General features: G+C 47.7%; 47 protein-coding genes (2 of these 47 running past the window's edge). 17 read left to right on the top strand and 30 right to left on the bottom strand.

What is annotated here, in order from left to right; all coding sequences use genetic code 11:
• Together RIG68_RS03665 and RIG68_RS03660 are read left to right on the top strand one after the other, a co-directional pair.
• A protein-coding gene (locus tag RIG68_RS03665) for an aspartate-semialdehyde dehydrogenase (RefSeq protein WP_350118696.1) crosses the window boundary here: on the top strand, positions 1-589 show its 3' portion. 404 nt of this gene lie to the left of the window's left edge; 589 of the gene's 993 nt are visible here — the last part of the coding sequence; the start codon falls outside the window, past its left edge; its stop codon occupies positions 587-589.
• On the top strand, positions 586-1,767 hold the full coding sequence (locus RIG68_RS03660; RefSeq protein ID WP_350118693.1) for a THUMP-like domain-containing protein: 1,182 nt from the start codon (positions 586-588) through the stop codon (positions 1,765-1,767). The genes RIG68_RS03665 and RIG68_RS03660 overlap by 4 nt, the downstream gene beginning before the upstream one ends.
• Positions 1,768-1,892: 125 nt before the next feature.
• On the opposite strand, the gene RIG68_RS03655 is transcribed toward RIG68_RS03660, so the two are convergent.
• Entirely contained in the window at positions 1,893-3,170 is a 1,278-nt protein-coding gene (locus tag RIG68_RS03655; RefSeq protein WP_350118690.1) for a hypothetical protein, read from the bottom strand.
• A gap of 296 nt (positions 3,171-3,466) precedes the next feature.
• Complete coding sequence (locus RIG68_RS03650; RefSeq protein WP_350118688.1) at positions 3,467-4,738, bottom strand: hypothetical protein; 1,272 nt, start codon at positions 4,736-4,738, stop codon at positions 3,467-3,469.
• A 178-nt stretch (positions 4,739-4,916) separates the two neighbouring features.
• On the opposite strand from RIG68_RS03650, the gene RIG68_RS03645 reads away from it, so the two are divergent.
• Entirely contained in the window at positions 4,917-5,414 is a 498-nt protein-coding gene (locus RIG68_RS03645) for an SRPBCC family protein (RefSeq protein WP_350118685.1), read from the top strand.
• A gap of 198 nt (positions 5,415-5,612) precedes the next feature.
• On the opposite strand, the gene RIG68_RS03640 is transcribed toward RIG68_RS03645, so the two are convergent.
• From RIG68_RS03640 to RIG68_RS03625, 4 genes are all read right to left on the bottom strand, one after another.
• Positions 5,613-7,103 (bottom strand): sodium:solute symporter family protein, encoded by a 1,491-nt coding sequence (locus tag RIG68_RS03640; protein ID WP_350118682.1) that lies wholly within the window; start codon positions 7,101-7,103, stop codon positions 5,613-5,615.
• A gap of 251 nt (positions 7,104-7,354) precedes the next feature.
• Positions 7,355-8,299, bottom strand: coding sequence for a dihydrodipicolinate synthase family protein (locus RIG68_RS03635; RefSeq protein ID WP_350118679.1), 945 nt, complete (start codon positions 8,297-8,299; stop codon positions 7,355-7,357).
• A gap of 17 nt (positions 8,300-8,316) precedes the next feature.
• Positions 8,317-9,714, bottom strand: a complete 1,398-nt coding sequence (locus tag RIG68_RS03630) for a DUF3748 domain-containing protein (protein WP_350118676.1) — start codon at positions 9,712-9,714, stop codon at positions 8,317-8,319.
• 10 nt (positions 9,715-9,724) lie between these two features.
• Entirely contained in the window at positions 9,725-10,900 is a 1,176-nt protein-coding gene (locus RIG68_RS03625) for a sialidase family protein (RefSeq protein ID WP_350118673.1), read from the bottom strand.
• A gap of 204 nt (positions 10,901-11,104) precedes the next feature.
• Here RIG68_RS03625 and RIG68_RS03620 point away from each other — a divergent pair, with 204 nt between their 5' ends.
• The gene (locus tag RIG68_RS03620; protein WP_350118670.1) at positions 11,105-11,980 is read left to right on the top strand and encodes an AraC family transcriptional regulator; all 876 of its coding nucleotides are present in this window, start codon (positions 11,105-11,107) and stop codon (positions 11,978-11,980) included.
• Positions 11,981-12,046: 66 nt separating this feature from the next.
• Here RIG68_RS03620 and RIG68_RS03615 read toward each other — a convergent pair whose 3' ends face one another.
• The 5 genes from RIG68_RS03615 to RIG68_RS03595 form a co-directional block, all read right to left on the bottom strand.
• Positions 12,047-12,868, bottom strand: a complete 822-nt coding sequence (locus tag RIG68_RS03615) for a DUF4097 family beta strand repeat-containing protein (RefSeq protein WP_350118667.1) — start codon at positions 12,866-12,868, stop codon at positions 12,047-12,049.
• A gap of 7 nt (positions 12,869-12,875) precedes the next feature.
• Positions 12,876-13,742 carry a DUF4097 family beta strand repeat-containing protein gene (locus RIG68_RS03610; RefSeq protein WP_350118664.1) on the bottom strand — a complete coding sequence of 289 codons (867 nt, stop codon included), beginning with the start codon at positions 13,740-13,742 and terminating at the stop codon, positions 12,876-12,878.
• 11 nt (positions 13,743-13,753) lie between these two features.
• Positions 13,754-14,542: a HEAT repeat domain-containing protein gene (locus RIG68_RS03605; protein ID WP_350118661.1), complete on the bottom strand. Its 789-nt coding sequence runs from the start codon at positions 14,540-14,542 to the stop codon at positions 13,754-13,756.
• A 4-nt stretch (positions 14,543-14,546) separates the two neighbouring features.
• Entirely contained in the window at positions 14,547-15,113 is a 567-nt protein-coding gene (locus RIG68_RS03600) for an RNA polymerase sigma factor (protein WP_350118658.1), read from the bottom strand.
• A gap of 82 nt (positions 15,114-15,195) precedes the next feature.
• The gene (locus RIG68_RS03595) at positions 15,196-16,845 is read right to left on the bottom strand and encodes a S41 family peptidase (RefSeq protein WP_350118655.1); all 1,650 of its coding nucleotides are present in this window, start codon (positions 16,843-16,845) and stop codon (positions 15,196-15,198) included.
• 158 nt (positions 16,846-17,003) lie between these two features.
• On the opposite strand from RIG68_RS03595, the gene RIG68_RS03590 reads away from it, so the two are divergent.
• Genes RIG68_RS03590 through RIG68_RS03580 form a run of 3 tightly spaced genes read left to right on the top strand, consistent with a single transcriptional unit; the run spans position 17,004 to position 20,459 of the window.
• Positions 17,004-17,825 (top strand): SDR family oxidoreductase, encoded by an 822-nt coding sequence (locus tag RIG68_RS03590; protein WP_350118652.1) that lies wholly within the window; start codon positions 17,004-17,006, stop codon positions 17,823-17,825.
• A gap of 14 nt (positions 17,826-17,839) precedes the next feature.
• Positions 17,840-19,858: an alpha amylase C-terminal domain-containing protein gene (locus RIG68_RS03585; RefSeq protein ID WP_350118649.1), complete on the top strand. Its 2,019-nt coding sequence runs from the start codon at positions 17,840-17,842 to the stop codon at positions 19,856-19,858.
• A 4-nt stretch (positions 19,859-19,862) separates the two neighbouring features.
• A complete protein-coding gene (locus tag RIG68_RS03580; RefSeq protein ID WP_350118646.1) occupies positions 19,863-20,459 on the top strand; it encodes a hypothetical protein in 597 nt (198 codons plus the stop codon).
• Between the two features lie 61 nt (positions 20,460-20,520).
• Here the strand turns inward: RIG68_RS03580 and RIG68_RS03575 are convergent, their stop codons facing one another.
• The 13 genes from RIG68_RS03575 to RIG68_RS03515 form a co-directional block, all read right to left on the bottom strand.
• The gene (locus RIG68_RS03575; protein ID WP_350118643.1) at positions 20,521-21,822 is read right to left on the bottom strand and encodes a hypothetical protein; all 1,302 of its coding nucleotides are present in this window, start codon (positions 21,820-21,822) and stop codon (positions 20,521-20,523) included.
• 105 nt (positions 21,823-21,927) lie between these two features.
• Positions 21,928-24,624 (bottom strand): S9 family peptidase, encoded by a 2,697-nt coding sequence (locus tag RIG68_RS03570; RefSeq protein ID WP_350118641.1) that lies wholly within the window; start codon positions 24,622-24,624, stop codon positions 21,928-21,930.
• Positions 24,625-24,690: 66 nt separating this feature from the next.
• Positions 24,691-25,869 carry a DUF4249 domain-containing protein gene (locus tag RIG68_RS03565; protein WP_350118638.1) on the bottom strand — a complete coding sequence of 393 codons (1,179 nt, stop codon included), beginning with the start codon at positions 25,867-25,869 and terminating at the stop codon, positions 24,691-24,693.
• A 19-nt stretch (positions 25,870-25,888) separates the two neighbouring features.
• A complete protein-coding gene (locus RIG68_RS03560; RefSeq protein WP_350118635.1) occupies positions 25,889-27,082 on the bottom strand; it encodes a DUF4249 domain-containing protein in 1,194 nt (397 codons plus the stop codon).
• 18 nt (positions 27,083-27,100) lie between these two features.
• Entirely contained in the window at positions 27,101-28,174 is a 1,074-nt protein-coding gene (locus RIG68_RS03555; protein ID WP_350118632.1) for a DUF4249 domain-containing protein, read from the bottom strand.
• Complete coding sequence (locus RIG68_RS03550) at positions 28,171-29,379, bottom strand: DUF4249 domain-containing protein (RefSeq protein WP_350118629.1); 1,209 nt, start codon at positions 29,377-29,379, stop codon at positions 28,171-28,173. Before RIG68_RS03550 ends, RIG68_RS03555 begins: the two co-directional genes overlap by 4 nt.
• Complete coding sequence (locus RIG68_RS03545; protein WP_350118626.1) at positions 29,376-30,536, bottom strand: DUF4249 domain-containing protein; 1,161 nt, start codon at positions 30,534-30,536, stop codon at positions 29,376-29,378. Before RIG68_RS03545 ends, RIG68_RS03550 begins: the two co-directional genes overlap by 4 nt.
• Before the next feature lie 66 nt (positions 30,537-30,602).
• Positions 30,603-31,769, bottom strand: a complete 1,167-nt coding sequence (locus RIG68_RS03540) for a DUF4249 domain-containing protein (protein ID WP_350118623.1) — start codon at positions 31,767-31,769, stop codon at positions 30,603-30,605.
• The gene (locus RIG68_RS03535; protein ID WP_350118620.1) at positions 31,766-33,499 is read right to left on the bottom strand and encodes a hypothetical protein; all 1,734 of its coding nucleotides are present in this window, start codon (positions 33,497-33,499) and stop codon (positions 31,766-31,768) included. The genes RIG68_RS03540 and RIG68_RS03535 overlap by 4 nt, the downstream gene beginning before the upstream one ends.
• Before the next feature lie 4 nt (positions 33,500-33,503).
• Positions 33,504-36,266: a TonB-dependent receptor gene (locus RIG68_RS03530; protein ID WP_350118617.1), complete on the bottom strand. Its 2,763-nt coding sequence runs from the start codon at positions 36,264-36,266 to the stop codon at positions 33,504-33,506.
• A gap of 2 nt (positions 36,267-36,268) precedes the next feature.
• Positions 36,269-37,003, bottom strand: coding sequence for a hypothetical protein (locus RIG68_RS03525; protein WP_350091467.1), 735 nt, complete (start codon positions 37,001-37,003; stop codon positions 36,269-36,271).
• A 201-nt stretch (positions 37,004-37,204) separates the two neighbouring features.
• A complete protein-coding gene (locus RIG68_RS03520; protein ID WP_350118614.1) occupies positions 37,205-38,125 on the bottom strand; it encodes a hydroxypyruvate isomerase family protein in 921 nt (306 codons plus the stop codon).
• A gap of 40 nt (positions 38,126-38,165) precedes the next feature.
• Positions 38,166-41,225, bottom strand: coding sequence for a PVC-type heme-binding CxxCH protein (locus tag RIG68_RS03515; RefSeq protein ID WP_350118611.1), 3,060 nt, complete (start codon positions 41,223-41,225; stop codon positions 38,166-38,168).
• A gap of 110 nt (positions 41,226-41,335) precedes the next feature.
• On the opposite strand from RIG68_RS03515, the gene RIG68_RS03510 reads away from it, so the two are divergent.
• Positions 41,336-42,328, top strand: a complete 993-nt coding sequence (locus RIG68_RS03510) for an FAD:protein FMN transferase (RefSeq protein WP_350118608.1) — start codon at positions 41,336-41,338, stop codon at positions 42,326-42,328.
• A 60-nt stretch (positions 42,329-42,388) separates the two neighbouring features.
• Here the strand turns inward: RIG68_RS03510 and RIG68_RS03505 are convergent, their stop codons facing one another.
• Genes RIG68_RS03505 through RIG68_RS03495 form a run of 3 tightly spaced genes read right to left on the bottom strand, consistent with a single transcriptional unit; the run spans position 42,389 to position 45,368 of the window.
• A complete protein-coding gene (locus RIG68_RS03505; RefSeq protein WP_350118606.1) occupies positions 42,389-43,732 on the bottom strand; it encodes a Gfo/Idh/MocA family oxidoreductase in 1,344 nt (447 codons plus the stop codon).
• A 48-nt stretch (positions 43,733-43,780) separates the two neighbouring features.
• Complete coding sequence (locus tag RIG68_RS03500) at positions 43,781-44,758, bottom strand: formylglycine-generating enzyme family protein (protein WP_350118603.1); 978 nt, start codon at positions 44,756-44,758, stop codon at positions 43,781-43,783.
• Positions 44,759-44,765: 7 nt separating this feature from the next.
• On the bottom strand, positions 44,766-45,368 hold the full coding sequence (locus tag RIG68_RS03495; RefSeq protein ID WP_350118600.1) for a YceI family protein: 603 nt from the start codon (positions 45,366-45,368) through the stop codon (positions 44,766-44,768).
• A 126-nt stretch (positions 45,369-45,494) separates the two neighbouring features.
• On the opposite strand from RIG68_RS03495, the gene RIG68_RS03490 reads away from it, so the two are divergent.
• The 5 genes from RIG68_RS03490 to RIG68_RS03470 all read left to right on the top strand — a co-directional run bounded on the left by RIG68_RS03490 (position 45,495) and on the right by RIG68_RS03470 (position 50,615).
• Complete coding sequence (locus RIG68_RS03490) at positions 45,495-45,917, top strand: hypothetical protein (protein WP_350118597.1); 423 nt, start codon at positions 45,495-45,497, stop codon at positions 45,915-45,917.
• 79 nt (positions 45,918-45,996) lie between these two features.
• A complete protein-coding gene (locus RIG68_RS03485) occupies positions 45,997-48,924 on the top strand; it encodes an FAD-binding and (Fe-S)-binding domain-containing protein (RefSeq protein ID WP_350118594.1) in 2,928 nt (975 codons plus the stop codon).
• Positions 48,925-48,961: 37 nt separating this feature from the next.
• Positions 48,962-49,198: a UPF0175 family protein gene (locus RIG68_RS03480; protein ID WP_350088570.1), complete on the top strand. Its 237-nt coding sequence runs from the start codon at positions 48,962-48,964 to the stop codon at positions 49,196-49,198.
• A gap of 1 nt (position 49,199) precedes the next feature.
• The gene (locus tag RIG68_RS03475) at positions 49,200-49,694 is read left to right on the top strand and encodes a PIN domain-containing protein (protein WP_502880607.1); all 495 of its coding nucleotides are present in this window, start codon (positions 49,200-49,202) and stop codon (positions 49,692-49,694) included.
• Positions 49,695-49,757: 63 nt separating this feature from the next.
• Positions 49,758-50,615 carry a class II glutamine amidotransferase gene (locus RIG68_RS03470; RefSeq protein WP_350118588.1) on the top strand — a complete coding sequence of 286 codons (858 nt, stop codon included), beginning with the start codon at positions 49,758-49,760 and terminating at the stop codon, positions 50,613-50,615.
• A gap of 1 nt (position 50,616) precedes the next feature.
• Here the strand turns inward: RIG68_RS03470 and mnmC2 are convergent, their stop codons facing one another.
• The 3 genes from mnmC2 to RIG68_RS03455 are packed head-to-tail and all read right to left on the bottom strand — an operon-like array spanning position 50,617 to position 53,038.
• The gene (gene mnmC2, locus RIG68_RS03465; RefSeq protein WP_350118585.1) at positions 50,617-51,294 is read right to left on the bottom strand and encodes a tRNA (5-methylaminomethyl-2-thiouridine)(34)-methyltransferase MnmC2; all 678 of its coding nucleotides are present in this window, start codon (positions 51,292-51,294) and stop codon (positions 50,617-50,619) included.
• Positions 51,294-51,803 carry a 2-C-methyl-D-erythritol 2,4-cyclodiphosphate synthase gene (gene ispF / locus RIG68_RS03460; RefSeq protein WP_350118582.1) on the bottom strand — a complete coding sequence of 170 codons (510 nt, stop codon included), beginning with the start codon at positions 51,801-51,803 and terminating at the stop codon, positions 51,294-51,296. Before ispF ends, mnmC2 begins: the two co-directional genes overlap by 1 nt.
• Complete coding sequence (locus RIG68_RS03455) at positions 51,800-53,038, bottom strand: M16 family metallopeptidase (protein WP_350118580.1); 1,239 nt, start codon at positions 53,036-53,038, stop codon at positions 51,800-51,802. The genes ispF and RIG68_RS03455 overlap by 4 nt, the downstream gene beginning before the upstream one ends.
• Before the next feature lie 188 nt (positions 53,039-53,226).
• Between RIG68_RS03455 and RIG68_RS03450 the strand changes: the two genes are divergently transcribed.
• The 4 genes from RIG68_RS03450 to RIG68_RS03435 form a co-directional block, all read left to right on the top strand.
• Positions 53,227-55,203, top strand: a complete 1,977-nt coding sequence (locus RIG68_RS03450; protein WP_350118717.1) for an alpha-ketoacid dehydrogenase subunit alpha/beta — start codon at positions 53,227-53,229, stop codon at positions 55,201-55,203.
• A 118-nt stretch (positions 55,204-55,321) separates the two neighbouring features.
• Positions 55,322-57,004 carry a hypothetical protein gene (locus RIG68_RS03445; RefSeq protein ID WP_350118578.1) on the top strand — a complete coding sequence of 561 codons (1,683 nt, stop codon included), beginning with the start codon at positions 55,322-55,324 and terminating at the stop codon, positions 57,002-57,004.
• Between the two features lies 1 nt (position 57,005).
• Positions 57,006-57,359, top strand: a complete 354-nt coding sequence (ytxJ, locus tag RIG68_RS03440) for a bacillithiol system redox-active protein YtxJ (RefSeq protein WP_350118576.1) — start codon at positions 57,006-57,008, stop codon at positions 57,357-57,359.
• A gap of 233 nt (positions 57,360-57,592) precedes the next feature.
• A protein-coding gene (locus RIG68_RS03435) for a hypothetical protein (protein WP_350088546.1) crosses the window boundary here: on the top strand, positions 57,593-57,671 show its 5' end (the start). The gene runs 647 nt beyond the window's last position; 79 of the gene's 726 nt are visible here — the first part of the coding sequence; its start codon is at positions 57,593-57,595; its stop codon lies off the right edge, out of view.

Here is a 57,671-nt window from a genome sequence, read left to right as displayed (position 1 = left end):
GGCGCCTTTGCATAAGAAATACGGAATAAAACGAGTGGTGGTGAGTACATACCAGTCAGTGACGGGCACGGGCGTAAAAGCCGTGGACCAGATGATGGCCGAGCGGGCCGGAAAATCGGAGCCGAAGGTATACCCTCACCAGATAGATATGAATGTGCTGCCGCACATTGACGTGTTCCTCGAAAATGGCTACACCAAAGAGGAGATGAAGATGGTGAAGGAAACGACCAAAATTATGGGCGACGACAGCATTAAGGTGACGGCCACCACGGTGCGGGTGCCTACGGTAGGCGGCCACAGCGAGGCAGTGAACGTGGAGTTCCTTAAGGACTTTGACCTGGCCGAGGTGCGTGACCTGATGAGCAATACCCCGGGTGTGGTGCTGCAGGACGATCCGTCGAAGAATATTTACCCGATGCCGATTTGGGCGCACAACAAAGACGAGGTGTTTGTAGGCCGCATCCGCAGGGACGAGTCGCAGGCGAACACGATCAATATGTGGATAGTGGCGGACAACCTGCGCAAGGGGGCGGCAACGAACGCTGTGCAAATTGCCGAGTATCTGGTGGGAGCCAATCTGGTATTTTGATTGATGCGCTGAGCCAACCGGACGTTCAGGCTTTTTTGAAGGCCCATGCTACGGACAGTCCGGCGAAGCTTGCTTTGCAGAAGAACCTGCCGGGGGGCGTGAGTGCTTCCCTGCTGGCATCTCAATTAAAGGCCCGACAAAAGGCCAAAGACAAATTGCCATCCTGGCTTGGCCGGGATGGCATTATTTTTCCCCATGGCGTAGCGCTGGAGCAGTGCTCGTCGGAAACGACGGCCCGGTTCAAAGCGGCCCGCTGGGCGGGCCAGTCCTTTGCCGACCTGACCGGAGGCACGGGCGTGGACACGTTTTTTTTCTCCCAGTCTTTTGAACAAGGGGTGTATGTGGAGGCCGACGCCGAAAGGTGTGCGCTGGCCAGGCACAATTTTGGGGTGCTGGGCGCTCAGCATTTGCAGGTGGTGCAAAGCACCGCTGAGGCATTTTTGGCCACCAACAAAGATTCTTTCGACCTTATTTATATCGACCCCGACCGCCGGGTTGGCGCTAAGCGAGCGATTGGCTTTAGCGACAGCACACCGGATGTGGTGGAGCTGATGCCGGAGTTGCTGAAAAGGGCCACCACCGTGCTGATCAAGGCATCGCCGATGATCGACATTCAGCAGGGCATTCGTGACCTGGGCAGCGTGAGCAAGGTATTGGTGCTGGCTGTGAACAACGAATGCAAGGAGGTGCTGTTTGTGTGTGACAATAGCGACAGGCCGGTGGAGATAGAAGCCTGGCAGGTGCAGGGAGGGAAGGAAACTGTGCTGCGCTTTAGCCTGGAAGAGGAGGCATCGGCTGGAGTGAGTTTCGGTGAACCGGAGGCCTATATTTACGACCCCAACGTGGCCATAACCAAATCGGGCGCTTACAAAACCGTGGCGGCCCGCTATGGGCTGAAGAAGCTGCACCCCAATACACATTTATATACGTCGGCCACGCTGGTGCCCGACTTCCCCGGCAGGACCTTCCGGGTGCTGGAGGTGTTGCCTTTTTCTTCGAAAGAATTAAAGAGCCTGAAGCTGCCTTTTGCCAAAGCCCATGTGATGAGCAAAAACTTTCCCCTGGAAGCGGCGGAGCTGCAAAAGCGCCTGAAGCTGAAGGAGGGTGAGGAGGGTTTTGTGATGGGAGTAACGGTGGGGAGTGGGAAGGTGTTGGTGGTGGCGGAGAGGGTGAATTAGGTTGGGTGTGAAGACACACTCTGGAACGGTGATTTGTGAACGGGTGTGAAGACACACCCGAGGACCGGAATCAAGCGGCGAGACACCACAGTCAAATCCTGACAAGCCAGTCCAGCCGTGGCGGGCTATCGAACCCTAATGCCAAAACCTATCAGATAGTCATTTCTTTTCATTTTGAAGTTAAGAACTTGTCGGCTTCGGCCTTCTTCATTATTGTCATATCGGGCCGCATCCCCGAAAGTGTTGAACTGAAGCTGGCCAAAAATACCTATATGCCTTCCTAGCTTTCCTTCAAGCCCAGCGGCTGCCAGAAAACCAGGCTGTAGATTTGCCGACTCAAATTCGTAATAGTCTTCTTCGTAGTAGCCTTCATATTGTACGTACCGTTTTCTTCCGGCACTGGCCCCGTATTTCATTGATCTAAGGATCATGCCCGCTCGGATATAGGGTGTGATTTTACTTTTCGAGAATAGTTGATAGTGAATCACTAGCGGGATTTTTGTCATTTTTCCATCGATAGTCACTTCGTTTACTGCTTCTGCAATGTTTCCATTAGGGAAAACATATGGTACGTTATGCAAAAACGAATAGTCAAATTGCGAGAAGTTCATTCCTACCTCTACCATCAATCTATCGCTAATTCTCGGAAGTAATATACCGATGGCAAAACCGGTTTGGCGAATCGAACTTTCTATAGGGCCACTGCCTAGCAAGGTTTCGTCCCCAGTGGTGTTACCTGAATAATCGAATGCTAGCTTCATCTGGCCAAAGTCGGTGTACACAGAAGGCGCAAGCCTGGCTATTGGTTTCTTTTTGAAGACTACCTCGTAGTCTGATCCTCGGCAGGTGTTGTATTGTTTGGTCAGACTAATAAGTTTATCACGATTGATATTGGTTTTCGATGGCGATAGCTCAATCTCCGGGCAGTCCTGAAACAGGTAGGTGAGAATGCCGAAATGCACAAGGTTAGCCTTGGCATTGGTATAGACACCGTTCTGTTCTCTTATCATGGGCGCACTTTCAATTACCATATACTGGAGCGTGTCCTTCTTGAAGATGAAGTGTTCCTTGTATTTATATAGCGAGGTTCGGCCTGTCACAAGCACTTCTATGAACTTCATGGGGCGATCAGGATCTACCTCCGTAATGCTTTCAGAGATAAAATAGTTGAGGCCCTCGATGCTAAAGCCTGCTATCTCTCCCGGTGCATACTTTATCACTTGATCTTCCTGATCGGCTTTGAACTGGCATTGAGAGAAGTTGAGATAAAAATCCTTTTCATTGATTTTGCCTGTTATGGTGTCTCCGGCCAGAGTGACGATAAAGCCTTCAGTAAAGTTTTTTTGACTGAAAAGTGGAAATGACAGAGTTGATAGAATCAGGAATAGTTGTAGCTTTTTCATGTAATTGTGAACTGAAGTGCCAATAATAGTTAACAGAAGGCAATATAATCCCCTCTTCATGATTACTTGTTGCTTTTTTTGATGTATTCTTTTGGTAGGTGGCCTTCCCGAAAGCGCTTCAGGAGTTGTATGCCAGATCGTTTGGTGAAGACCTGACAGGCCTGTTCGCTTAACTAATTATGCGTCTGAAAAGTATTCAAAATGATTGCATGTAAAGACTCACATCATAGCACGGTGAGAGATAGAAATAAGGCATGCACAAGTCTACCCAGCCGATGCAAATAAGGGATGAGTGATTAACGCACCCGAATGCCAAAGCCTACGAGATAGTCTTGCCTTATCATTTTGAAACTTAAGTTGAGCTCTCCGCTTTTATCAATATTATTATACTGGGCCCTGTCGCCAAATATATTTGCCTGCACCTGGCCAAAAATGCCTATGTGTTTGCCGAGCCTTCCTTCCAGTCCAATGGCTCCGAGAAAGCCAGGCAGGATAATTGCGGGCTCAAAATCGTAGTAATCTTCCTTATAATAGCTCTCGTATTGAAAATATCGACTTCTTCCAATGCTCTCTGCATACTGTATTGATCTGACAATTACACCCGCACGGACATATGGCGTGATTCTACTTTTTGAAAAAAGTTCATAGTGAGCCACTAGTGGGATTTTAGTCATTTTCCCGTCGATGGTCACTTCATTTGATGCCTCTCCAATGTTGCCACCTCCGAGATTGTAGGGAACATCGTAGCTAAAAGAATAATCGAAGTGCGAGAAGTTGACCCCCAATTCTATCATCAATCGCTCACTAATTCGGGGAAGCAGAATACCAATCGCAAAACCGGTTTGATGAATAGTTTTTTTCAGAGGCCCACTCCCTAAAAGTGATTCATCCCCATTTTCGTTGCTCGAGTAGTCAAATCGCATTTGCATCTGGCCAAAATCGGTATAGACAGAAGGGGCTAGTTTGGCAAACTTCTTCTTGAAAACCACTTCGTAGTCTGATCCCCTGCAGGCGTTATACTGCTTAGTCAAGCTAATTAGTTTACCCCGATTGATATTCGTTCTCGATGGGGAGAGGTCAATCTCCGGGCAGTCCTGAAAAAGGTAGTTTAGAATGCCAAGGTGGACCAGATTGGCTTTAGTATTCGTATCAAAGCCGTTCTGATCTTTTATCACTGGCAGGGCCTCTAATACGAGGTAGGAGAGCGTGTCCTTTTTGAAGATGAAAAGGTCCTTATATCTATATAGTGATGTTTGTCCTATCACAAGTACTTCTATGAACTTCATAGGACGATCCGGATCTACTTCCGTGATACTCTCAGAAATAAAAAAATTAAGGCCTTCAATACTAAAGCCGGCAATCTCTCCTGGCGCATACTTTACCACTTGATCTCCCTGGTCGGCCTTGAACTGGCATTGAGAGAAGTTGAGATAAAAATCCTTCTCGTTGATTTTGCCTGTTATGGTGTCTCCGGCCAGAGTGACGATAAAGCCTTCAGTAAAGTTTTTTTGACTGAAAAGTGGAAATGACAAAACTGATAGAATCAGGAATAGTTGTAGCTTTTTCATGTAACTTCATATTGAAAGGTCAATAATAGCTAGCATGATATAATTTTGCCTTGAGTAAGCTGTTTTTTTGGTTTTATTATACGATTTTTTTGCCGACCACTTTCCGGTCGTGGGCGGTGATGCCGGGTGTGAAGTGCAGTGGTCATGAGTGAAGACATGCCCAGAAAACCTTAAATTGTTGACGACCTGGAAAACTGTTATGCCAATTATTCAGATAAAGATGGTAATTGCCGCTCCTATTGAGAGGTGTTTTGATCTTTCGAGAAGTATCGATCTGCATAAGATATCCACCAGTCAAACGGGCGAGGAAGCGATAGCGGGCGTAACTTCGGGCCTTATTGGTTTGGGTGAAACTGTGACCTGGAGGGCAAGGCACTTTGGCATCAGGCAAACACTGACGACAAAGGTCACGGAATTTGAATCACCGAATTTCTTTGTGGACGAGATGGTGGAGGGTGCTTTCAAGAGATTCCGTCATGAACACCACTTCAGGGATGTTGATGGGAAAACTGAAATGCGGGACTGTTTTGATTATGATTCGCCACTTGGCATCCTTGGGAAAGTATTTGACTCGATTGTGCTTAAGAGGTATATGCAGAACCTTTTGAAGCAACGGAATTTGGCTATTAAGGAATATGCTGAGTCTGATAAGTGGCGCATTGTGCTCAATATGTAAAAATCAAAAAACTGGATCAATTGAAAAATATGGGGGATTACCTTCCAACCCCAACATCTCGAGTGGTCATAAAAAAGCAAAAGGTCCAAGCCTAACCCGGCCGGGCGAGACGCATTGAACCAGTTTTGCTTTTTTATTTAGCCACACACGAAACATTCAACACCCCAGAAATACAGATTGATCCAAAAAACTGCGATCTCAGGCCTTACTATTTTTACCCTGAAGCAAAGCTGAAAGCCCAAACCCTACACAAAAGATCGCCGTCGTACTCAAAATGATGGTGAGGTTGGCATGGAAGGGGCTTTTGAATGCCAGCCAGCCGTCGGAGGTGAAGAATACGGGTGACAGGCTCAGCCACAGGATCACGAGCACACCTACTACCACACCAATAGCCGCATGCACACTTTTGGCTCTTTTGGAGATCACACCCAAAAGGAAGAGGCCTAGCACACCACCGCTGAAGACGGACGACAAGGCCCACCACGCATCAAGCGCACTGGTGACGCCATTGAGGGCCAGGGCCACAAAAATGCTGCTGCCACCCATGGCAAATGAGGCGTTGCGCAATACCTGCATAGACTCTTTTTGGTTGGGTGTTCTATTGAAGAACTTTTTGTAGAAGTCGGACAGAATAACGGTGCCGGAACTATTGATGCTGGTAGAGACTGTGCTCATACCCGCTGCAAAGATGGAAGCGATCAGCAGGCCGGTTAGGCCCGTCGGTAAGCCGGTGACAATAAAATACGGGAATACCTTATCGCCTGCGCTTTGCAAATCGGCGGGCAATAGCTCAGGCTGGGCCTGGTAGTAAGCAAACAGGGCTGTGCCGATAAAAAAGAAAAGCAGCGATACCGGCACATACAACAAGCTCCCCAGCCAGGTTGATTTCTCGGCTTCTTTTTGCGTGCGGGCACTGAGGTAGCGCTGCACATAGTTCTGGTCGATGCCAAAGTTCTGCAGGTTGATGAACAGGCCATAAATCAGCAGCAGCCAGAAAGTGGAGGTGGTAAAGTCGAAGTCGAAGCTGCCCAGGCTGAATTTGTTAGCTTCGGAGGCAATGGTGAACACCTGGCCCGGTCCTTCGGGCATGGAAAACATGATCACCAGCAGACTGGCTAGCGCACCGCCAATGAGAATGATACCCTGGATGGCGTCCGTCCAGACTACCGCCTCAAATCCACCAAGTGAGGCGTATACAATCACGCTGATACCTGTCACCACAATGATCAGGGGAATGCTCCAACCAAGCAGGGCATTCATGGGTAGGGCCAGCAGGTACATAATAGCACCCATGCGGGCCAGTTGCGTGAGGAGGTAGCAAACGGAAGCGTAGGTGCCAGCCCAGGGGCCGAAGCGTTGCTCCAGATAGTAGTACGCAGACTCGCTTTGCAGTTTTCGGTAAAGAGGCACGAAATACTTTACAGCTACTATGGCTGCCAAAGGGATGGAAAGGCTGAAGACAAAGCCGTTCCAGTTGCCCATGTAGGCGTTGCCTGGCAACGCCAAAAAGCTGATACTGCTGACAAACGTAGCGAAGATGGACATGCCAATCGCCCAGGCGGGTAGCCTGCCGCCGCCCAGGGTGTAGTCTTCGGCGGTTCGTTTGCGAAACGAAAACGAGATGCCGAAGCCGATGATCAGCAGCATGTAAAGGAAGAAGATGGCCAGATCAATAATTGGCAAGTCCATGGTAGGTAGGTGTTAGTTAAGCGTGGGATTATTCAATAGAACGTGAATTCGATATAAGAAGACCGTCATTCCGGAAATCAAAGCCCAGCTTTCAAAAGGGGCTTTGATTATCCGGAATCTCATAATATACCGACTGAGATTGCGGACTGCCCGTCTGGGATAATTTTTCTTCAGATAGGAAAAAAATCCGTAGAAAATTTCCGCAATGACGTTCCTGGTGATGATTGATGTATTCTCGTTTCTAGTCAAAATCAAAGCAAACCTCTTTTCTCAAGGGTCAATTTAAACTGTTCGATGATAGGCGTCACATGTTTTGTATCAGCGGCGTCGAAGGCTGCTAGTGGCGGGGCCATGTGGCTATAGCAAATGTTCATCAGGGATAAGGCCGTTTTGATGCTTTTGAGGTAGCTGGAGCTATACATGCCCACACCATAAAGGCTGTTGCTGATGCCCATAACGATGCCCTGGAGGTCCGCAACTGTGGCAAAATCCTTTTGTGCCGCAGCTTGATAAAGTTTTACAAACAGCTTCGGAAACATATTTGCTCCTCCGCTCACTCCGCCGTGGCCTCCCATCAACACCGACTCGGCCATGGCTTCCTCCGGCCCTACCAACAAAGTGAAGTCAGATTTTCCTCGCAGCGATTGATACAGCGACTGGAAATAAACCGAGTTAGCGGAGCTGTCTTTGAGGCCGATAATATTGGGATGTTCAGAGAGTCTGATGGCAGTGCTCACCTCGATATGTACCTTACACAGGCCAGGCATATTGTAGAGGAAGAGCGGCAGGGTTAGGCTTCCTGCTAGCTTTTCGTAGTAATTGAAGAGCTCCTTTTGGTTTAGATTGAAATAGTAGGGCGGTGCGGCTACTACTGCCGAGGCACCGGCCGCATGTGCTGTTTCCGCCAGACTGAGGCTCTCGGTCAACGAGGTGTCGGTAATGCCCACCAGCACAGCCACTCTGCCGTTCGCTGCCTTACAAGTTTCTTTGATCAGCTGATGCCTTACCGCATAGCTAAGGCTTGTCGATTCACCGGTGGAGCCCAGTATGAACAACCCGCTGACACCACCCCCAATCAAATAGTCCACAAGCTTATTTAATCCTTCTAAGTCAAGGCTCATGTCTTCGAGCAAAGGCGTCACCATGGGTGGGATGATACCGGTGACGGGTTGCTTTAGTTGTTTGTTGCCAGTCATATAGTTGTTATCAAAATTTACTTCAAAATGAAAACCTGATAGAATGCACCTTCGGGTGTTATTACCTTTCGATTGTAAGCCAGCACATGCCCTTCGTTCGACCAGTTGATGTTGTTCAGGTCAGTGCTCTCATAGTTTCTTTCTGGAGATACCTTCGAGGTTTCGTCTGTTTGAATATTGGTGAGGTACACGTCCTGGTTGTAGCCGTAGGCCAAATATTTTCCGTCGGCACTGATGCTGAACGAGGTGTCAAGGGAAAAGCCATTGTGCGTGATTTGGCTTATTTCACAGCCATTTGGCGACACAGCAAACACCTGCACTACGCCGTCCGTATCTTTCATAGGAAAGAAAATTAGTGAGCCATCGGGCAGGCTGCGCACCCATTGCCGTGGACCTTGAACGCCGGGGTACTTTCGGTCGGCGGTGTAGGTGAGCCTTCTTTGTCGGACGCCTGCCGGGGGAAAGGGTCGTGAGGTGGTAGTTCCTTCCAATGGCCTCTCCGGATCGGATTTGGTGAGATCAGTATCGAGATCGACAATGAAAACTTCCGCCACCAGCTGGCCATTGGCGGCTCTGGTGTCGCCTAAAAACGCCAGTGCCTTTTCAACTCGACTGCCGTCGGCTTTTACATAACCATTCGTCCCCACCCAGCCTTCTTCGTAGGCTTTTTCTATTTCGTCGCTGCCTGGCCGGGGAGTTTCGGTGGTTTCGCTGACGATCACTGAAAACATGGTACCACCAAAGCTTTCAGCGGTTTCACTTGCTACTGCCACCGGCCCCTTGTCGATCATGACGCCGATATTCCTCAGGTCTTTTTTCGTGGAATCTGTTTTGGACAGCTCTGCTATCACATCGTCGTTATACGTAAAGCTGATCCATCGGCCGTCTCCGCTATAGCTATGCGCATGGGTACCGCCCCGCAGGGCACCGGGAGTAAAGGGCGGAAGTACATCACGAGCGTCTTTTCTACTCGGTAGGTTGTTGGCGGTAAGATCAACAGCCAGTCCCGTACGCCGGGTGACACCATAGGGTTTCGCTGCATCGTAGTTGCCCAGGCCGTGAATGAAAATGACTTCGTTATGCTTCGGGCTGAAGGCAGCGGCTCCAACGCCGGGACCATAGTCGTTCGAAACTGGTGCTTTGTACACCAGTTTTTGCTCTCCGGTGGACACATTGACCATTTCAACTGATGTGTTCAGCCCTATTTGCGCATCGTCATTGCGGTTGTCATACACCAGCCACTGATCGTCAGGTGAGAAAGCCTGCCGCTGGTTTAGAAAGTGGCCCCTGGCATCGGAGGTGAGTTGGTATTCTTTCAGGATCATTGTGGTTTTGGGTATTTTGGACGGCCCACAGGCTGCCAGCGATAAAGCTACGCCCAGGAAAGATAACCGGCTCCGTCTCTTGGCTTTCATTGGGTAGCAATCATTTTTTTCCAAATTTCTTTATCCGATGGAAGGTCAGGAAGTTGGCGTCGTGGCTTCTGTGTGCCCCTCCCAGTCCATCGTCATAAGCTGTTCTGGAGAGGAAGATGATGTCTTTACCGTCAAACTGCCAGTCGACATACTGGAAACCATGTTTCACCGGGTCTTCATGTTGAAGGAGGACTTTCCTCAATGTCCAGTCGTGCAGATTTTCAGAACTGAAGAGCACCTGAGTATTTCTTAAGCTGGCCGGGTTCTTCCCCTGGTTGGCAGCTTTTAGTTCATCGGGCACATCATTCGCAATTGTCCAGTATAATTGACTTTCTGGGTCAAACCTGATGGCGAACTTTTTGCTTCCCCCGGGAAAAGGAACAAAGCCAGTTGTTTCATCAAACGTGGCTACCTTTCCATCGTCGCTGATTGAAATAAAAGCAGCTTTTTCTTCCAGTGTGGAGCGGTCGTCGACCCGCAGTATGTCCAGTATTTTTCCTTCGGGCGACACCACCACGTTGCCTTCCAGCCAGCCTCCAAAATTACCTTCGAGGTAAGTAGAGTCGTAGTATAGAGTATTGCTAAACGTCCAGTTGTCGGCCACCAGTGGATCTTGCCCTACAGGAATCGACATCATAAAGGCGCCATAACGCTTGCCCCATTGTTTGACCGGGCCCATAGCGCTTTCCATGCCTTTCCACAGCCGACCATTGTGTTCAATCACGGGAACGGGGGCATTGTGGTACTCGCCTTCCAGCAGCAGGCCGGTTTGGTTGTCGACCGGTTCGGTCCATGTGGTGCCGTTGTCAGTCGATGTTCTGATAATGGTATGGCCGTGGTGCCTGTCGGTGCCAATGAAATAGAGTTTTCCTTCACTTACAAAGAGCTTCGACCAAAAGGCTCCGTGAATTTCTGTCACAAACTCCCACGACTTGCCACGGTTAGTTGACCGGTAGATCCTTGAATCTGCTTTCACATGCTCATTGGAGTTGGGGCCAAAAAAGTCGTGAGAGGCAAGGTAGTCACCATTTGGCAGCACCGCCAGGCTCGGGGAGCCGATGTATTTTCCCGATGAAGCGGGACTATGAGCGACAACAACGCCAGGCACCCTCGATACATCAGGTGCCTGGGCTGTCACCAAACTACATATGAGAACAAAGAGAATTACTGTGCTAATTCGGTGCATCTTTCAGTGTTGCTAGTCGCCTTTTACAAAAGGAAAGTGTACGCTTACGAAGATCAGTCTTTAAATCGATCAACCACTGTCTGCTTTTACCAATAAATTGTATGATTTTGACATATTGATGTTTTAAGTCTGCTAAAAAGTGACAACTTTATACTTAATAGTCTGTCCGCCATCGTTTGGCAAGCAACGAGCAGCATAGTATTTATGAAACCCCATTTTCACAAAGTACCCATTGGCGCTGAGGACTCCTTTAGCATCAGACACGATAGCCGGCCCAACTTTGGTACCTTGTGGCACTACCATCCCGAGCTCGAACTGCACTATATCGTGAGGGGAGAAGGAACACAATACATTGGCGACAATGTGAGTAACTTTGGCAGTGGTGACATGGTCTTTTTAGGGCAAAACCTGCCTCACACATGGCGCTGCAAAGAAGCGTATTTCGCCGGGGATGAAAATGTGCAGGTGGAGGCCTATGTGCTACATTTCCACCCAACTTGCTTCGGAAAGGACTTCCTTTCGTTGCCGGAAGCCTACCTTATTCCGAGGCTTTTTGAGAAAGCGAAGAAGGGGCTCAAGATTCACGGGGAAAGCAAGGCAAGACTGATTGAACTATTGGACGATGCCGCTCATGCCGAAAGCCTCGACAAGGTGATCTACCTGCTATCCATTCTCAAAGTGCTGTCAGAAACTGACGAATTCGAGACCATCGCACCAGCCTACGCCTTCAGCCACCTGTCCAGCGAGTCAGAGATGGTGCGGCTGGAAAAAATTTACTCTTACGTGCTGGCACACTACAAGGAGAAAATCACCCTGGAGGAGGTGGCTTCGCTGGCCAACCTGAGCCTCACCTCCTTTTGCAGGTATTTCAAAACGATGACTAAGAAAACCTTTTCTGATTTCCTTACTGAGATACGAATCTCCAATGTGTGCCGGGCGATTGTAGAGGACAAGCTGCCCACCGAGGTGATCTGCTTTGAGTGTGGCTTCAACAACGTCTCCAATTTTTACCGGCATTTCAAAAAGGTGACTGGCATGACGCCTTTTGAGTATAAAAAGAAATACCTGGCGGAGGGTTAACGCCATCTTTCACAAAAAAGCCCGGCATCTTGACGGCTCCGGGCTTTCGTTCTGCTTCTGCCTCTATTACTTCTTTCTGATATACACGTCGCCCTGCATAGTTTTGAAAAGGTATTCCTTTCCGCCGCCATTGATTTTGCCAAATACCCAGTCTTCGATAGATACTTTGTATACCCCATTGGACGAAGACTTGTCCACTTTTGGTGCCGACTTCTCTATCACCATATCGAAGTCGCTGAAGATGTCTCCCCGGTCAGAGCGCATTTTGGCTGTGGCCTTCACAGCTGCCGGGAATGTCACATCCACGTCACCGTTTAGGGTGGTAAAAGCCATTTGAGCTTCAGGGTTTACACTTTCAAGTGTCACTTTGATGTCGCCGTTGACCGTATTCAATACAGTTGATCCGCCTACTTGGGTCATCGTAATTTCTCCATTCACATTGCTGATCTCGTGGGCGCCGGCAACCCCTTTCACGTCAATGTCGCCATCGTTCACTGTTGACAGTTTGAGGTCAAAGTTTTTCGGCACTTTGATGTTCAACGTCATCGTAACTGCCCAGGAGTTAGTGGAAACTTTTACGGTGTTGCCTTTCTCGGTTGCCTCCAGCTCCATGGGGTTGCTGCTGATGCGTTTCATGCCAGAGGGTGTTACCACGCCCCGGTCGTCACTTTTCCCACCACCGGATACTGCCTCAATGATTACGTCCTTGCCATCGTAAGCTGATACATTTATGGATCCGTTGACCAGGCCTACCTCAAGCTTGCCTTTTTCACCAGGCGAAGAAAGAGGAATGGCAATGGTTTCTTTGTTTCCCTCCTGCGCTTTGGCTGGGAGGGAAATGGCCGCTGCTAACAGCCCGATAAATGATAATTTGATTAACTTTTTCATTGTCCAATTATTTTGATTTTTTGACATAAATATCTCCGTTGAAAGTTTCGAAGGCCAGCAGATTGCCGCCCTTGCCCACCTTAATATTGTTTTTCTGGGTTAGCTTGTACCTGGTGCTGCCATTTTTCTCAGTCACCTCTTTGGTCCATGCGGGTGGCATTACTTCCAGTCTTTCCATATCTGTATAGAAAGAGCCATTGAAGCTTTTGAAGGTAATGTCGGCATCGGGCTCACCCGGATAGTACACATTTACGTCACCATTGAGTGAATAGTAGCTGTTGCCACCCACCGGAGCCTTAGTATGCCGCACCAGCAGCTCTCCGTTAATGGTTCTTGCTTCCACGCTTCCCCCCATTTGTGTGAGGGTAACATCACCATTGACATGATGCGCCGATACGTTGCTGTTCATGCCGTCGATGGCAATAAAGCCGTCGTTCACCGTTCGCACGTGCAGATTCACGCCTCTCGGCACCTTCACTTTGAAGTCAAAGCTGAATTTATAATCGACGTCTTTGCTCCAATTCCAATGGCAGTTACATGGGCCTTCAATCCTTTCGTTGTGGATGAATGGCGCCTTGTTGTAAAGCACCAGAGCTGAGTCGTCCTCTAAAATACCGAGGCTCATTTCACTCTTTCCTTTGTCTAGAAGCGCTTGCGTCTTTCCTGAAATTGTTAGCTCCGTGGTGACCATGATTTCCTGCCCGTCGTAGCCTTCAATTTGCAGGGATCCATTGATGTTATAAATCTCAAGCACATTATCAGGCGAAGGCGTAGCAAACTTCAGCGTTTTCTCAATTTTGATTTTTTCCGTTTCAGTTGCCCGGGCATAGCCGAAGCAGCCAATCAGGAATATGATTAACAATAGATTCTTCATTTGATTAGTATTTAAGTCAATACCTCAATGCTCTGTTGTACTTTTTGTCGCACAATGTCATTCAGGTCATCTTTCTCTAAAAGCCCCTTGAGGGCCTCTACCGCTCCTTTTTCGTTGAGCGCTACCATGGCCTCCGCCAGGGCAATCTGCACCATGGGCGACGACTGCCTGCTGATGGAGCTCACCAAAGCTTGCCGCACTTCGGGATAGCGCCCGAACCTCGCCAAAGCCTCCACGGTGACCATTCGCACATTCACATTTTCATCGGTATTCAATGTTTGAACAAGTGCTTCGATAACCCTGCTGTCTGCCTCGGGAAGCTCCGACGATAAGCTTACAGCCCTCAACCGGTCCTGAACGGCTGGTTTCTCAAGCAATGTCAGCATCATCATTTCCTTCATGTCTTTCATTTCGCTGGAAAGAGAGCTGATTTCTTGTTTGTACTCACCGGAAGGTGATAGCACGTATCCAAAACCACCCCCGACAACGAAAATGAGCATGCCAAGTGCCAGCCTTCGCCACGACAAGACTTCCAGAATACCGGCCCAGTTTACTGTCCCTTTTGGCGCTGTTGCCTCTTTACGGAACTCACTCAGGGTGGCGTAAAAACGCTCGTCCATGGTAGGCTCCGGCTCTGGTGCCGCAGGTAGCTCATCCATGGCCAGCCAGATTTTCTCAAGGCCTTCAAGCTCTTCCAACTGGGCCTTGTCGGCGTGGCTGCTGATCGCCTCCCACTCCTGTGAAGTGATGGACCCATTGAGGTAGTCCATCCATTTTTCTTTTAGTTGTTCCTGGCTCATGATGTTATACGTTTTCCAGCTTTAAATAAACCTCTCGCAATTCCTGCAGCACCCTGTGCATCCGCACCTTTACTGCCCCTTCAGTGATTCCGAAGATGTCAGCCACCTGCTCGTACTTCATCCCCTGATATTTTGTGAGGATGAGCATCTCCTGTTTTTCAGGCGCCAGGTGTTTGATCGCTTTTTGCAAAAGCTCCAGGTCTTGCGATTTGGCCATTTGAGAATGCGCATTCTCATCCACCTTGAGCTTTCTTTCCCAGGGCTCCATGTCGTCGGTGTAGGAAACCTTCTTTTGTTTTTTGTAATGGTCGGCGTTTACATTCCTTGCCAGGTGATACATCCAGGCAGTAAACCGATGACTGCCGGAGGTGTCCTCCGTAAAGGTGTAGCGGTACTTGAGCATTCGGTAGAAGACATTGTGCACAAGGTCTTCGCTCAACGATCCGCTGCCGGTTAGCTTATAAAAAAAGCCAAAAAGATTTCTGTTGTGTCGCTCATACAGCAAAGCCATCTTGTCAAGATCGCCGGCCTTGACTTTCAGCATGAGCGAGTTGTCGTCCAAAGCATTCAAACCACCTGGGGTTATCGATTCATGTTCGGCGGGAAAACCTTGGTCGGAGAGAAAGGTTACATAGAATTACCTAAAAAGTTTTTCAGCCTAAAATTCTTTTGTATTCAGCAGGGTTATTCAGCACCTGAATGGCTTTTTGAATATCCGGATCGTCGGGGAAGGTCACTTCAATGAGGCCTTTCTGCAGGTAGTAGCGGGTAATGATCTCCTGCTCCAACAGCCCTTTGATGTCGTCTTTGAACTTGGTGAGGTCTTTTTCTTTCAGGGCATTGATTTTTTCTTCCAGGGATCCGAGTTGGTCTTCAAGGCTGGCGTAGGTCTTGTCTCTCTTGGCTGCGGCAAGCAGGTGACGATAAGCCCTGTCCACGGAAGTTTCGTAAGAAAGCTCCTTTTTACGAACCCAACTCAGAAAATCGTTGTAGTCGGCGTCGCTCAGCTGAAACTCTCTGGCGGCCGAAATTTGTGGATGCTGGTAATGGTAAAGCGTGGCATACTGGAATAGATACCCTTTGGAAGATAGCACAAGTGCGATGCTTGGATAGTCTTCTACCTCAACCACCACATCAGGATCCAGTCCATCGCCATCATAAACCACCCGGCCATTTCCAGTTTTGAATGCTACTTTCAAAGAATCAGGCAGCTTATTGACCGTTCCATCGGCATTGCGGTGGGCATAGTCCAACGCCTGAATACATCTACCGCTTGGGATATAGTATTTGGCAGTGGTTACTTTAAGTTGTGCATTGTAGCTCAGCGGGCGGGTGGATTGTACAAGTCCTTTTCCAAAAGTCTTTTCCCCAATCAGTACTCCTCTGTCGAAGTCCTGGATAACGCCAGCCACAATTTCGGAAGCGGACGCACTGCCTCCGTTGGTAAGAATGGCCAATGGGATTTGAGTGTCCACCGGCTCATCCAGTGTTTTATAAGTCCTGTTCAGGTCGGTGATTTTGCCTTTTGTGTCAACTACTTTTTTGCCCTTTGGAAGAAAAATATTCGAAATATTAACTGCCTCGTGCAGCAGCCCGCCCGGGTTGTCCCTTAAGTCAAGAATAATGGAAGTGGCACCTTCTTTCTTCAATTTGATCACCGCCTTTTTCACTTCGTCCCCGGCATGTGTGGTAAACTCAGTTAACTTGATCAGGCCAATATTGTCATTCACCATGCCTGAGTAGTACACATTGTCGATGGTGATTTTCTCACGGTCCACCTGAAACACCATTGGCTCCTTTTTGCCGTATCGGTTAACGGTGATGCCGAAGTTTGTTCTGGATTGCCCTTTGAGCAGCTTGCCCAAATCGAAGGTTTCTTTTTGCTCAACTTCAATGCCATTGATGCTCAGGATTTGATCCCCTATTTGCAAGCCCGCTTTGTGAGCAGGGTAACCTTCCTGTAGCATGATGATGGTGTGGTGTCCTTCAAGGAATTCTGTGCTTGCACCTATGCCCCCGTATTCACCTGTTGTCATTGTGCGGAAGTCTTCTATGTCGTCTTCTGGAATATATACGGTATAGGGGTCGAGGCTTTCCAGCATCGCATCAATACCTGTTTTGATCAACCTGTTAGGGTTCACATCGTCCACATAGTAGGTGTTGATTTCCTTGTAGATGGAAGCAAACAAATCGAGGTTCTTGGCTATTTGAAAAAATTTGTCGCTGTAGCTGGAAAAACCAAACCAGCCGATGGCCAGTACTAGCAGCGTAGGTATAAAGAGGCGTCTTTGAAATTTACTCATTGTGCGGGCGTTTTGCGAGCGTCTACTTGAACGAATTATTTATTGAAGCAACGTTGCGGAGTTATTCTATACAATCATTCTTAAATTATGAATAATTCCCTTAATTTAAACAATAACGTTACCCCTTTCTAAATGATGCAGATCGAACCCATAAATATATGACATATTTTAAGAATAAAACAGTTTTTATCACCGGTGCCAGCAGAGGAATTGGCCTTGCCATCGGCAAAAAATTGGCCAGTGAAGGTGCCAATATTGTAATCGCAGCCAAAACAACCGAACCACATCCGAAGCTGCCAGGCACGATCTATACCGCAGCCGAGGAAATCGAACAGGCGGGAGGTAAGGCTTTGCCGTTGATGGTCGACATCCGTTTCGAAGACCAGGTGCAGGCCGCTGTGGAGAAGGCAGTGGAGACGTTTGGCGGGATTGATATACTGATTAACAATGCCAGTGCCATTAGCCTTACACCAACGCTGGCCACCGAAATGAAGCGATACGACCTCATGCATCAGGTGAATACCAGGGGCACTTTTTTGATGTCAAAGACGTGCATTCCCTACCTAAAGAAGGCAGAGAACCCACACATCATGAATATGTCGCCGCCGCTGAATATGGAGGCTCACTGGTTTGCGCCTCACGTAGCCTACACCATGGCCAAGTTTGGCATGAGCATGTGTGTGCTGGGCATGGCCAAGGAGTTCAAAAAGGATAATATTGCTGTTAACGCTTTGTGGCCCCGAACAACCATCGCCACCGCTGCCGTGCAGAACCTGCTGGGAGGTGATCAGATGGTGAATCAATCGAGGAAACCGGAGATACTGGCCGACGCTGCTTATTATATTTTAAGGAGAAAGTCATCAGAAGCCACCGGCAATTTCTATATTGACGATGAAGTGTTGAAGGCGGAGGGCATTACCGATCTCGCTGGTTATGCTGTCGACCCTTCTGCCAACCTCATGCCTGACTTCTTTATTTAAAACACCCCGCAACTATGGCCAAAAAGACTACCACTCCGATACTTGTTAAAAATGACCCCTGGCTGGAACCTTATGCTGAAGAGGTGAGTAATAGGATCGAAAGGTTCAATGCAGCCATGGGGGATATCAAAAAAGCTTCCGGCTCTTTGGATCAATTTGCCTCGGCCTACGAGTATTTTGGCCTTACCTACGACGACAAGGCCAACGGCTGGTGGTATCGTGAGTGGGCGCCTGCCGCCCATGCGCTTTCTGTGGTGGGCGACTTTAATGGGTGGGACAGAGAGGCACACAAGCTGAAGAAAAACAAGGAAGGCATTTGGGAGATTTTCATTGCTGAAGAGAAGAAGGGCGAGAAATTCCAGGACGGCACCAAGTTCAAAGTGCACGTAAAGTCTGAAGCTGGCGAAATGGATCGGATTCCAGCCTACGCCACCTACGTGGTACAAGATCCTACCACTTATGATTTCTCTGCTTGCGTTTATAAGCCAGCAAAAAAATTCAAATGGTCGGACACAAAGTTTTCCTCCGTAGCCGCCAGCAAATGCCCCATCATTTATGAGTGCCATGTGGGTATGGCGCAGGAAAAGGAGGGAGTAGGCACCTACAGGGAGTTTGCCGAGCTTACCTTGCCAAGAATCAAGAAGCTGGGATATAACACCATACAAATGATGGCGGTGCAGGAGCATCCCTACTACGGCTCCTTTGGCTACCATGTCAGCAATTATTTTGCACCCACCAGCCGATTTGGCACACCGGACGACTTGCGCTATCTGGTGAACAAAGCACATGAGATGGGCATAGCAGTTATCATGGACATTGTGCATTCTCATGCTGTGAAGAATATTGCCGAAGGACTCAACAAGCTCGATGGCACGCAAACCCAATATTTTCACGAGGGGAGCAGGGGCTTTCACGAACAGTGGGATTCCATGCTATTCAACTACGGCAAATGGGAGGTGAAGCAGTTTTTGTTATCGAACGTGAAATATTGGCTGGAGGAGTTTCATTTTGATGGGTACCGCTTCGATGGCATTACTTCCATGCTGTATTTTCACCATGGCAACGTAAGTTTCGATCATTACGACAAATATTTCGCTGCCGGCGTCGACTGGGATGTACTCACCTACCTACAGTTGGCCAACGAAATCATTCATTCCAAAAAAGGCACTATCTCCATCGCCGAAGACATGAGTGGCATGCCGGGCCTGTGCCGACCCACCAAAGAAGGAGGCCTTGGTTTTGACTATCGGCTGGCCATGGGCATTCCCGACTATTGGATCAAGTTGCTGAAGCACAAGACCGATGAAGAGTGGAATATCCATGAGATGTGGAGTACGCTGCAAAACAGACGGTTTGGGGAGAAAAATATCGCCTATGCCGAGTCGCACGACCAGGCCCTTGTGGGTGATAAGTCGCTGGCTTTTTGGCTAATGGACAAGGAAATGTACACCCACATGCACAAGGAGCTTCCAAGTCTGATCATCGACAGGGGCATTGCGCTGCACAAAATGCTACGATTGTTTACCCTGTCTTTGGGCGGTGAAGGCTACCTGACTTTTATTGGCAATGAGTTTGGGCACCCTGAGTGGGTCGACTTCCCGAGGGAGGGCAATGGCTGGAGCTACAAATATGCCCGCAGGCAGTGGAGCCTTGTGGATCATGCCGATCTGCGTTACCAATACCTCAACAGTTTTGACGAAGCCATGGTGCACCTGGCTACTGCGGAGGCTATTCCGGACAGCTTGCCAGCTCAGCAACTTAATATGGATGATACCAATAAGGTCATCATTTTTGAGCGGAAAAACCTGATTTTCCTTTTCAACTTTCATGGGCAAAACTCAGTGCCCGACTATAGGTTCAAAGTGCCGCAGGGTGGTGACTACAAAATCGTGCTCAACAGCGACCACGCCAAGTTCGGAGGCTTCGGAAGAGTAGACGACAAGATGACCTACCCAACAGTGAACCTGTATGGAGAACACTTTCTGAGTGTATATTTACCGGCGAGGGTGTGTCTGGTGATGAAGAAAAAATAAATCTATGTCAGAAAAGTCTTTTTGGGAGAAGGCTTCGGTTGAAGATGTAATCATCGTTCTACTCTGGGCAGGTATGCTGTTAAGCTTTTCTATTGCCTTGATGACCGGTTATTCCCTATATGTGTCAGATGCGATTGGATTCATCGGGCTATCGGCGGTAACGATAATTGCCTATTTGAAAAGAAGTTTTCTATTGCCGTCACTTGTAATTCTTCTTTTCTTCGGGATGTTAAACATTGCTTCGTTTTTGTACTTTATCAATTTAACTATTGCCTTTTCGAGTTTTGGAACAGGTATCACACCTGGTATTCAGCTCTATTCTCTGGCTCTTTTTTTCGTCCTTGCACTTTTCCGAAGGCCAATTCTTATCCAATGGCTTAAAGAGACTGCGGGGATTTCGAACGAGAAAAGAGTGGGCTCATTCGATAAGGCGGTAAAGTTTTATAAAACTAAGTTTGAGAAGTTGAGTGAGCAAGAACTCGTGAGGACTAGTAAACTTGACTTGACTGAAGAAGCTAGACAAGCGCTGACAGAAGTGTTTAATGAAAGAAGGCGACAAGTTGGCGAAGATTCAACTAACCTTATTGAAAGAAAGGAATAATTGAGGTTACGGAAATCCACAACCACTCGCCTGTTGTAGAAGACGATAAGAATGATGTTGACTATCTTTTCTGCAATACGACACTTTCTTTTACCCAGCAGCTCAGGGTTATTTTATCTCCTTCCTGCATTCCTTCTTCGAAAATTTCCCCAATAGAAGGGAACTGGCTTTTTGCCTCTTCCATGCCTTTTGCATTGCCCGCTTTGCGGTACATGTCGTAAGCCGCAATGAACACCGCCCTGTCTTTCACCCGGCTTACGCCTTCACGGCAATCCTCATAGCTATGGTAGTAAAGGTTGCCGATCAGGTTGTAGGCTTCAGGCATTTCCTCCTGGTACCCGAGCGCTTTTCTCGCATGCGTTCGAGCCATCGCCTTTTGTTCCTGAGCTGCATAAATCCTGGCAATGTCCAGCGACGTCTCAGCCTTTTTGTCATTTTCATCGGTGAGGCTTAGCGCCTCGTTGTAGTATCTTAGCGCAGCTTCATGATCATCGTCAGCAGCTCTTTTTGCCGCCAGAATTCTGGCAAAACCATAGGATGGAGCTTCGTCCTGGATGATTTTGGCGGATTCAAAGAAGAGAGGACTGTCGGTGCACTTGCCAGTGAGCAAAAGATGAAAAACCTTCTTTGCCATCTTCAGGTTCGAGGGATCTTCTTTCAATTTACTTCCCAGGGTATTTTCTACAAAACTGCAATCCAGCGGAACAATCTCGATGAGAATCTGGTCAATGGTTTCTTGTATTTTAAGCAGCCACTCTGAAGGTTCCCTGGCAATCTTTGCCTCAAGAATTTCGCTGATCCCGTCATAGTACTCTAGCACCTTTTCGTCGGAAATCCCTCCTCCAGTCAATTTTGATCTCTTCAGCACATCCATAAAAGCGATGAGGTTATTGTCGAATGCAGCCACTCCATTGAGGCTGTTTGCCTTATCAAGCAATTCAATCAGTTCCGGGTATTTCGCTTTGTTGTCCTTGTAGAACTTGTAGGCTGAAAATGCTTTGCGGTTGAGCACGTCTCCCTCATGGTTGAAGTACTCAATGCGTTTGTCGTAGATGGTCAATACATGTTCCTGATAAGATGCCTTAGCTGCTGCGTCCTCCGCTTTTTCTGCCAGGTCTTCGTAGGTTTTGGCAGCACCGATGTAAAGGCCCACGTTCAGGTTCGCCACTTCCGCAAGCAGCCATTCAAGGTAGGGTAGTGCTTCCTCAGAATTGCCCAGCTTCGACAGGTCGGAATAAAGCGCATAGTACTCCTTTGCTTTGGCAGCTTTGGTCGAATCTTCTGGCCAAATCCATCCGGGTTGGGCACTTAATCGGGCACAGCAAAGAAAAAAGAAGAGCAGCAGGAGGGCTTTGGTAGTCATAGCAGGAAATGATTTGTAGGTGATGTGTAATATAATTTAATCCTACAGGCGCTCATTTCCAAACTTGTACGGTAGTAACCCTATTTAAGCGGAAAGTGGGCGTGTTTATTCTTTCACCACCCTAAACCCAACACTCCTTTTGTCTGCCATTATTACTCCAGCCTTTTCGTCGGCAAAATCATAGGCACCAAAACCGTAGGTGTTTCCATCGGAGGCATATTCTGCCACGTTGCCGCCAAGGTCGTAGACTTCAGCCTCTTTTACCTTGGAGGCTGGGAATGAGCCAACCTCTTTGAGCAGTGAGCTCTTTACGTCAGCTAATTTTGCTTTGAAGTCGGTCAGGTCGTCGATGGTGATGTCGTAGCCAGCCCAGTAGTTGAGCGTGTTTTCCTTCGCAGCCGACTTGAGGCCCAGGTCGTGCAGCTTTTTGGCTTCTGCCGTTGAAGGCAACCGGTAGGTTTGGCCGGTTTGAGTGCTTAGCCACGAGGTGTAGCCTTTCGCCTGCTCCAGACTCACCACTGCGGGGAAATTGTCCTGCCCGGCCGGGTAGCTGAACTCGCTGCTATAGGCTTTGAACTGCGCATTAGTCACTTCAAATTTGCCAATGGCAATAGAGTCTTTTTTAGTCGCAGCAGTTTCGGGTATCAGGCTTCCCTTCACCGTTTCGCCATAGGCTCCGTTTGTCATTTTCGCTTTCTCCTTGCTGATCAGTTGGGCAAGCGGGCTACCTTTTTTGAATGCCTCGTTGGTCCTGTCGGCTTTGCCCCACAGGTAGTTGTCGAACCAGGCAATTTCTTCTGTCATCTTGCGCTGCTGGTGAGTGATTTTCTGCAACCCATGGGGCTGGCCAGGAAACCATAGGAAGCGCACATCGGCTTGGCCAATTTGCTGGAGGGCCCGGTAATATTCCCAGCTTTGGTCCCGTGGCACAGCCCGGTCTTCGCTGCCGTGGAAAATGAGTGTGGGTGTTTTCACTTTCTCCATTTCAAACAGCGGCGACTTCAGGATGTAGGCTTCGTTGTAGGTTTTGCCATTGCGGTTGTCCCATGGCGCACCACCGAAGTAGCTCTGATCGAAAGTGACACCGAACTGACAATTGCCATAGTCTGAAGTCCAATTCACATCGCCAGCACCTACAGCAGCCACTTTAAACAAGAAGGGGTGCTCCACTGTGAGCATAGTCGCCAGAATGGCACCGTTCGACCAGCCCATTACCGCCATGGAGTCTTCGTAGATATACCCTTTTTCGTTCAACAGCTTGATGCCATTGATGATGTCTGGCAGCTCGTACTCATAGTAATGCCCTTTGATGGACTCGACAAATTTCTGTCCGTGGTTGGATGAACCATGGTAGTTGGGTTTGAGGGTAAACACGCCCTTCTCGGCCATCAGGTGAGGATAATATCCCCAGCGATCGGCCCATCTATCCATGTCCACACCCGACGGGCCACCGTGAATGGCTACGATGAGCGGGTATTTTTTCCCGGCTTCGAAGTCGGTTGGGTAATAGAGAATGCCCGTTACTTCCTCGTTCAGGGCGCCTGTCCACGTAATCACTTCCGATTTTGTCATCGGTTTTTTCTCCAAATGCGGGTTAAGTTTGGCTAGTTCCTGACCAACGGCCAGCGAATTGCCCTTCTTTCCTTTGACAACTTCCGCTACCCGAACTTGGGTGGGAAGAGACGCTGTGGAGTATCCCACTAATAGCTTTGCCCCATTTTTGGCCGCCGCTACCACACTCAAATGATCGGTGTAGTTGCCTGCACTGATGATTTCCTTGCTCCAGTTGCCCTCGTTTTTGCTATAAAAAGCCAGCCCATTATAGGCGCCTTTTGCCAGTGAGCCTATCACGAGAGACCCAGCCACATCGTAGCCAGCACCCAAGCCCCAGTCGTGCCCCAGGTTGACTTGCGTAACGTTATTGTTTGCAAGAGCATAAAAATGCAGCAGGTCGATACCTGCACCTTGCCATTCGGGGTTGGACGAAAGGACGCTTGTGAAATAGCATCCGCTGTTGTCGGCAGCAAACTGGAAGTTGCCCGGGGTTTGATAACCTGTAGTCAGTATCTCTTGACTCGTTTTGTCAGAGAGGTTCCAAAGGTGGTGTGTGGGGGAAGGCTTGCCATCCACACCATAATGAGGCGACATTGTCTGCGAGGTAACTACCCATTTGCCATCGGGCGAAATAGCGTAGCTGCTGATGGGGAATTGGTTGTCAGTTACCCTTTGTACTTTTTTCTTGTCCGTATCGAACGTGAATAACCTGCTTGGCTTCACATGCAGGGAGTCTTCAATTACCTGCACATTGTCTTTTTTCTTTTCTATTTCGGACTCATAAAGCGTCTTGCCTTCTTCGGCTTTGAAAATCAGGGTTGTCGCATCCAGCCTTTTTAGCTGTGAAATGGACACGTCAAAAGAGTCGACTACGTAAGCTTCTCCACCAAGTAGCGACAAAGCCCAAAGGTTTTTGCCCTTGGCTTTGGAAGAAAGGAAGTAGATAGTTTCTCCATCGGCAGAAAAGACAGGATTGCTTTCCGACTCGTCGCCTCTGGTAAGCTGCACTGTTTTGAAGTTGCCGTCCTTGTCTTTGCTATTCAGCCTAGTTAGATAAATGTCGGACACGAAGCTGTCCTTGTCGGGAGCAGGCCTGCGTTTCACCCAGGCCACCAGGTTGTTGTCGTCAGAAAAAATTGCGTTGGAAAGAGACTCCTGATTGACCACATCATCCACTGTCCATTTTTGAGCGGATGAAAAATGTGCTACAGACACTACGGCAATTGCCAGGATAAATAGCTTCTTCATTTTCAGATAGGGTTAATTAGAAGCGGAAATTAGCGAAAGGCGTTGATACTTTATAGTATAATTTCGTCAGGGAGAGTCAGGCCAGAAGTCGGGTTTTTCCAGCGTGCCGTAAAGACGACAGTCGGCACATTCCGGGGGAGCCCATAGTAGGCCTTCCGCATCAACTATTAAGTAGCCCCACGAGATAAAAAGATTGAACTCGTCTTTGGCCACGTCTCCTTCCTCCTGTGGCGAGAAGGTTTTTAGTTGACTGATGCATGGTTCGGCGGGATAGGTCAGGCTGTGCAAGTCTTTTTTCCGATCAATAAAAATTCGTTTTTGCGCAACACTGCTGGCGTCAAAATAGCCAAGCACTGGTTCTTCAGGGTCGTCAACGTTATGCACGTTGCCAGTCAGCTGATAGGGTTGAGGGTCGAAGAGTGTTCCCAAGCTTTCGGACGTTTTTTTTACCTCGCTCCAATACCTGAAGCTCTTTTCACTTATTGTTTGTTGCCGGACAAGAATGCTATAACGTGATTTAAGCCTAAACGAAACAGTGCTCACATAATTCACTTCGAATTCACTTACCCTGTCTGCTTTTAGGTTCGCCGTGCTGGTGATCAGCACTTGTCGGGAGGAGTCGGTTTTAAAACAAAGATTAATTTCTGGATTGCGGCGGACGAAGGCTGCTGGAGTTACCGAAAAATCCCATTCATAGAAAGAAGGATAGTGCGGTCGTATTTCGTACGTTTCTATCCATGAATATTTGTAATACACGGACGTTCCAAGTGGATCATGTGCATCTACCATAATTCTTACCCCGTCCAGGCTGTCTCCGGCGTCAGTTAAGCGTATCTCTCGTTCAAAATAAATACTGTCGATAGGAGGAGTAGGTTTCAGCGTGACGACTTCAGACTCATAACGCTGGTTTGATGATGTGATAATGCTCAAGGTGTAGTTTTTACCAGAACATCCGATAAAGCCAAGTGGGTTGCTATGATACTTGCCGGGCGCAACCTCGGTAAATAGGAAAGCAGCTCCCTCTTCGTCTTTCACCTGGACAAAGGCACCTTTTTCGGGAATGGCTCCGGAGGCGTCCAGCGGCGCAGTTCTGCTCACAGTGATGAGGTAGGGCTCATCGGCATCGGAGATGTTGCCTTCCACCACCAGCACACTTTCAAAGCCTCCTGTTTCTGGCTCAAAAGGTTCCACGCAGCCCCACAATGTGAGAATAAGAAGGCCGATTAAAAAACTGTTTCCTTTCAAGGTTGAAACTGTTTATCATTTACCAAAAATCCGGTTTTTCCAACGATCCGTAAACTCTACAATCGGCGCACCGCCTTGGTGCCATAAGAACATATTCAACCGGGTATGGCCCTAATACGGAAATAAGGTAATTCCGTGTCAAATTGAGAGGGATGTCCTGAAGGGCCACCGTATCAAGTGAGTTTGGACAGCCGGTGGACGGAAACGATAAATCTCTTAACTCAATTCCGTCAACAAACAGCCTCATTTGTGAAGACTGGGCCGCATCAAAATAACCAACTATGACCTCGTCAGGGTCATCCAGATTTCTAACGTTTCCACGGAGCTCATAGGGAAGTGGATCAAATAGCGTTCCGAGGTTCTCGGAATTTTTTTGGAGTTCGGACCAGTAGTGGAATGCATCCTCATCCAGTGCAAATTGCTCAACGAGTATGCTGTATCTTTTTCGCAGCTTATAGTCGGCCGTGCTCACATAGTTAATCTCGAACTCACTTACCTTGTCTTCTGATAGCTGGTCGGTGCTCACCGTAAGAATGGAATTTCCGCGGCGTGAATTGTAGCAATTTGCGGCAAAAACCGCAATTGGTTTTATTGGGAACCTGGGGTCGGGCGCCATGGAGTCATAATCCCACGGTGCAGCGTACGCCAGCGAAATCTCGTATGTTTCCTTCCATTCGTAGCGGTAATAGTTGGTACTCGCCGTGGGGTCATGGGCGTCAACCAATATTTTGATGCCGTCCATTTCGAGGCCGTCGTCATTGATGCGTCGCTCTGTTTTGAAATACACGCTGTCGATAGGAGGTGTAACTTTTACCGTGACAGGATCAGACTGATAGTGATTTCCACTAGTTGTTACAATGTCAAGTGTGTAAGTCTGCCCGGTCGAAGCCACAAACTCGTTGGGGTTACTCACATATCGGCCAGAGTCGCTTTCGACTAGTGGATAGGTTTCGCCCTCGCTGCCTATGATTGAAACACTGGCACCAAGCTCAGGAAGAAAGTCTTCGTTATTTAGGGCTCTCGACCGTGACAAATTAATCCTGTAAGGCTCAGCTTTATCGGAGAGGTAACCATCTACTACCAATACGCTTTGGTAGGCAATTACTTTTGGGTCGAACTGTTCAACGCAGCTACCTAAAAGCACAAGCAATAGCGCATTTCTTCCGGTAATAAATAGCTTTCTTTGAAAGGATATTGTGTCAGTGATTTTCAATTTTTTTTGTTTAAAGTATTAGATAGGCCAAAAGTCAGGTTTCTTCAATGAGCCACCATGGTAGGTGCAGTCTGTACAGCGTCTGGGTAAAAACCGTGGGTCAGGTGGCGGCCCATCCCACACACTATAGCACGAGGGCCCGGGAAAGTTGAGATCTTTGACATCTCTTCTTGAGATAAAGATTCGCTTATCCTGTATCGATAGCACCTCGAAATACCCTAAAACCACCTCCTCGGCGTCCGACTTATTGTGAATATTTCCTCTGATAGGGTAATGCTGAATGTCAAACAAAGAGCCAGCCATTTCGTTGGATTGCTTGATCTCCCACCAGTAGCTATAGGCTTTTTGGTCGATGGCCGACTGTTGCACCAGCAGACTGTAATAGGAACCAAGCCGGAATCCTTCCGTGCTTACATAATTGAGTTCATGCCTGCTTACTACATTTTTCGATAACCCATGGGTGGTGGCAACTTGAATAATTTTGGACGTGTCGGAGTCGTAACATTTCCAGAGGTTGAAATCGATGGGATATTCTATCTTTATTTCCCAGCTTTCAATGGATGTCCATTTATAGAACCTGGTCGAGTTGTTTTCGTCATGTGTGTCGACAAATAAGGCTATTCCCGACAACACTTCATCTGTGTTAGTATACCGCTCCTCAGGCTCATAGTACACACTATCTATGGCCGGTGTGCTTCGAAGAAGCTCCTCGGAGGACTCGAAATGAATTCCATTTAGGTCAATTTCCAGCTTGTAAGTTGTGCCCGGCTGCCCTCGCCATTCTGCCGAGTCGCTGAGATATTTGCCCGGAGCCACTTCTGTAAATGGATAACATGCGCCCTCAAGTGTGGTCACACAAACCGAAGCACCAGTCTGAGGTAAAGAGTTAAGGGTGCCGAACGGTCTGCTCCTTGAAAGGAGAACCTGATAGGGGCCAGGCGTGTCGAATATGGCGGCTTCTACTACCAACAACTTTTCATAGTCTGTCGATTTGCCATCAAATGGTTCAATGCACCCTTCAAAAATGAAAACGATGGGCAAAACCAGTGCTAGCTTTCTGGAGATATATGCTGAAACAATCGCTTCGCTCATAATGGCCAAAAGTCAGGTTTTTCCAATACACCATTGTACCGGCAGTCGCAGCATTCAGCCGGAGCCAGGTAGTAGTGCCCCGAGCCATAGTCACCTAATGCAGCAATCAAGTATCCAGCTTCTATGTGATTTTGAACGTACTTGTTTTCTACATAAACGAGCTCCTGGGCGCATATGCTGTAGGGAAATTTGACGTCAGCAAGTTCAGACCGGTTGATATACAGTCGTTTTGTTGAGATAGTACTAGCGCTGAAGTAGCCGAGCACTGCCTCGGCCGGGTCATCTAAACTATGCATATTCCCACGGAGATCGTATGGTTGTGGGTCAAATAGCGTTCCCAGCGATTCAGAAAGCTTTTTCAACTCCGACCAATAGTGGTATTCCTTTTCATCAAGGGCGTATTGCTTTACCTGTATACTATACAAAGAATTCAATTTGTAGCCTTCCGTGCTAACGTAGGTAAGTTCGTATTTGCTGATACGATCTTGCGCCAGCCCAAGCGAAGAACTGAGGAGCAGGCCATTCGACCGTGTGGAGCTGTAACATCTCTCCACATGCCGATTATTGGGAACTTCGTAACCGAAACGTTCGGCCGTTGGAATTAAAACGGGCCACACCACCCAATCATAGGTATTTGGGTAAGGTACTTTAATCTCCCAAACCTCTTCCCACTCCCAGCGATAATATGTGGTAGCATTTGAAGAGTCGTGAGTATCCAGCAATATTTCTACCCCTGTGATGGTATCGCCTGTTACATCAGCAAGCCGGGTTGAGGCTTCAAAATAAACGCTATCAATGGTCGGCACTTTTTTTAATTCAATGGCGTCTGATTCGTATTTTCTGCCATCAGCAGTGACGATTTGGAGCGTATACCTGGCACCGGCGGTGCCAGTGAAGTTGGCAGGATTGCTCTGGTAGACGCCTGGCGAGTCTTCTGCAAAAAGATATTCGGCACCGTGCTCAACCCTGACTGACACTGTCGCTCCTACTTCGGGCGTTGGTGAGTAAGTACCAATCGGGTTACTGCGAGTCAGTTTAACCGTGTAAGGGCCAACTTCGTCGGACACCGACCCTTCAACTACCAGCGCTCTAGGAGCTGTTGAGGTCTCCGGTGAAATAAGCTCAATGCAACTCGTACCCAGCCCAATGGAACAAAGGACGATGGTGCCGAAATAAATCTTTGTTGGTTTTATAAGTGCTCTCATTGCGGCCAGAAGTCAGGTTTCTCCAATACGCCATGAAATCTGCAGTCGCAACAATCTTTCGGTGCCATATACAGGGAGATAGCCCCGTAGTCGCCGAGGTAAGCAATAACGTAGCCGGCTTCCAAATGGTCGTACACATACCTGTATTCAACCTCAAGCAGATCCTGTCCACAGGGGTTGGTTGGGTATTTGATGTCCTTAAGCTGTTCACGGGTAATGTAGAGGCGCTTCTCTTCAACCGTGCTGGCACCAAAATAGCCCAGAACGGTTTCGTCGGGGTCGTCAGTGTTAAAAACGTTTCCTCGCAATTCATAGGGCTGGGGATCAAACAAAGTACCCAGTGTTTCAGAGGTCTTTTCGAGCTCCGACCAATATAAGAAGGCTTCTTCATCGAGCGCATATTGCCGTACTAAAATGCTATAAAGAGACCTTAACTTATAGCCATCCCGGGTTGTGACGTAGTTGAGCTCAAACTTACTGATCTGGTCACTTGATAGCTGATTGGTAGTGGCGATATGGATGTTTCTACCCACTTGGTGGCTATAACACAGGCCGATCTGATTTCCATTTTCTTTTGGAAACCCGAATTTGCCGTCCTCGTAGGTAATCCAGTCGTATGTGTTGGGGTACGGTACTCTTATTTCCCAATCTTCCTCCCATTCCCAGCGGTAATACTTAGTGGAATTTGTGTCGTCATGTGTGTCAACAAATATGGCTGCTCCTGTAATTGTATCTCCGTCAATATCCGACAGCCTGACGGAGGGTTCGAAATAAACACTATCTATCGGCGGTGATTTTTTTAGTAAAACAGGCCTGGACTGGTAGTGATTCCCATTGTCAGTCAAAATATCAAGCGAATATGCTTGTCCGACCACACCCTTAAAACCTGCCGCTATGCTCTGGTAAATGCCAGGCGAGGTTTCTTCAAACTCGAAACTTTTTCCCTCTTTATTTATCACCGATACGATGGCGTTTAATTCAGGGGTGGGAATTGCAACGTCGATAGGGGAGCTGCGTGTCAGTTTTATTGATGATCTGGCTTCTGCGTCTGATACAAACCCGTCAACCACAAGAACACCTTTGTAAGCTTTGGACTCTGGAGTAAAAGGCTCGGTGCATCCAACGAGGTCGAACCCTATCAAAAGGGTGAACGTCACTCTGAAGAGATTTTTACCTTTAACAAAGAAGTCTTGGGACGATATGTTACATAATTTGGCCAATTGTCAATCAGGTCTGAATTTTGGGCGCTCCAGCGACCCATAGAGTCGACAGTCGCTACAGTCAACAGGAGCCATTACCACATAAGTGCTGCCAAACAGACCTGTGGTATCGATAAGGTAACCAGCCTGTAGGTAGTCTTGAACGAGCCGGTAAGGCACAGTGTCTTTCTCAAAGAAACATTGTTCCAAAGGGTAAACAAGCGAATCGAGTTGGTCACGGATGACTACCAGCGAATTGACTGACACGGTGCTGGCATCAAAATAACCCAATACCGGCTCGCTCTCATCACTCGTATTAAACACATTTCCGGTAAGCTCATAGGGCTGTGGGTCAAATAGGGTACCTACCCCTTCACTGCTCGCTCTTAAAGCCTCCCAGTATTTGTAACCTGCTTCGTCAAGAGCATATTGCTTTACTATAATACCATACAGGCTCTTTAATTTGAATCCCGTAGTGCTCGTGAAATTGATTTCATATTTCTTAACACGATCTTCTGAGAGCGTTTTGGTACTAGCTACCATTATTCTGCTGGAGGTGTCGGAGTTGTAGCAAATGTTCACTGGCAGAATTTTAGGTATGGGATAACCCATTCCGACTGTATCTTTATCGACTTGAAAGTCGAATTTTGAGTTGACGGGCATTTGAATTTCCCAATTTTCTGTCCACTCCCAACGGTAGTAGTTGGTGTTGTTATTCTTGTCGAAGGCATCGAGATAAACGGCAATACCTGACAACACTCTCCCATCGTTAGTCAGCCTGGTTTCACTGCGATAATATACTTTTTCTATAGGGGGAGTTTGCTTAAGCGTAACCGGACTGGATTGATAGTGACTGCCTCCGGTGGTTACAATATCGAGTACATATTTTTCTCCCACCTTTGCTGTCAAATCTGCCGTCGGATTGTAATATGTGCCGGGTAGCGTTTCCTTAAAAAGGTAGTCGTTCGAGTGGCCATCTGTCACTTTCACTATGGCATTTTGCTCTGGTATCATGTCCTTCATGCCTATGGCCCGGGTTCTGGAGAGTTTGATTGTGTTGCTCTCCGCACCAGTTGTAAGCTGCCCTTCCACCACCAATAGGTTGGTCAACTTCGTTCCTTGCGGCTCGAATCTTTCGAGGCAGCCAACACTCACGAAAAATATCAGTATGGCCAGGGTGATGATTCTCATTTCTCCACTTTGAAAAACCTTTTTTGAGAGATCAAGTCGCCTGAGTCTGAGATTCCTTCAACGTCAATCAAATATGTCCCGGTATCGTCTCCGGTAAAAAACACTACTTCTCCAAGCCCGTCACTGATCTCCCTGCTGTCAGTCCAATACAGGGTGTTTCTGAAGTCTGGCAATGTCGATGTGGAGTTAACATCGTCGTAGTCGGGGAACACATACTTCGCCCCTTTCTGCACCCCAACAAAAGAATATTCCTGGCCAACAATGAGTGCCGGGTCTAGCCCTGCCAGGTCGCCCTTATATGAATGAAAGCTGGTGATGCCATCAAAAATTGCCCCCCCCATTAAGTATCTTTTTGTCACAATATCAATCCGCTTCACAAGGCGAGGATCCAGCTCCATAATGGTGTTCGCCTTTTTAATTGGAAGGCCATCGTAGAGCATCAGCGGTTCATCGTTCATGATCTCATTTTTTTCCACGTTCACCATCTTAAAATAGAATTCGTCGTTTCTTTTTCTTGGGAAAATACCAGCTACATATTCCCTCAGCACCTCTTCCATCAAAGGGAACCTTGTGTAGTCATCCAGGTAGTATTTCTGATCGGGAATGCCATAAAAAGGTAATGAGTCAGCCGACGGCTGGTGTTCATCAAATGGGATAATGCTGGAATACACATTTCTAACCTGCATATTCTGGCTTGCCTGAGTGAGGTAACTCTCCCACTTCTCATCAATATTCAGTGACGGAACCTCAAGTGCAACAAAGGCCTCTGAAAACGAAGGATCGATAACTATATCTACATTGGCATCAGGATCGCTGCTTTGCAGGTGCACCTCCCCCTGGCCATAAAAGTCCACAATCTCGAACCGGATGATGCCCTCGCTGTCAGCTTTTGAAGTATAAAATTCCGGTTGAGTTCCAATAATGGACAAGTAGATCAATTCATTTGCCTTTGGGGTTGTGGTGCCCGATTCATATACTTTACCAGTGAGGAATTGCCCCTTCGTTTCAGGCAGGTAGTGCCTGTCGGGTTTAAATGAAGCCTGGGAGGGATTTTTTTTGACAACCACCGGAAGCTTCCCGGAATTTTCCTGATCCGTCATGAAGAAATCAGGCACCTTGCTTACAGAAACTGACACCAGCCCATTAGCAGGTCTACCTTCTACGCCATTCAAGCCAAGGTTGATGGTTACTTTTTGCCTTGAGCGATACACTTCGCTGGCGGTTGATATCGTCAGACCCGCTGTGGGAGCATAGGCTTTTCTCGTTGCTGGCTTTTCACTGCTTTCTGACAGCCCAAGCGACTTAAATGGATTGATAATGGTAACGATTGAATAAGCATAGTCCTCGGGGGGAGAATTTCGCATCCACTTGGTGTAGGCTCTCAAGATGTAGTCGCCTGAAGTGGCGGTAAATGGCAAAAGAATGTCGCCCTTTCCTTTTCCATCTTTCAAATCGATGATCGATTGTGCCAGTGGTACGTTTTCGCTGTCGAGTAGTTCAACATAAGCCAGCCTGCTAAGTGGTGAAAGCAGGTGATTTGACTGATCGAGACATGTTACTGAAAACCTTACCCGATCACCCGTTAAATATACAGGGCCATCGTGGTGTATATGAATCTCTTCTCTGTAGGAAATGTCCTGAGCCTGAACCAGGCTGCTTGTGGTCAGCACCCATAGGAGCACAGATGCTTTTGGTAACGTTCTTCCAAAAATGGCTTTAAGCTTTCTCATGGAATTAGAATCTGAAATTGTAGGTGATGGTTGGAATGGGTCGGGCAAAGACGGAAAGCTTGTAGCCATTTATTTCTCCCTGCTCGGTCACAAAGTAGATGGAGTACACATTGTTGCGCCCCAGCACATTGAACAAGGCGAAGGTCCATGAACTGTGCGCTAACTTCTTGATTTTGTGATTGCCTTCGAAGTTGATAGACAGATCCATTCGGCTATAATCAGGAATGCGGTAGGCATTTCTGTCAGAATAGTGGACCCGGTTTGCACCCCCTATGGTATACACCGACAAGGGGTAGGTAATTGGCCGTCCTGTGCTGTATGTGTAATTAACCGAAATATTGATCCTCCTGGTGAATTTGTAGTTTGAAACAATCGTCAGGTCATGCGGCTTGTCGTAGCTGGCGGGGAAGTATGTACCTCTGTTTACTCTTTCTTCCGGAAACTGCCCTGCAATTTGCACGAGCGTTCTGGAGTACGTGTAGCTTACCCATCCGTTGAGCTTGCCAGTTTTCTTTTTCAGCATGATCTCAAGGCCGTATGCCTTGCCTTTGGCTTTTATCACATCAGTTTCGAGGTGCTCATTCAACACAAGCACTGCACCGTTTTTATAGTCAAGCATATCGGTTAGCCACTTGTAATAGGTTTCCACTGACAGTTCCAAACTGTTGGACCTCATATTGCGATAGTACCCTATAGAGAACTGATCTCCAATCTGCGGACTGATATAAGAATCGCTGAGCTTCCAGATATCAGTAGGAGAAATGGCCTGGGTGTTGGACAGCTGATGAATGTACTGTCGCATTCTATTGAAACTCAACTTGGCAGAACTGATGGGATTGAACGCATACCTCATTGAAGCCCTATATTCCGGTCCGTGATAGGTTTTGATAAAATCGCCTGAAGGATACTGCACAGTGTCCTGCATGGTATTTACATCCTTTGCCCGGGTTGGGTCATATTGAATAACACTTTTTGGCCCAAGAAAAGAGTACATTGAATAGCGCAATCCGAGGTAGACGGAAAGCTTGTCGTTGACATCGACCTTATCGCCCACATAAATGGCTGATTCAATTCCTTTCTCCTTTTCCAAAATCTTCTCCTGAAGGATGGATTGGTCACCTACGGGTTTATTGAAGCCGGGGCTTAGGTCATAATAGATACTGCTCAGCCCAAAGTCGATCTTATGCATGGACTCCGGAAAGTAGCTGAAGTCGGCTTTGAAGTTGTGCTGGTTGATGCCGTAGCCCAGATTGAAGGCGTTTACAGGAACATCTTCAGATGACAGGCTGTAGTCGTAGTGGCTGGAAACTCCCGTGAAAACCCCATAAAGTCTGCTATTGAATATTTTTTTCCATTTGATGGAAGCGTTGGAGTTGGTGTATTGGTACAATGAATCCGAGTTGAGACTGAACTTGTCATTGCTCAAATAGCCGGTAATATAGACGCTGTTTTTCTCATCAATGTCGTAGGTCACTCTCGCATTCAGATCGTTGAAACCGGCAGTGGAGTTTTTGAAAGTGGCGTTTGGCAACCTTTTCAAAATCCAGTCTGAGTAACTGCTTCGGCCAGCGATAAGGAACGAAGCTTTGTCTTCTATAATGGGGCCTTCAAGAGAAAGTCGGCCGGTGACAAGTCCGATGCCGCCGCTGCCAGCGAATTTTTTCTTGTTGCCATCCTTCATGTCTACCTCAAACACCGAGGAGATTCTGCCTCCATACTCTGCCGGAATGCCCGCTTTGTGCAACTCCACATTCCTTACCACGTCGGCATTGAAAGCCGTGAAGAAGCCAAAAAGGTGAGAAGGATTGTAAATCACGGCGTCATTCAGCAAAATAAGATTCTGGCTGGTGCTGCCTCCCCGCACGTTGAAACCATTAGAGCCTTCGCCAACGCTTTGCACTCCTGGCAGCGTTAGGGCTACTTTCATAATATCGGCCTCGCCAAAAGCTGAAGGCATTTGCTTGATCGACTGAATGTCGAGCCTGTCGAGCCCCATTTGCATGCCTGTAACGTTCACATCCCGTTCAGCTTCGATTACCACTTCCTTCAAAGCCACCACGTCCTCTTCCATTTCTATGTTAAAAAGCCCATCAGAGTAAAGAATGATTTGGCGCCTCGTGCTTTTCATTCCCACATTCTGGATTTTCAGCATTTGCTTGCCGTTGGGAATGGTGAGAGAGTAGTAGCCAAACTGATCCGTAATGGTGCCAATTTTCGGGTTTTCGATATAGACCAAAGCCCCAATCACAGGTTCGCCGGAAGCCATGCTTTTCACATATCCGGCAACTGTGGCTTTGCCAGTGGCTAGCACTGCTGTTTTTTTGCCTACTTCGAAAGTCTTGTTTTCAATGGCAGCCTCCACGGGCCCCTGATTATTTCTTGTTTTTTCTAATTCCAGGGCAGCTACCTCCATTTTGTCTTCTACGGGCTCCCTCGTGAAAAAATCAACAGGGAGGCTTTCCCGGATCACATAGCCTTTCGATATAATCACTTTGCCACCTGAATTGATGAAGAAGCTTAAGTCGGAAGACGACGGAATGATGGCTGTTAAAGCTTCTCTTAGAGAGGCGGAGTTAAGAGTAGCGTTTACACGTAAAGTGTCTGTCCATTGTGGATTGTAGAAGATCGCTGTTTTTGCCTGCTCTTCAATGGTTTTTACAGCCTGATCAAAGGGTGTTTCACTGAAAGTAGCGGTGATGGTTGGGTTTTGTGCCTGAGAATGGAACCCGAGCCCTATTATAAGTAATAAAGTAGCTGCTTTTTTCATTTTCAGTTTTCTGCTTTTAAATCAAAATAATGGCTAACCAACACGGCAGCGGCTCTTTTTGGGTTTTCTCGCCAGTATAGTTTCCTGGCTCTTGAGTAGTCAGCGAGTTCTTTCTTTTTGTCTTCGAGAACCTTTAATAGAGCTCGCTTGCTTCTGATGATGACCAATTCATTGTCTTTTTTAAGGTATAATTTGACCTTGTGTTGAAATCCGACCACTGGCGCACCTCTTGACTTATCTATGAACTTTTCTTTTGTGTGCCTGGCAATCAGTTTATATTCTTTGTCTACAATCAGTTCGTAAAAGCGGGATTTTTGCTCGCCGGTAACCTGCGGAGACAGGCGAACAAACTTTACCGAAGCAAGTGTAAAAGAATTGATCTTTTCCTGAGCCGGCATGATGGAAATGGAAATGCCGTTATTGGGATTGTAGTGTTTGAGAACAACCAGGTCATTCACAATGTCATACCGCAGTTCGAGTCCTTTGTATTCTCTATCAAGGAAGTTGATGCTGCCAGGTTGCCACTCAGAAACTAAAAAAGCGTGATCAACAACATCTGCATACTTGATTCCATATTCTGCACCGTTGAATATTCTGCCACTATACCCGACTTCGGCGTCGTACTGATTGCTGAGAACTTCTATGGAGGGATTTTGGCTGACGAGGTTTTGTGCCGGAGCAGTATTGTACAGACAAGCGCCTATGGCCAGCTGAAGCAAGGGTAGTAGTTTTCGCATCAAAGTAGGTAAAACAGATAAAAATCAATACAAAGTCAAACCCGGCATTGAAGCCTGGAATGAGCTGAATTGTACCAACTTCGAAAGTTGACACAATTCAGCATTCTATAACTATTTAAGTTCAAAAATCCCTCATTTTGCAAGGAGGATATTCCCTAAGTGGCTGTAATGAATGAGTATCGGTAAACGGCTTATTTTTCACTAAAAATTGTCAACTTCTCTATAAGCAGCCACAAGCGCCATTTCTCCTTCTTTTCCGGATTTTGAAATGCCGTGTTCCATGCCCATTACCCCGCGGTATCCTTTGTCGTAAATATGCTTGAAGACATTCCTGTAGTTGATCTCACCAGTAGTCGGCTCTTTTCTTCCCGGGTTGTCGCCAATTTGAAAGTAGGCGATTTCTTCCCACGTAAGATTGATATTGGCAATGAGGTTTCCCTCGTTTCTTTGCATGTGGTAGATATCGTAGAGGATTTTGCAGGCGGGGCTATTCACGGCTTTGCAAAGCTCGAAAGTTTGGGCGGAAGTTCGCATGAAGAGGTCAGGTCTGTCACTTAACGGTTCGAGTACCATCACCAGCCCATGGGGTTCCAGTACTTCTGCACCAGCTCTTAGTGCGTCGACTACGTTGGCTGTTTGTATCCCTATGGGTAAACTTGCGTCATAGAAGCCTGGAACAACCGTCATCCACTTTGCGTTGACCCTTTTTGCAAGCTCTACCGATTTTTTGCAAGTGTCGACAAAATTATCTTTAAATTCTTTCTTTCCTGTGGTCAAGGAAATTTTCCAATTATCGCCGCCGTCAATCACAAACACGCCCATTCGCATGCCAAGTCTTTCGAGCGTCGCTGCGATCTTGTTCTGCATTTCAACAGGGCGGCCAAGCATCCCATTGTCTTCCAGTGACCTAAAGCCCTGGTCAAACATAAATTTCAGCTCCTCAATTGGGTCATCACCAACATGGTTTTTAAACATGCCAAAATGCGGCGCATAGTCCATTTTAAATGGCTTGCCAACAGCCTGGAGGGGAGTCTTGTTTGGCCGTGCAAAGGCACTTCCTCCCATCAGCGACACTGCGCCACTTGCCAGGGCTGCTCTGCCAATGAAATCTCTTCTATTCATTTCTTTAATTATTTAGGTGTTTGAGTAGGTATATTTTGTGTTATCGGGCAGCAACCGGCGCTCCATTTTTCAACGAAGACAAATAAGCCACCAAATCGACCAGTTCTTGCTGGGTGAAAGCGTTGTGCAGCCCGGTCGGCATCAACGAGTTTTCAAGGGGCTCTTTTGATACGATATCCTTTTTGGCGTACCTTGTTTTGGCACCGCCAATGACAGTTACCTCAAGTGCGTCATTGGTTTCGCTGGAAATATAACCGGCTATTTTTTCGCCGGCTGCCGTAGTGATCAAAAAGCCCTCATAGCCAAAGCTGATGCCTGCGTCAGGATACATTATTGCCTTATAAAGCCCTTCCTTCCCAAGCTTATCACCAATTTCTGACAGCTGCGGGCCAAACTGTGTTCCTTTATTGTTGACGACGTGACAGGTTGAGCAAACTCTCTCAAACATGGCAGCGCCGTTTGTAGCACTTCCATCCAAAGCCACCAGCTCTTCAATCGAGCCAAATTTGGTATCTCCGGCGGCCAGCATTTTGGCAGCCTCTTTCCTCACAGAGCTTTTTATGCCGTTAAGAAGTGTGTACATGGCGGTCTCTTTCAGCTCCTCGGGCACCTCGTTAGCCAGTGCCATGTCCAAAAGGTTGTTTTCGGTCGACCAACCTGTTCCGTAGGCTTTAATGGCTGCTTTCCTTACCGCCAGGTCTCTGCTTTCGTCAAGCGATATGGCCTTGAATGTATTCCAAACCTCGGGTCCCCAAAGGTTGGTCATCGCATTCAGCGTTTCGATTACCTTCTCGTTGTCTTTTTGCTGAAGTTGTTTTTTGAAAAAGTCGATGCCTTCAAATTGGTGCACAAGTTTAATCGCCTCGGGGCCAAATTCACTTTTTGGCGACTGTGTGTAGATGCTCACCAGAGATGGAACCTGGTCCCTCAACTCATATCTTTTTACCCAGTCCATGTAAGTTGGGGTGCCTTTCATTTGTGCCAGCGATCCCCGCATTATTTTGTTAACGGCTGGATCCGAATTGATTTTTTCTTGTGAAATATGGCTCAGGGCCAGAATCTTTATACTATCCTGTTGGGGATGTTTGATCGTTAGCATGCTGGCAAGCAGATTGTCTTTTGAAGGATCTTTGTGGAAATCGAAGGCACGGAAATAACGGAGATTATCATGCATGCCTCCGTCTCCGTTTGTGGCCAGCTTAGCCAGCATTGGCAGGGCCGACTTGGCCCGGCTTCTCCACACAATGTCGTTTGCTCTTGGTTTCTCCAAGCCGCCTTTTTCCACCCACTTATTAAAGAACTCGTCACCTCTTGGGTCAGCGCCTATGCCAAGCGCTTCCAAATACCACCTGTCTTTTCCATCGTATTGCAGGGCCAGGTCAGTCCAAATATCCACTGCCTTTGGTGAATCCAGATAGCGGACTGCAATGGCCACTTCCCTTCTTACCTGAGGCGACTCGTCAGACGCTGCTTTTGCCAGATAGTCATCCAGGTTTTCGACCTGCAGGCTCCTGGCAATTTTTAGCCCTGTGATCCTGATGTTTTCATCAGCATCGCTGGTTGCGAGCTGAACGTATTCCTCTGTTTTGCCGTCAATCCTCGCCAGCAGCCACAGTGCTCTTGCTTTCATTCTTGGATTACTGCTACTCAAAAGGCCTTTCAATTCGGCTTCCGCATCTTTGCCCATTGCCTCAAGGGCAGTCCAGGCAAGATAGCGAGTGCCCATGTTGGGGCTTTGCAAAGACTTCACTGCCGCTTCAGCGCTGGAAACGTTTACCTTTTCTACCTCATAGTCAACACCCTTGGGAGCCACACGGTAAATCCTTCCCTGGGTCTGATCGCCCATTTGGTGCCCACCAACGCCGGGGTCATACCAGTCGGCCACGAACAATGAGCCATCCGGCGCTACGCACACATCCGAAGGTCGGAACCATGGGTCGTCATTGCCCTTAAGTATATTGACAATGGAGGCAGTGTAGCCTGCTCCCTTCTTTTCCACCGGATATGCCCGAACCACATTAGGCCCCGCATCTGTGTGTATCATCTGGTTCCTGAACCTCTCAGGAAGCAAGTCCCCTTCGTAAACGACCATGCCGGTAGGTGATCCAGCGCCGGTTTGTAAAAGGTTGGGAACCGAGCCCGGGTCGTTTTGATGCCAATGGCGAAGTGGAATTTCCTTTTCCATATTCGTGCGACGGGTGCTCCAGCTAGCGCCGGTGAATTCATCAGTAAAACCGTAGTTGCCATATTCCAGAATGAAGTTGATGCGAACCCCTCTGTTACCGTCGTCGTCGTTGTCGGACTGCCAGATGGAGCCATAAGAGTCTACGGCTGGTTCATAGTTGTTTCTGAAGTTGAAGCCAAGCACTTCCATGTTGCTGCCGTCGGTGTCGCAGCGGAAGAGCATCCCCTGGCGATATGGATTGCCCGAGCCGTTTACTTCATTGCCCACCCTGTCAATGATGGGATTGCCATCTTTATCCAGAAGCTGGTCACCTGCATTTCCGAAGTTAAAATAGAACTTGCCGTCGGGGCCAAAAGTAAAGGAGTGAATGGCGTGGTCGTGCTGCACTCCACCTAGACCGGTAAAAAGCACTTCCTTTTTGTCTGGCACATCATCACCATCTTCGTCGGTGAATACAAAAACATTTGGACTGCAAGAAACGATGACTTTGTTGCCAAAGACAGCTATTCCAAGAGCGGCATTGATGTCAGTTCCCTGGTAAAATATTTTTCGGCTGTCGGCTTTGCCGTCACCATCAGTATCTTCCAAAATAACGATCTTGTCTCCTTTTGCATCTACTTCGTTGCCAGGATTGAGCTCGCTGCGGTAGTTAAAGGCTTCACACACCCAAACTCTTCCTCTGGGATCAACGTCGAGGTTGGTAGGGTTCATGATCATGGGCTCGGCAGCAAAGAGTGTTGCCTCCAACCCATCAGCCACTTCCAGTCCCGAAACGGCATACTCCGGCAACCGCTTTTGGGCGTCGGTTAGTGTGGAGCGATCGACTGGGGGAGTTTCTTTGGAACAGTGGGTAAAAAAAGCGGCTGCGATTGACAAGGCAATCGCCCTTTTAAACATGGAAATGTTCTTTGCCATAACGAATTAAGTAGGTGTTTCTGTAAATCAACTTTCAAAATAGATAAAACCTGCGTTTATTCCACGCTTAGTTTGATGATTGAGCGTTGTATTATATAAAGTCACTTGTTTTGAAGCCAACGGTTTTACTTTTCTTACTGCTACTATCTGTTTTGCAGTCCCGGGGCCAGCAGTTCAGTTTCGCTGAGCCGAAAATGGGTGCGATCTTTAATATTACTATTGATGGCTCTGACAGCCTTATGGCCCGACAGGCAGCATACAAGGCATTTGCCCGAATCGATGAAATTAACCTGGCGCTGAGCGACTACTCAGAACAAAGCGAAACCTGGCAGCTCAATGCTACATCCCCTGCCAACTGGGTAGAAGTGAGTGAGGACTTAGGGAAGGTGCTCAAAATGTCGCAGGCCATGTCTGAACAGACTTTTGGTGCATTTGATCCTACCATTGGTGCGCTGGTACAGTTGTGGAGAAGGGCAAAACGAAAAAATGAGCTCCCCGGACAACAGCAGATTGCGGAGGCTTTGGCCGTCAATGGCTTTGATGCTATTGTGTTTGACACAAGCAGGCTGCCATTCAAAATAAAATACGTAAAAAAGGGGATGAAACTCGACTTCGGAGGAATCGGGAAAGGCTATGCTGTTGACGAGGCACTTAAGGTGCTAAAGGGAGAGGGGTTTGCACGGTCGTTCGTGTCAACGGGCAGCTCCATCGCAGCGGCAGATGCTCCTGCCAACAAAGCTACGTGGGAGTTTCTTTTAGAGGACAAAAATAGCAGCGGCCCTGGCATCAATGAGCTGATCAAATGCTCCAACTGTTTCATTGCCTCATCAGGCGACATTTATCAATACCTTGAGTTTGGGGGGAGAAAATACTCACACATCATTGATCCCGAAACCGGGGAGGCGTTGACCAATGGTGCCTTTGTTATTGTTGCAGCACCATCAGGTGCCCAGGCTGATGCTTATGCAACCGCCTTCTGCGTAATGGAAATGGAAGAGATAAGAAGGTTCCTGGAAAGAAACAGCGAGGTATCGGCCATGGTATGGAAGAAGGATGGCGACGTCGTAGAGGAACTCATCTTTGGCCAGTCATTTGTCAATTAAATAAAAACCCCTGACGGGTTTGAAGCCGCCAGGGTCTAATGATAGCTACTCGATTTCTTGTCAGATAACCTGAGTTACACCCGGTACTGCAATGGTATAAAAACCATTTTTGTCGGGCATTGACTTCGGGTTCGCATCCCATGCAAGGCTGTCCGGGAACAAGTTCACCTCAGAATTGATTGCTTCTTCCCAGGTGAGCTCCCTTCCTGAGTAGGTAGCCATACGGCCCATGATAGCAGTCATGGTTGCTTTCGCACCATTTTCAAGATCGTTAATCACGCCGCCTTTGCGAATAGAGGCAAATAACTCCACATGCTCCTGCTCGTACGGGTTCGGATCGTCCTTTCCCCTGTGCTTGTAAATAATATTTCCTTTGAGGTCAACAATGTTGCCGCTGCCATCGGCACGACCCTTGGTGCCTACAATTTCTTCGGTTACTTTGTCCATGCAGCCTTTGATGTGCCGACACTGGCTGTTCATGATAGCGCCATCTTCATAGGTGTATTCCACATAGTGGTGATCGAAAATTTCACCGAACTCCTTGCCGGTTCTCACCTGACGTCCACCCATGCCCTGCGCCTTCACCGGGTAGCCTTGCTTGGCCCAGTTCATCACGTCTATGTTGTGGATGTGCTGCTCCACGATGTGGTCGCCGCACAGCCAGTTGAAATAATACCAGTTTCTCATTTGGTACTGCATCTCCGTCATGTCAGGTTGTCTTTCTCTCACCCATACACCAGCGCTGTTCCAGTAAACCTGGCCTGACGTAACGTCGCCTATTTCGCCACCATGAACCCTCTTCATGATCTCACGATAAGAAGACTCGTAATGACGCTGAAGACCAACGACTATATTGAGGTTCTTTTGCTTCGATTCTTCCAGAAGACCTAAAACTTTACGGATGCCAACCGCATCTGTAGCCAAAGGTTTCTCGCAGAAGATATGCTTGCTCTGCTTGATGGCATACTCCAGGTGATAAGGGCGGAACCCTGGAGGTGTAGCCAGGATGACGACATCAGCCAGATCGATAGCACTCTTATAGCCTTCAAATCCAACAAATTTATTCTTTTCCGGCACGTCAATTTTTGCCTTCAAACTGCCTTTGCCGTCTACATCGTCTTTGGTAATGTTGCTGTAGCAAGCGTCTAGCCTGTCTCTGAAAGCGTCGGCCATAGCCACCAGCTTCACATTGGGGTCGGCAATAAGTGCTTGCACTACGGCACCGGAACCACGGCCGCCACAGCCTACGAGGGCAAGCTTAAGCTCCTTTGGTTTTTGCAGGGTCATGGCATTGGCATCCCATGCCAGTCCGCTGAGCATAATGCCACCGGCGGCCATGGCAGAACCCTTTACGAAATCTCTGCGATTGAGCCCGGAGGTATTTTTTGAATCAATATGAGTCATAACGGTATGTGTTAAGTATGTATTGGTAGTTTTAGGTAATCAATATAGTTAACCTTCGTCAAGAACGGAAGCCCAGAAAGCTGCTTGTTCAGCTTTTGTAGGCTGCTTAGCTGGCTTTACGAGCCTAATGCCCACAAATGGAGCGTCTGATGCCCACCAGAAGCTTTTAGGAATCTGCGGATCACGCTTTTGCCAGTTGGGGGTTGACGTTGTTCTGTTGGCTGACCGCAGGTCTTCCGGGTCGTCGTCCCATGAGCCTCCACGGGCCGACCTCGGATGTAGGTTGGTGGGCTTTCTCCACGGGTTTGTTTGACCGTCGCCAACAGTTGCATAGTAGTCGGCCTGGTATTGGTCGAGCGTCCATTCCATCACATTGCCATGCATGTCGTAAAGTCCCCAGGCGTTTGGCTTTTTGCCTTTCACCTCGTGGTATTTGTCGTTGCTGTTGTCGTAGAACCAGGCATAACTTTTAAGTGAGTCTGCGTCGTCACCGAATGAATAGGCTGTGGTTGAACCGGCTCGGCACGCATATTCCCATTCGGCCTCAGTCGGCAGGCGGTAGAACTCACCAGTGGTCTCGCTCAGCCATTTGCAAAAAGTAACGGCTGCATACTGCGTCATGCTGGTAGCAGGAAACCCATATTTACCCATGCCATAGCTGGGATCCAGGTAAGGCGTGCTTGGCTTTACCATAGCGTCGGCCTTCTTCTGGCTCGCCTCATCCACATACACAAGGGTAGCTCTTTTGTCCTTGTCAGTGAATAATTCGTATAGTTCCCATGTCACTTCGGTCTCAGACATATAAAATGCCTCCAGCGCTACCTGATGAACAGGGCCTTCGTCTTCTTCCCTGTTTTTTGCGCCTTCGGGGCTGCCCATCGTGTAAGTGCCGGCTGGAATAGGAACCATTTTGAACGATACTTCACTTCCTTCAATCGTCTTGGTAATGGGCTCCAGGCCCTCCTGAGCGTAAGCCAAACCTGCTGCCGAAACGCAGCAAATAGTTAGCAATCTTTTCAACAACATAATCTTATCAGTTCTCCACAATTAGTTTAAATGATATTTCCACTTCTTCTCCGGTTACTATCTGCCCAAACATGGCGGTTGGTGGCTCCATGTCATAGTCTTTCATATTTAGTTTGTAGGAACCTTCGAACGAATACTTTCCACTGGCATCCCGCTTTCCTGCTACAGCGAGAGTGATCGCTTTTGTTTTGCCAGCGATCGTAAGGTTGCCTTTTGCTTCTACAGCAAAGGCTTCTTTACCGGGCGAGGTGATCTGATTGTCGGTCAGTGAAAATGTAATGTTTGGATTTTCTTCATACTTGAGCGCATTGTATATTTTCTGCTCCATGGTTTCACCACGTTCGCTTTTGATGCTAAGCACGGGCACAGTAATAGACACCGCCGCTATTTTATCGCCTTTCTTGAATTCGCCTTTTTTGAGAATTTTCTCATCTACCTTAACAGTGCCGCTTACGTCAGTGACATTGCAGATCCAGCTATGAAGTGTGGAGGTGCCAGAAATAGACATTTCGGAAGATTTGCTGACTTTCAAATCTGAGGGTTGACCATAGCTCTGGTTAAAAATTGCCAAAAAGGCAACCGCCAGTAAAATCGGGTGTGTTCTTTTCATTTCGTTTAAGTAATTCCTTTCGAATAATAAATTAAATGTAAAATGACGAGAACCAGAAGAATCATTTGACGAATCAGTGTAAAGGCCTGATTAATTGTTTAAATTCATACAATAAAAAAGAAGCGGATGACGATGAAAGGTGTGTGGAGGCAATGGGCCTTACTATTTGTGGCAGTGGCTGTGCTGGGATGCAGCAAAGATGAAGACCCCAAGCCGGTGGCTATTACAGCGGCGGACTTTGAAGGAGAATGGTCGATTACAACTTACAAGCTGGCTGGAACTGACGAAACAGCAACGCTCTCGGAATTCACATTTGAAATATTTTCGAATGGCGATTTTCTTGTCAACAAGAATGGACAGAACGATTCCTATGGGTCTTATGAGGTAGATGAGGCGGCAAAGGTTTTGACCGTCGATCTTACCAATCCAAAAGAACCATCTAAAGTAATAGACGGCACCTGGCAAGTATACGAAAAAACTGATGAGAGCATGACCCTCAAAAGCTTCGAGCAAGGTGAAAAGAAAGACTTTGTGCTCACAAGGATTTAGCTCCTGGAGATAAAGAATATCCCCCTTATTGTTCATTTGTTTGATTCAACTCATAAATTTGAGTTCTTCTTTGTGAGTTATGCAAAACACCTTAAAATCCTTCGGCTCGACCCTGGAAGGAGAGTTCTTTATTGACGATGTGCTGCGGAGGTTATACTCTACGGATGCATCGGCCTACAAGGAAATGCCGCTCGCTGTGGCTATGCCAAAGAGCATTTCCGACATCAAGAAACTTATTGAATTTGCTCATAAGCAGAAAACCTCTCTGATTCCACGTACTGCGGGCACCTCACTGGCAGGTCAGGTAGTAGGCAGCGGTATCGTGGTAGACGTGTCCAAATATTTTACCCGGATTCTTGAGGTAAACAAGGAAGAAAGGTGGGTGCGGCTACATCCGGGCGTTGTGCGTGATGATTTGAACAAACACCTGGCACCCTTCGGCCTGATGTTTGCCCCGGAGACGTCTACGGCTAACAGGGCGATGGTAGGTGGCATGGTCGGTAACAACTCCTGCGGCTCCAATTCTGTGGTGTATGGCAGCACGAGGGAGCATCTTCTGGAGGCCAAAGTAATTCTAAGTGACGGCTCCGATGCAGTCTTTCATTCAATAGGTCAGGAAGAGTTCATGGAGAAGGTGGAAAGTAACTCCAGCCTGGAAAGTGAAATCTACGGAGAGCTTTTCGACATTTTAAATGACCCCGAAAACCAGGCGGAAATTGAGCGGGAATTCCCCAAGGTAAGCATCCCCAGGCGCAACACAGGGTATGCCATGGACATGCTCCTGAGGGAAAAGCCTTTCAGCGAAAAGGGCCCCGACTTCAATCTTTGCTCGCTGCTGGCTGGATCCGAAGGTACGCTTGCTTTTATCACCGAATTGAAGCTTAATCTTGTACCACTTCCCCCAAAAGACAGGGCACTGGTTTGCGTTCACTATAATACCATCGAAGAAAGCTTGCGGGGCAATCTCGTTGCGCTCAAATACAACCCAAGTGCCTGCGAGCTCATCGACAAGATCATTCTCGATTGTACCAAGAGCAACATCGAACAGAACAAAAACAGGTTCTTTATTCAGGGTGACCCGGGAGCCATTTTGGTGGTTGAAATCGGAAGGGAAACAGCCGAAGAAAGAGACAGAGATGTTGCAGAGATGATTGCTGAGATGCAGTCTATTGGCCTGGGCTATCATTTTCCAGTTCTCTTTGGTGACGACATGGGCAAAATTTGGACGCTGAGGAAAGCAGGGCTTGGGTTATTAGCCAACATGCCAGGAGATGCCAAAGCCGTGCCGGTGATTGAGGACACCGCTGTGGATGTGAACGAGCTGCCGGAATATATCAGGGAGTTCAATGAAATTCTGCATAAATATGGGCTGAGCAGTGTGCATTATGCACATGCCAGCACTGGCGAACTGCATCTGCGCCCTATTCTGGACTTGAAGACAGCCGAGGGCCAGCAAATGTTCCGCACCATTGCCGAGGAAATAGCGACCCTTGTAAAGAAATACAAAGGCAGCTTAAGCGGCGAGCATGGCGACGGCAGGTTGCGAGGGGAGTTCATCCCTCAGATGGTCGGGCAAAAAAACTATGAGTTGATGGAAAGGATCAAAGACGCTTTTGATCCGGAAAACATCCTGAACCCCGGCAAGATCGTTCGCACACCGCCGATGGATACATCACTTCGGTATACGGTCGGGCAAGGCACCAAAGAAATTGATACATTTTTCGATTTTTCTGAAACGCTCGGAATTGTTCGGGCAGCGGAGCAATGCAACGGATCCGGCGATTGCAGAAAAACGCATCTGAGCGGAGGCACCATGTGCCCGAGCTTTATGGCCACCCGCAACGAAAAGGAAACTACGAGGGCCAGAGCGAACATGCTCAGAGAAATGCTGACGAGCAGTACGAAGAAAAACCCATTCGACCACAAAGAAATCAAAGAGGTGATGGACTTGTGCTTGTCGTGCAAAGGCTGTAAATCAGAGTGCCCCAGCAATGTGGACATGGGTAAATTGAAGGCTGAGTTTACCCAACATTATCACGAAGCGAATGGCATTCCTTTTCGAAGCAGGATGGTGGCAGGCTTTGCCAAAGCCAGTAAGCTGGCATCAATAGCGCCCGGTTTGTACAATTTCACCATCAGCAATCCGGTTACTGCACCCATTATTAAAGCATTCCTGGGTTTTGCTCAGGACAGGCCTATTCCGAGATTGAGCACAACAACTTTCCGTGCCTGGTTTGAGAAGGAGTTCAAACCGACTGTAGATCCATCTGAAGCCAAGGGAAGCGTGCTCATGTTTTGCGACGAGTTCACCGATTATAACGACGCCGAAATTGGAGCGACGGCAGTCAAGCTGCTGGACAAACTGGGTTATGTTGTCGAAATGCCCACTCACGAAGAATCAGGTCGGGCCCACCTCTCCAAAGGGCTGATCAAAGAAGCCAAAAAGTTAGCAGAGAAGAATATTAAGTTGCTGGCCGGTAAGGTGTCAAATGAAAAGCCACTGCTGGGGATTGAACCAAGTACGATTTTCTCTTTCAGGGATGAATACATAGACCTGACCAGAGGTGAAGTAAAGGAGCAGGCCAGGGAAATTGCAAAGAACATTTTCCTGATCGACGAATTTCTGGCAGCGGAAATGGAAAAGGGAAACATCAAAGCTGAGCAGTTTACTGAAGAAAAGAAAAGAATCAGGCTGCATGGCCACTGTCATCAGAAGGCGCTGAGTTCCGTCGTGCCTTCCAAGAAAATGCTTAGTCTTCCCAAAAACTACGAGGTGCTGTTGATACCAAGCGGTTGCTGTGGCATGGCGGGTTCTTTTGGTTATGAGAAAGAGCACTATGAGGTTTCGATGCAAATTGGCGAGTTGGTGCTTTTTCCGACAGTAAGAAATGAGGCCGACGAAACCATCATTGCAGCGCCAGGCACAAGCTGCCGCCATCAGATCAAGGACGGAACTGACAAGGTGGCGAAGCATCCGGTGGAAGTGCTTTGGGAGGCGTTGGTGTAGATTGTAATATTTGGCTCAATTTGATTAAATTTGAAGTATGAGTTTGCTTATCACAGACGAAATACTCAATCAGGCAAACATGTCTGAAGAGCAGTTCAAGCTTGAACTGGCTATATTCCTGTTTCAAAGGGACGTCTTCACCATGGGCAAATCATCTGCCTTTGCTGGCATTCACCCGTTCCAGTTCCAAAAGATTCTTGCCGACAGGAAAATACCTGTCCACTATGGTGAAGATGACTTGGAGAAAGATCTTCAGATAATAAAGAAGCTTTGAGGTGGTAGTAGTTGCAGACACATCTTCTGTGTCCAACTTGATAGTGGTACAAAAATTAGATTTGCTCCATTCTCTGTTTGGGGATGTTTTTATACCCGAAAGAGTGTTTGTTGAAATCGAACAGTTGGCAAATTTCGGAATCGATATGAGTGTTTTTGTCAATGCCGATTGGATAAAGACAAAGAGCCTTGAAGATTTTTCCGTTTATGACCAACTTACGGAAACGCTCGATAGAGGCGAGTACGAAGCAATTGCCTTGTCTTTGACATATACTAATAGCCTCCTTTTGATTGACGAAAGAAAAGGAAGGGCTATCGCTGAGTCGTATAATATTCGATGCATTGGCCTTGTTGGCATTTTGATTTTAGCAAAGGAGAAAGGCTTTATCGGTGCAGTCAAACCTCTTCTCGATCGACTGATTGAAGAGGCAAATTTCTTTATTTCAGCAAAAGTTTACCAATCTGCTCTATCGGCTGCCAACGAAGTAATTAAATAGGCGGAATTTAAATTGTCTATTCCGAAAATCCCCTATCTTTTCTCAATTTAACTACACACCCTTATGTGCCGACTCCTCGCCTACCTGGGAAGACCCATCCTGATGGATAAATTCCTGTACGAGCCTAAAAACTCGATGATCAAACAGAGCTTTAGCGCCAAAGAAATTGAGGAGCCGCTCAATGGCGACGGTTTCGGCGTAGGCTGGTACCACAAAGAAATTTCGCCTGACCCCGCCACGTTTGTGTCGATTTATCCGGCGTGGAACAACCGTAACCTGCGCTACCTGGCCCCAAAAGTAAAGTCGGAATGCCTGGTAGCCCATGTTCGTGCTGCCAGCGAAGGCGACGTATCGGAGGCTAATTGCCATCCTTTTCATTACCAAAACTACCTGATGCTGCACAATGGTGGCGTCGACGATTTCATCAAAATAAAACGCCGACTAACCACTTCTCTACATGAAGATCGATACCGCTGGATCAAAGGCCAGACGGACTCTGAGCACCTATTCGCCGTTTTTCTTGATAAGCTGGCGACAAGAGGCACCAGCTTTGACGCCGAGGATGTGGCCGATTCCTTCGAGGAAATGATTGTCGACATGAAGGCTGCCATGCACGAAGCTGAGATTACCGACCCTGCCTACCTCAACATGGTATTTGTTGACGGTGAGCGCATGGTGGGCCTGAGGTACATTTCCAACCCGAGCGACAAGCCATTGACACTCTACTACTCGGAAGGGAGCCGCTATGTGTGCGAAGATGGCATGTGCCACATGTTGCCTGCCACGCCGGAAGAAAAGTCGGTGATGATTGTGTCTGAAAAACTGACGGAGTTTGCTGAGGACTGGAAGCCCATCCCCGACAACCACATGATTTTAGTGAAAAAGGATTTGAGTGTGAGCTTGAGAAAGGTGACTGCATAACCTAACTTTTCACAGCCCTTACCATTTCCTTTTTGCCTGGCGGGCCGGGGAGCTCCTCCACTCTGAAGCCTGCTTGCTTCAGGTTTCGTTTAAACTGCCCCTGTGCGCAATAAGTTACCAGAAAACCCCCGGGAGCAAGTGAGTCATACATCTTTTGTATCACTTCCATGGCCCACATCTCGGGCTGCTTGTTGGGAGCAAATGCGTCGAAATAGATGATGTTGAATGGAGTGGTTGAGGAATAGTAGTGTACCGGAGTTTCCACTTTTTTAAGTGAAAAATGGGTGGCCACCTGAGCTTTTTCACCCCACTGTGCCGTGTGAAGCCGGCCGAAACGGTAACCAAACTCTGCTTTTCCAACTGCTTCAGCATAATTAAGTGCGTCATAAATTTCAGCAGGCAAAGGAAACGTCTCCAATGATTCAAAGTAAACCTCTTGCTGGTGCTCTTCTGCAAAAATCAGACTTAAAAACGCATTCAGTCCTGTGCCAAAGCCAATCTCCAAAATTTTCGGTGCGCTCTTGTGATGATCACACCAATGCCTGAGCCCCATCTCGATAAAAACGTGCGATGACTCCTGAATGGCACCATGGAACGAGTGGTAAGTCTCGTTGAGGGCTTCATTTTTTAAGGAATGTGAGCCGTCGTCCGTAACAATGAGATGAATGTTGGCGCTCATCAACCTTCGCCCTTTGTCTTTTCAACCTTGTAAATAAGCGCAACGGCATGGGCAGCAATGCCTTCCTCGTTTCCAACGAAGCCAAGCTTCTCGGTAGTTGTAGCTTTTATGGAAATATCTTCCCCGGCCACATCCATTACCTCAGAAAGAACGGCCACCATCTGCGGAATAAACGGATTCACCTTTGGCCGTTGAGCACAGAGGGTCACATCTATATTACCAACTTCGTAGTGTTTGTTTCTTATGAGGGTCATCACTTCATCGAGCAGCTTTTTACTGTCGATGCCCTTATATTTTGGATCTGTGTCTGGGAAGTGAAATCCTATGTCCCGCATGTTGGCAGCACCCAAAATGGCATCGCAGATTACATGGATGATTACGTCGGCATCCGAATGTCCGACTGCCCCTTTTTCATGGTCAATTTTAATACCTCCCAGCCACAGGTCGTAGCCCTCTTTCAACTGATGCACATCATATCCGTAACCGATCCTGATTGTTGGCTTTTTCATTTTATTGCTTCGTAGTACAGCGTGGAACTGTTGGCGTGAGTAAGAATGTTGTTGGCTTCGTCGAGGACATTGTCTGTGGTCACAGATTCGATTTTTTCAGTTTCCTTGTTCACCCAGTTTGGGTCTCCCAAAAATGACATGAATGCCACATTCATTGCCTGGTTCAATAACTCTACTTCAGAGAAAACAAGAGATGAGAGCGCTTTGTTTTTCACTTTGGTCAACTCATCGGCGTTAATCTTCTTCGTTTTGATTTCGGCCAGCACTTCATCAATGGCTTTGTCGGCTTCCTCAAAGGTATGTCCTTCATTCAGCTTGCCATCAATCATCAGTAGGCCGGGGTCAATAGAACCGAGCACATACGACTGGATGCTGTTGAATATTTTTTTCTCCTTCACCAGCACATTGTATAACCTGCTCGATTTACCTCTGCCCAAAATGTCACCGAGAAAATCGATTGTTTGGTAGTTGTCGGCAGCCCTTCCACTCATGTGGTAGGTTTTGTAAAGAGCGCTTAGCGGTACTTTTGACTCCACTGTTAGCGTCCGGGCTTCATTTTGCCTGGGCTCCGCCCGCAGGTGGCGGGCAGGAACGTCTCCTGCCGGAATGGGGCCAAACCATTTCTCTGCCAGCTTTCGCACTTGCTCGGTGGTTACCTTGCCGGCCACTACCATTATGGCGTTGTTGGGGCGGTAATATTTAAAGAAAAAGTCCTGCACGTCATTCATCGTGGCGTTCTCAATGTGAGAGATTTCCTTGCCAATGGTCGCCCATTTATAAGAATGCTCTTTATAAGCCAGCGGCCTCAGCTTAAGCCAAATATCGCCATAAGGCTGATTCAGGTAGCGCTGTTTAAATTCCTCAATCACCACCTTTTGCTGCACTTCCAGCACTTTTGGATCGAAGGACAAGCTCAGCATTCTGTCTGACTCCAGCCAAAAGGCGGTCTCAATATTGGCTGCCGGCAACGTGATGTAATAGTTGGTAATGTCGGGGCTGGTAAAGGCGTTGTTTTCTCCCCCCACCAGTTGAAGCGGCTCATCGTAGCTTGGAATATGCTTTGAACCCCCAAACATCAGGTGTTCAAAAAGATGTGCAAAGCCAGTCTTATGCTCTTCCTCATCCCTTGAGCCCACCTTGTACAAGATATTTACCACTGCCAGTTCGGTGCTATTGTCGGGTATTACGTGTACCTCTAGCCCGTTGGCCAGTTTAAAACTTTCGAATTGAATCATTTGCTATAAAATTGCCGCTAAAATAAGCATTCACTCATACTATTGTCCGAAACTACATCGAATATGTAAAAGGTTCGGTTTTGCAAAGAATTTTCCATCTCCGCTTTCCTCCGCAAAGCTCAAACATTTACATTTGGCTAACAATTAAACAACAGATTATGGCAATTGCGGCCGGAACCCTCACCCAAATGAAATTTGACAGGAAGTCGCTAGCAGACAAGCAGCTTCTTTCCATATACGAGAAGCTTTTGGAGCCCAGACTTATCGAAGAGAAAATGCTTATCCTTCTTCGTCAGAACAAAATCAGTAAGTGGTTTTCTGGCATTGGGCAGGAAGCGATATCCGTTGGGGCTACACTCGCTCTAAAGGAAAGCGAATACATCCTGCCAATGCACCGCAATCTTGGCGTGTTTACCTCCCGTGGCATCCCTTACGAAAGACTTTTTTCGCAGTTTCAGGGTACGGCCAATGGGTTTACCAAAGGCCGGGACAGGTCGTTTCACTTTGGTACACAAGAATATAAGATTGTGGGAATGATCAGCCATTTGGGGCCGCAGTTGGCGCTGGCAGATGGTATTGCCCTGGCAGGTAAGCTGAAAAAGGAGAATGCCGCAACCGCTGTTTTTACAGGCGATGGTGGCAGCAGTGAGGGCGACTTTCACGAGGCCCTTAATGTGGCAGCTGTCTGGGATTTGCCGGTGCTTTTTATTGTAGAGAACAACGGGTATGGTCTGAGCACACCCAGCAACGAACAATTCAAGTTCAAATCCTTTGTTGACAAGGGGCCAGGGTATGGCATCGAAACCATCAGTATCGATGGCAATAATATTCTGGAGGTTTATCTCAGCATATCCAGGTTGGCAGAGGATATCAGAAAAAATCCACGTCCAATTCTGATTGAAGCCAACACATTCCGGATGCGTGGGCACGAGGAAGCGTCCGGTACCAAGTACGTACCCAAGGAGCTAATGGACTACTGGGCAACCAAAGATCCCATCAATAATTTTGAGCAATACCTGCTAGAAACTGGCGTATTGACCGACGAAGCAGCGGAAAAGACCAGAAAGAAAATAAAAAGTCAGGTGGACAAGGCTGTGAAGATAGCTTTCAGTGAGCCGGAGGTAATTCCGTCGACTGAGCAAGAGCTGGCTGACCTTTACAGCCCTTTCGTGCAGCAAGTAGTTGCTCCAAAGAGTAAGAGCACCTCCCCGAAGCGCTTTCTCGATGCCATTACTGACGGGCTTCGTCAAAGCATGGAGCGATACCCCGAGCTTGTGCTCATGGGTCAGGATATTGCAGAGTACGGCGGAGTCTTCAAGGCAACAGATGGCTTTGTTGAGAAATTCGGAAAAGACAGGGTGCGCAATACACCCCTTTGTGAATCGGCCATTGTTGGTACCGGTCTTGGGCTTTCTATCAAAGGCATGAAGTCGATGGTGGAAATGCAATTTGCTGACTTTGTCACCGAGGGCTTCAATCAGATTGTGAACAATCTGGCCAAGAGCCACTGGCGTTGGGGTCAGAAAGCAGACGTCGTAGTGAGGATGCCAACCGGAGCTGGCGTGGCGGCAGGGCCGTTTCATTCCCAATCCAACGAAGCCTGGTTCTTCCATACACCGGGACTGAAAATTGTTTACCCATCTACCGTATATGATGCCAAGGGGCTGCTGAATGCGACTTTGGAAGACCCCAACCCCTATATGTACTTTGAGCACAAAGTGCTCTATCGCTCCCTGACTGAAGAGATTCCCGACGATTACTACACTGTGGAAATAGGCAAAGCCCGACTAGCTGCCGAAGGCACCGATATTTCCATTATTACTTATGGCATGGGGGTACACTGGGCTCAGCATGTTTGTAAAGAGCTAGGTGTGTCCGCCGACATTGTGGATTTGAGAACTTTGTTGCCATGGGATAAGGAAGCGGTAAGGGAAACCGTGAAGAAAACAGGCAAAGTGTTGGTGCTGCATGAGGATTGCCTCACGGGCGGCATCGGTGCCGAAATCGCTGCCTGGATAAGTGAGCATTGCTTCACTAGTCTTGATGCGCCAGTTATGCGTGAAGCAAGTCTTGACACGCCAGTGCCTTTTGCACCGGCATTGGAGCAAAACTTTTTGCCAAAAGGCCGCCTGAGGGAAAGAATCGAGGAACTTTTGCGTTTTTAGTAAGAGCCGTCAATTCTTCATTTGGGCATTAATTTTATATATTGCCGCTTTAGGTTTACTTAATTGAGTTTAACGGGTGTTTATTTCTTCTTCTTTTAAAACTTTCACCTCATCAGCCTTGAGGCTTACCTGGATTAGCTTGTTGGCCATTTTGTTATGGTTGGCTTCTGCTGATGTAGCGAAGGCTCAGTTGCTGGAGGGAAGAAATAAACTGAAGACAGTTGAGGAGAAGCCCGAAAATCCTGGTTTTTTCCTCAACAGAAGACGAGGCAAGTCCGAAAAAAACGCTGGGCAAGTATCCAAGAAAGACAGAAAAGTCGACACAAGAACTGTTAAACGTCCAAAGAAGAACATCAGGCAGGGAGCTAACTATCAGTCAACCGGCGGTGGCGTTTCCATCGACAACTCACCCCGATCTTCTGCTCGTTTTTCGGAGCCTGGAAAGGTTTCCCGCAGAAAATCAAAGGTCAAATACAGATCCAATAGCGAAAAGGCAAGCAAGCAACGCAGACGTGTGCCCATGATCAGGCTCTCGCCAAGAATTGGCATCTACAATCCTAATTCACCAAATCCCAGGTACTCAAAGAACCCCGGGTTTGATCGAACCAAACGATACGCCGCCTCACCCAGGTATTCTGTGCCGCAACCAAGAGTAAGCCCTCAGTCAGTTAACCCCCGGTACAGCCAAAGCCAGGGGTTTGTCGTTAAAAAGGGGGGCTATGTCATTGGCTTTAAGAATACCCCCGGAATACTTCCAATTGCCAAAGCGGGCCCCCGCTATAGCAAGCCTCAAAAGAGGGTGTCGCCCGGAAGTGTATCTCCAAGGTATAGCAAAGCACCTAAGCAGGTTTCTCCCGGAAGCGTTTCGCCACGGTACAGCGAAAGCCAGGGTTTTGTCACCAACAAGAGTAAGTGGATTTTTGGTTTTAGAAAGACCCCCGGAATATTGCCAATAGCCAAGGCTGGCCCCAGGTATAGCAAACCTCAGAAGCGTGTATCACCCGAAAGTGTTTCACCTCGCTACAGTGTGGCACCCAAGCTAGTTTCTCCTGGAAGTGTGTCCCCCAGATATAGCAAGGCTCCCAAACAGGTTTCGCCGGAAAGCGTTTCTCCGAGGTATAGCAAAGACCCCGGCTTTGTTGTAAAAAAGGGAGGTTGGGCAATTGGGTTCAATAATACATCAGGGTTTCTCCCAATAGGAAAGGCTACGCCGAGGTACAGCAAGGAAGCCGGGTTCTATCGGCCAGGGAACGGAGTTAACAGGTCAATCTCCGAGGAAGCAAGACAGTTTTCCCTGCCTGATAAAGAAAAGAGAAGAGACAATAATTATAATCCACTGGTGTCTACCCATATTCCCACTATCGTAACCACGCCAAGAGACAGGAGCTTCAGGAAAAGATATAATGAGATGATTACCGACTGGCAGGGTGACGAAAAAAGGGTGTCTAAGTTTGCTGAAAAGCTACAAGACAAAGGATACGCCTTGATGTACAATGAATACAGCGGGTTCTTGAAGGTGAGAACTGAGGGAAGAGAAAAGCATCACTCCGAGAAAGAGGCAGGACGACTCGCTGAGTATACCGGTGGTTTTAAAATAAAACGAGGAACTGGTGATAGCCACCCCAGTATTGCCTATATCTCAGGCAGGAAAATTAACTCCAGAAAGCTTCGAAAAGAATGGCGGGAGCTGAATATCATATTGGTGAGAGTGAGCGGGAACAAAGAGGTAGCAAAGGGTGTTAAAAATGGGTCTGATAAACCTAAGTACGACAAAAAAGAAAGAGACATCTGGAATTACTAGTATGATCAAATGGAATAAGCTCACTTCGCCTGAGCAAATTGAAAGCGTTATCGAAGAGTCAAATTCCCACCCGGTATTGATTTTCAAGCACAGCACCAGTTGTTCTATAAGTGCAGCGTCGCTGGACAGGATTGAACGCAAATGGGACGAAAGTGAGATGAAGGACTGGAAACCCTACTACCTCGACTTGCTGGCGAATAGATCGACGTCGCACGCTGTGGCAAATGAGTTGGGTATTGAGCACCAGTCTCCACAGGCTATAGTACTCTTCCAGGGCAAGCCAGTTTACGAAGCTTCGCATTTCAGTATTTCGTATGATGCGATCAAGTCGGCGACCAAAGATGTTGTGCTTTAAAGGCTTCAGAGGAATTTTGTTTTCCTTATCGACAGCCTGGCAGTCGCTGCTTAGAGTATTTGCTTACTAAGCGATAGGGGTAACAGGTGTTTATTTGTTATTGAAGTCCGAATCAATTTATTGTTGTCATGCCGTTACTCGGAGACAGTCAACCATTTTGATTCAAACTTAGTCTTGTTGATTATCGATTAAGCTAAAAATGGCTAATTTGGTCTAAAATATCTGGTTCCCTTATGAAACGTCTAAATACAGGACTTTCTATCTTTTGCTTTATTCTTCTGACATCGTCAGTGGCCAAGTCACAGGACAACG

Origin of the sequence: Imperialibacter sp. (assembly GCF_040222385.1) — a bacterium.
Lineage (GTDB): Bacteria > Bacteroidota > Bacteroidia > Cytophagales > Cyclobacteriaceae > Imperialibacter.
Note: the sequence above shows the minus strand (reverse complement) of the source record. Positions and strands in the feature narration are given on the sequence as shown.

Excerpts from the sequence above, each read along its gene's own strand:
- RIG68_RS03655 (WP_350118690.1), bottom strand. The coding sequence starts at position 3,170 with ATGAAAAAGCTACAACTATTCCTGATTCTATCAACTCTGTCATTTCCA.
- RIG68_RS03650 (WP_350118688.1), bottom strand. The coding sequence starts at position 4,738 with ATGAAAAAGCTACAACTATTCCTGATTCTATCAGTTTTGTCATTTCCA.
- RIG68_RS03640 (WP_350118682.1), bottom strand. The coding sequence starts at position 7,103 with ATGGACTTGCCAATTATTGATCTGGCCATCTTCTTCCTTTACATGCTG.
- RIG68_RS03635 (WP_350118679.1), bottom strand. The coding sequence starts at position 8,299 with ATGACTGGCAACAAACAACTAAAGCAACCCGTCACCGGTATCATCCCA.
- RIG68_RS03630 (WP_350118676.1), bottom strand. The coding sequence starts at position 9,714 with ATGAAAGCCAAGAGACGGAGCCGGTTATCTTTCCTGGGCGTAGCTTTA.
- RIG68_RS03625 (WP_350118673.1), bottom strand. The coding sequence starts at position 10,900 with ATGCACCGAATTAGCACAGTAATTCTCTTTGTTCTCATATGTAGTTTG.
- RIG68_RS03620 (WP_350118670.1), top strand. The coding sequence starts at position 11,105 with ATGAAACCCCATTTTCACAAAGTACCCATTGGCGCTGAGGACTCCTTT.
- RIG68_RS03615 (WP_350118667.1), bottom strand. The coding sequence starts at position 12,868 with ATGAAAAAGTTAATCAAATTATCATTTATCGGGCTGTTAGCAGCGGCC.
- RIG68_RS03610 (WP_350118664.1), bottom strand. The coding sequence starts at position 13,742 with ATGAAGAATCTATTGTTAATCATATTCCTGATTGGCTGCTTCGGCTAT.
- RIG68_RS03605 (WP_350118661.1), bottom strand. The coding sequence starts at position 14,542 with ATGAGCCAGGAACAACTAAAAGAAAAATGGATGGACTACCTCAATGGG.
- RIG68_RS03595 (WP_350118655.1), bottom strand. The coding sequence starts at position 16,845 with ATGAGTAAATTTCAAAGACGCCTCTTTATACCTACGCTGCTAGTACTG.
- RIG68_RS03590 (WP_350118652.1), top strand. The coding sequence starts at position 17,004 with ATGACATATTTTAAGAATAAAACAGTTTTTATCACCGGTGCCAGCAGA.
- RIG68_RS03585 (WP_350118649.1), top strand. The coding sequence starts at position 17,840 with ATGGCCAAAAAGACTACCACTCCGATACTTGTTAAAAATGACCCCTGG.
- RIG68_RS03580 (WP_350118646.1), top strand. The coding sequence starts at position 19,863 with ATGTCAGAAAAGTCTTTTTGGGAGAAGGCTTCGGTTGAAGATGTAATC.
- RIG68_RS03575 (WP_350118643.1), bottom strand. The coding sequence starts at position 21,822 with ATGACTACCAAAGCCCTCCTGCTGCTCTTCTTTTTTCTTTGCTGTGCC.
- RIG68_RS03570 (WP_350118641.1), bottom strand. The coding sequence starts at position 24,624 with ATGAAGAAGCTATTTATCCTGGCAATTGCCGTAGTGTCTGTAGCACAT.
- RIG68_RS03555 (WP_350118632.1), bottom strand. The coding sequence starts at position 28,174 with ATGAGCGAAGCGATTGTTTCAGCATATATCTCCAGAAAGCTAGCACTG.
- RIG68_RS03550 (WP_350118629.1), bottom strand. The coding sequence starts at position 29,379 with ATGAGAGCACTTATAAAACCAACAAAGATTTATTTCGGCACCATCGTC.
- RIG68_RS03540 (WP_350118623.1), bottom strand. The coding sequence starts at position 31,769 with ATGAGAATCATCACCCTGGCCATACTGATATTTTTCGTGAGTGTTGGC.
- RIG68_RS03535 (WP_350118620.1), bottom strand. The coding sequence starts at position 33,499 with ATGAGAAAGCTTAAAGCCATTTTTGGAAGAACGTTACCAAAAGCATCT.
- RIG68_RS03530 (WP_350118617.1), bottom strand. The coding sequence starts at position 36,266 with ATGAAAAAAGCAGCTACTTTATTACTTATAATAGGGCTCGGGTTCCAT.
- RIG68_RS03525 (WP_350091467.1), bottom strand. The coding sequence starts at position 37,003 with ATGCGAAAACTACTACCCTTGCTTCAGCTGGCCATAGGCGCTTGTCTG.
- RIG68_RS03520 (WP_350118614.1), bottom strand. The coding sequence starts at position 38,125 with ATGAATAGAAGAGATTTCATTGGCAGAGCAGCCCTGGCAAGTGGCGCA.
- RIG68_RS03515 (WP_350118611.1), bottom strand. The coding sequence starts at position 41,225 with ATGGCAAAGAACATTTCCATGTTTAAAAGGGCGATTGCCTTGTCAATC.
- RIG68_RS03505 (WP_350118606.1), bottom strand. The coding sequence starts at position 43,732 with ATGACTCATATTGATTCAAAAAATACCTCCGGGCTCAATCGCAGAGAT.
- RIG68_RS03500 (WP_350118603.1), bottom strand. The coding sequence starts at position 44,758 with ATGTTGTTGAAAAGATTGCTAACTATTTGCTGCGTTTCGGCAGCAGGT.
- RIG68_RS03495 (WP_350118600.1), bottom strand. The coding sequence starts at position 45,368 with ATGAAAAGAACACACCCGATTTTACTGGCGGTTGCCTTTTTGGCAATT.
- RIG68_RS03490 (WP_350118597.1), top strand. The coding sequence starts at position 45,495 with ATGACGATGAAAGGTGTGTGGAGGCAATGGGCCTTACTATTTGTGGCA.
- RIG68_RS03485 (WP_350118594.1), top strand. The coding sequence starts at position 45,997 with ATGCAAAACACCTTAAAATCCTTCGGCTCGACCCTGGAAGGAGAGTTC.
- RIG68_RS03480 (WP_350088570.1), top strand. The coding sequence starts at position 48,962 with ATGAGTTTGCTTATCACAGACGAAATACTCAATCAGGCAAACATGTCT.
- RIG68_RS03470 (WP_350118588.1), top strand. The coding sequence starts at position 49,758 with ATGTGCCGACTCCTCGCCTACCTGGGAAGACCCATCCTGATGGATAAA.
- mnmC2 (WP_350118585.1), bottom strand. The coding sequence starts at position 51,294 with ATGAGCGCCAACATTCATCTCATTGTTACGGACGACGGCTCACATTCC.
- ispF (WP_350118582.1), bottom strand. The coding sequence starts at position 51,803 with ATGAAAAAGCCAACAATCAGGATCGGTTACGGATATGATGTGCATCAG.
- RIG68_RS03455 (WP_350118580.1), bottom strand. The coding sequence starts at position 53,038 with ATGATTCAATTCGAAAGTTTTAAACTGGCCAACGGGCTAGAGGTACAC.
- RIG68_RS03450 (WP_350118717.1), top strand. The coding sequence starts at position 53,227 with ATGAAATTTGACAGGAAGTCGCTAGCAGACAAGCAGCTTCTTTCCATA.
- ytxJ (WP_350118576.1), top strand. The coding sequence starts at position 57,006 with ATGATCAAATGGAATAAGCTCACTTCGCCTGAGCAAATTGAAAGCGTT.